The 57,671-nt window shown below is 74.3% G+C and carries 28 protein-coding genes (2 of these 28 only partly in view); 14 read left to right on the top strand and 14 right to left on the bottom strand.

Going from position 1 to position 57,671, the window contains the following annotated elements:
* The 7 genes from AC0OO9_RS02890 to AC0OO9_RS02860 form a co-directional block, all read right to left on the bottom strand.
* A protein-coding gene (locus AC0OO9_RS02890) for a non-ribosomal peptide synthetase (protein ID WP_484515334.1) crosses the window boundary here: on the bottom strand, positions 1-3,195 show its 5' portion. Its footprint begins 864 nt before the window's first position; only the first 3,195 of its 4,059 coding nucleotides appear in the window; its start codon is at positions 3,193-3,195; the stop codon falls past the left edge of the window.
* Positions 3,192-16,784: an amino acid adenylation domain-containing protein gene (locus AC0OO9_RS02885; RefSeq protein ID WP_484515332.1), complete on the bottom strand. Its 13,593-nt coding sequence runs from the start codon at positions 16,782-16,784 to the stop codon at positions 3,192-3,194. The genes AC0OO9_RS02890 and AC0OO9_RS02885 overlap by 4 nt, the downstream gene beginning before the upstream one ends.
* Before the next feature lie 129 nt (positions 16,785-16,913).
* Positions 16,914-17,585, bottom strand: a complete 672-nt coding sequence (locus AC0OO9_RS02880; RefSeq protein WP_484515330.1) for a hypothetical protein — start codon at positions 17,583-17,585, stop codon at positions 16,914-16,916.
* Entirely contained in the window at positions 17,582-20,875 is a 3,294-nt protein-coding gene (locus tag AC0OO9_RS02875; RefSeq protein WP_484515328.1) for a non-ribosomal peptide synthetase, read from the bottom strand. Before AC0OO9_RS02875 ends, AC0OO9_RS02880 begins: the two co-directional genes overlap by 4 nt.
* A 1-nt stretch (position 20,876) precedes the next feature.
* Positions 20,877-26,339 carry a non-ribosomal peptide synthetase gene (locus AC0OO9_RS02870; RefSeq protein WP_484515326.1) on the bottom strand — a complete coding sequence of 1,821 codons (5,463 nt, stop codon included), beginning with the start codon at positions 26,337-26,339 and terminating at the stop codon, positions 20,877-20,879.
* 21 nt (positions 26,340-26,360) lie between these two features.
* Positions 26,361-26,582, bottom strand: coding sequence for an MbtH family protein (locus tag AC0OO9_RS02865; protein WP_132240715.1), 222 nt, complete (start codon positions 26,580-26,582; stop codon positions 26,361-26,363).
* A 70-nt stretch (positions 26,583-26,652) separates the two neighbouring features.
* Entirely contained in the window at positions 26,653-27,951 is a 1,299-nt protein-coding gene (locus AC0OO9_RS02860) for an MFS transporter (RefSeq protein ID WP_484515325.1), read from the bottom strand.
* 223 nt (positions 27,952-28,174) lie between these two features.
* Here AC0OO9_RS02860 and AC0OO9_RS02855 point away from each other — a divergent pair, with 223 nt between their 5' ends.
* Positions 28,175-29,023, top strand: a complete 849-nt coding sequence (locus AC0OO9_RS02855; protein WP_484515323.1) for an SdrD B-like domain-containing protein — start codon at positions 28,175-28,177, stop codon at positions 29,021-29,023.
* Positions 29,024-29,277: 254 nt separating this feature from the next.
* On the opposite strand, the gene menC is transcribed toward AC0OO9_RS02855, so the two are convergent.
* The 3 genes from menC to AC0OO9_RS02840 all read right to left on the bottom strand — a co-directional run bounded on the left by menC (position 29,278) and on the right by AC0OO9_RS02840 (position 31,819).
* Positions 29,278-30,408 carry an o-succinylbenzoate synthase gene (gene menC / locus AC0OO9_RS02850; protein WP_484515321.1) on the bottom strand — a complete coding sequence of 377 codons (1,131 nt, stop codon included), beginning with the start codon at positions 30,406-30,408 and terminating at the stop codon, positions 29,278-29,280.
* 70 nt (positions 30,409-30,478) lie between these two features.
* Positions 30,479-31,114: a MurR/RpiR family transcriptional regulator gene (locus AC0OO9_RS02845; protein ID WP_484515319.1), complete on the bottom strand. Its 636-nt coding sequence runs from the start codon at positions 31,112-31,114 to the stop codon at positions 30,479-30,481.
* Between the two features lie 3 nt (positions 31,115-31,117).
* Entirely contained in the window at positions 31,118-31,819 is a 702-nt protein-coding gene (locus tag AC0OO9_RS02840; protein ID WP_484515317.1) for a GNAT family N-acetyltransferase, read from the bottom strand.
* Between the two features lie 97 nt (positions 31,820-31,916).
* Here AC0OO9_RS02840 and AC0OO9_RS02835 point away from each other — a divergent pair, with 97 nt between their 5' ends.
* A complete protein-coding gene (locus tag AC0OO9_RS02835; RefSeq protein ID WP_484515315.1) occupies positions 31,917-33,059 on the top strand; it encodes a M20/M25/M40 family metallo-hydrolase in 1,143 nt (380 codons plus the stop codon).
* A gap of 136 nt (positions 33,060-33,195) precedes the next feature.
* Here AC0OO9_RS02835 and AC0OO9_RS02830 read toward each other — a convergent pair whose 3' ends face one another.
* The gene (locus tag AC0OO9_RS02830; RefSeq protein ID WP_484515313.1) at positions 33,196-34,278 is read right to left on the bottom strand and encodes a hypothetical protein; all 1,083 of its coding nucleotides are present in this window, start codon (positions 34,276-34,278) and stop codon (positions 33,196-33,198) included.
* A gap of 329 nt (positions 34,279-34,607) precedes the next feature.
* Here AC0OO9_RS02830 and AC0OO9_RS02825 point away from each other — a divergent pair, with 329 nt between their 5' ends.
* From AC0OO9_RS02825 to AC0OO9_RS02810, 4 genes are all read left to right on the top strand, one after another.
* Positions 34,608-35,138 carry a P-loop NTPase family protein gene (locus AC0OO9_RS02825; protein ID WP_484515311.1) on the top strand — a complete coding sequence of 177 codons (531 nt, stop codon included), beginning with the start codon at positions 34,608-34,610 and terminating at the stop codon, positions 35,136-35,138.
* Between the two features lie 314 nt (positions 35,139-35,452).
* Positions 35,453-39,739 (top strand): S8 family serine peptidase, encoded by a 4,287-nt coding sequence (locus AC0OO9_RS02820; protein WP_484515309.1) that lies wholly within the window; start codon positions 35,453-35,455, stop codon positions 39,737-39,739.
* Between the two features lie 237 nt (positions 39,740-39,976).
* A complete protein-coding gene (locus tag AC0OO9_RS02815; RefSeq protein ID WP_484515307.1) occupies positions 39,977-40,399 on the top strand; it encodes a hypothetical protein in 423 nt (140 codons plus the stop codon).
* Between the two features lie 124 nt (positions 40,400-40,523).
* On the top strand, positions 40,524-41,396 hold the full coding sequence (locus tag AC0OO9_RS02810) for a peptidoglycan DD-metalloendopeptidase family protein (protein WP_484515305.1): 873 nt from the start codon (positions 40,524-40,526) through the stop codon (positions 41,394-41,396).
* A 115-nt stretch (positions 41,397-41,511) separates the two neighbouring features.
* Here the strand turns inward: AC0OO9_RS02810 and AC0OO9_RS02805 are convergent, their stop codons facing one another.
* Positions 41,512-43,773 (bottom strand): catalase, encoded by a 2,262-nt coding sequence (locus AC0OO9_RS02805; protein ID WP_484515303.1) that lies wholly within the window; start codon positions 43,771-43,773, stop codon positions 41,512-41,514.
* A gap of 114 nt (positions 43,774-43,887) precedes the next feature.
* Between AC0OO9_RS02805 and AC0OO9_RS02800 the strand changes: the two genes are divergently transcribed.
* Entirely contained in the window at positions 43,888-44,787 is a 900-nt protein-coding gene (locus tag AC0OO9_RS02800) for a serine hydrolase domain-containing protein (protein ID WP_484515301.1), read from the top strand.
* A 48-nt stretch (positions 44,788-44,835) separates the two neighbouring features.
* Here AC0OO9_RS02800 and AC0OO9_RS02795 read toward each other — a convergent pair whose 3' ends face one another.
* Both AC0OO9_RS02795 and AC0OO9_RS02790 read right to left on the bottom strand, forming a co-directional pair.
* Positions 44,836-46,230: an N-acetylmuramoyl-L-alanine amidase gene (locus AC0OO9_RS02795; protein ID WP_484515300.1), complete on the bottom strand. Its 1,395-nt coding sequence runs from the start codon at positions 46,228-46,230 to the stop codon at positions 44,836-44,838.
* Between the two features lie 189 nt (positions 46,231-46,419).
* Entirely contained in the window at positions 46,420-47,418 is a 999-nt protein-coding gene (locus AC0OO9_RS02790) for a LacI family DNA-binding transcriptional regulator (protein WP_484515298.1), read from the bottom strand.
* Between the two features lie 236 nt (positions 47,419-47,654).
* Here AC0OO9_RS02790 and AC0OO9_RS02785 point away from each other — a divergent pair, with 236 nt between their 5' ends.
* The 7 genes from AC0OO9_RS02785 to AC0OO9_RS02755 all read left to right on the top strand — a co-directional run.
* Positions 47,655-49,562 carry a beta-L-arabinofuranosidase domain-containing protein gene (locus AC0OO9_RS02785; protein WP_132240729.1) on the top strand — a complete coding sequence of 636 codons (1,908 nt, stop codon included), beginning with the start codon at positions 47,655-47,657 and terminating at the stop codon, positions 49,560-49,562.
* A gap of 60 nt (positions 49,563-49,622) precedes the next feature.
* Positions 49,623-50,897: an ABC transporter substrate-binding protein gene (locus tag AC0OO9_RS02780; protein WP_484517835.1), complete on the top strand. Its 1,275-nt coding sequence runs from the start codon at positions 49,623-49,625 to the stop codon at positions 50,895-50,897.
* A gap of 61 nt (positions 50,898-50,958) precedes the next feature.
* On the top strand, positions 50,959-51,921 hold the full coding sequence (locus AC0OO9_RS02775) for a carbohydrate ABC transporter permease (RefSeq protein WP_132240730.1): 963 nt from the start codon (positions 50,959-50,961) through the stop codon (positions 51,919-51,921).
* 10 nt (positions 51,922-51,931) lie between these two features.
* Positions 51,932-52,741, top strand: a complete 810-nt coding sequence (locus AC0OO9_RS02770; RefSeq protein WP_484515295.1) for a carbohydrate ABC transporter permease — start codon at positions 51,932-51,934, stop codon at positions 52,739-52,741.
* An 88-nt stretch (positions 52,742-52,829) separates the two neighbouring features.
* Positions 52,830-54,113 (top strand): cellulose-binding protein, encoded by a 1,284-nt coding sequence (locus tag AC0OO9_RS02765; RefSeq protein WP_484515293.1) that lies wholly within the window; start codon positions 52,830-52,832, stop codon positions 54,111-54,113.
* Between the two features lie 77 nt (positions 54,114-54,190).
* Complete coding sequence (locus AC0OO9_RS02760) at positions 54,191-55,633, top strand: glycoside hydrolase family 43 protein (protein WP_484515291.1); 1,443 nt, start codon at positions 54,191-54,193, stop codon at positions 55,631-55,633.
* Positions 55,630-57,671, top strand: the 5' portion of a protein-coding gene (locus tag AC0OO9_RS02755) for a discoidin domain-containing protein (RefSeq protein ID WP_484515289.1). It continues 1,240 nt past the right edge of the window; only the first 2,042 of its 3,282 coding nucleotides appear in the window; its start codon is at positions 55,630-55,632; its stop codon lies off the right edge, out of view. Before AC0OO9_RS02760 ends, AC0OO9_RS02755 begins: the two co-directional genes overlap by 4 nt.

Here is a 57,671-nt window from a genome sequence, read left to right as displayed (position 1 = left end):
CGCGTGGGCCAGCTTGATCGCCGAGATCGAGGTGCCACCCACGTCGAAGAACCGGTCGCCGATGCCGATCTGCGGGTGCAGCAGCAGGCGCTTCCAGATCTGGTAGAGGGTCAGCTCGATCTGGTCGCGCGGGCTGGCCAGGTTGACCTGCCAGGGCGCGCCGGTACGGGCCAGCCGCAGCACCTCGTCGCGGTCGAGCTTGCCGTTGGCGGTCAGCGGCAGTTGCGGCAGCTCCACGAAGAGCGACGGGATCATGTAGCCGGGCAACCGTCGCGACAGCGCTTCGCGCCACTCGCTGACCAGCAACGGCGCCGCCCCGTCCCGGGCGACCCCGGCGACCAGCCTCGGCTCCCCGGCCGGGTCCGAGTCGACCAGCACCGCCGCCTCGCGTACGTCCGGCCGGTCCCGCAGCGCGGCCTCGATCTCGCCCAGCTCGATGCGGAAGCCCCGGATCTTGACCTGGTTGTCGCGGCGGCCGAGGTACTCGATGTTCCCGTCGGGCAGCAGCCGGGCCAGGTCGCCGGTGCGGTAGAGCCGTTCCCCGGGCACGAACGGGTCGGGAACGAACCGCTCGGCGGTCGCCCCCGGCCGGCCCAGGTAGCCGCGGGCCACCCCGGCGCCACCGATGTGGATCTCGCCGGTGACCCCGACGGGCACCGGCTCCCGCCGCTCGTCGAGCAGGTAGATGCGGGTGTTGGCGATCGGCCGGCCGATCGGGCACCGCCGGGCGGACGGCTGCGGGTCGAGGTAGGCGGTGCTGTAGACGGTGGTCTCCGTCGGCCCGTACCCGTTGAGGACCCGCAGCCCGGGCAGGGCCTCCTGCATCCGGTGCAGGGCCTGCTCCGGCAGCGGTTCGACCCCGACCAGCAGCTGGCGCAGCGCCGATCCGGCCAGGCAGGTCGCCGGATCCTCGTCGATCCACCGGACGAAGGCCGGCGGCAGGTAGGCCTGCACGACGCGGTGCTCGCGCAGCCAGCCCATCAGCGCCGCCGGGTCGCCGCGCAGCTTTTCCGGTACGAGGTGCAGGGCCCCGCCCGTGGTCAGCGGCAGGAAGATCTCCTGCACCGAGACGTCGAAGCCGACGCTCGACCAGAGCGCCGCCGCCTCCCCCTCGGCGGCGCCGAGCCGCGACACCCAGTGGTCGAGCAGGTTCACGACGCCGCCGTGGGCGACCGCGACGCCCTTGGGGCGGCCCGTCGAGCCCGACGTGTAGATCACGTACGCCAGGTTGGCGGGGTGCACGACGACGCCGGGCGGACCGTCGTGGCGCCCCTCGGCCTCGACGGCGGCCAGGTCGTCCTCGCCGAGCACCAGGGCCGGCGCCGCGTCGGCGACCATGCCGGCGAGCCGCTCCGGCGGCAGGGCCGGGTCCAGCGGCAGGTAGGCGGCCCCGGCCTTGAGCACGCCCAGGATGGCGACGATCAGCCCGGCCGAGCGACGTGCGTGCAGGCCCACCACCTGGTCGCGGCGCACGCCCCGGGCGATCAGCGCGTGCGCCAGGCGGTTGGCCCGCCGCTCCAGCGTGGCGTAGTCCAGCCGCTCGTCGTCGTCGGCCACGGCGAGTGAGTCGGGGTGCCGCCGCGCCTGCGCCGCGATCCGCCGCACCACGTCCGCCGGGCCGGTGGGCGGTCGCGCGGTGCGGTTCCACTCGACCAGCAGGCGGTGCCGCTCGTCCGCACCGAGCAGCCGCAGCGCGCCGACCGGGGCCGACGGATCGGCCGCCACCTGGGCGAGCAGGCGGGCGAAGTGTCCGGCCAGCCGGGCGATCGTCGCGGCGTCGAAGAGGTCCGTGTTGTACTCGAAGATGACGTGCAGCTCGTCGGCGTGCTCCATCACCTCGACCGACAGGTCGAACTTGGCCGCGCCGGTGCTGCTCGACAGGGGCCGCAGCTCCAGGCCGGGCAGCTCCAGCCGGCCGCGCGGGATGTTCTGGAGCACCAGCATCACCTGGAACAGCGGCGAGTAGCTGGTGTGCCGCTCCGGGTTGAGCGCGTCCACGAGCTGCTCGAACGGCAGGTCGGGATGGGCGTACGCGTCGAGCAGGTGCCGGCGCACGTCGGCCAGCAGCGCCGCGAAGGACTGCCCCGGGTCCAGCCGGTTGCGGATCACCACCGTGTTCACGAAGTGGCCGATCAGGCCCTCCACGTCACGGTGGTTGCGGTTGGCGAACGGGGTGCCGACGCAGACGTCGTCCTGCCCGCTGTAGCGCCACAGCAGCACCGACAACGTGGCCATGAGCGTCATGAAGAGCGTCGCGTCGCCGGCCCGGCCCACCTCCCGCAGGCCCCGCAGCACCGCGGCGTCCACAGTCGTGCCGTGGGTCTCGCCCCGGTAGCGCTGCACCGCCGGGCGGGGCCGGTCGGTCGGCAGGGCGAGCAGCGCGGGCGCACCGGCCAGGGTCCGCGTCCAGTAGCCGAGCTGGCGCTCCAGCTCGCCGCCGCCGAGGTGCCGGCGCTGCCACAGCGTGTAGTCCGGGTACTGCACGGGCAGCTCGGCCAGCGCGGGAGCCTCGCCCCGCGCGTACGCGGCGTAGAGCGCGGTGACCTCGCCGATCAGGATGCCGACGGACCAGCCGTCGGCCACCATGTGGTGCACGGTGAGCAGCCAGCGGTGCTCGTCGGGGGCCAGCCGCAGCAGGGCGGTGCGGAGCAGCGGGCCGGCGGCCAGGTCGAACGGCGACCGCGCCTCGGCCTCGGCGGCCTCGTCGGCCCGGCGGAAGCGCTCCGGGCGGGGGAGCGCGGTGAGGTCCACGACCGGCAGGGCGACCGGCCCGGCCGGCCGCACCACCTGGCAGGGCTCCTCGTCGACGAGCGCGAAGACGGTACGCAGCGCCTCGTGCCGGCGCACCACCTCGGTCAGGGCGCGGGCCAGCGCCGGCACGTTCAGGGCGCCCACGACGTCGAACGCGACCGGGTTGTTGTAGAACGGGTTGCCGGGAGAGAGCTGGTCGAGGAACCAGAGCTGCCGTTGGGCGAACGCGACCGGCACCGGCGCGTCCGGTCGCGGCCGGCGGGGGATCGTGTCCGCGTCGGCGCCGGTCAGGATCGCGACCAGCTCCTCCTTGTGCGCCTTGAGGTCGGCCAGCAGGTCGGGCGTGAGGACCTCGCGGGAGCCCGTGAGGCGCAGCCGGTCGCCGTCGACCCGCAACCCGACCGCGTGCCGGTTGAGCGTGTCGAGCAGCTCGTAGGCGTTCACAGCTCGACCGTGATCGTGTCGGTGGCGGAGGCGTCGGGCGCGGCCGGTTCCGCCCCGGGACGGCCGCCGCCGAGCAGCGCGTACACCAGCCGGTGCGAGGGTTCCAGGTCGAACAGGGCGGGCAGCTCCGCTGTGTCCAGGGCTCCGACGCCGCACAGGCCGAGACCGTGCTCGGGGGCGGCCATCGTCAGCAGCTGGGCCATGGCGCCCGCCTCGATCGCGGTGAAGGTCGCACTCTGCTCCTGGTAGAGGGGCTCGATGGCCGCGCGCTGCGCCACGAGGAACAGCGCGAACGCGGCGGCCTCGAAGACCGGCCGGTTGACGAAGTAGTCGAAGGCGTCGGGGCTCAGCTCGCGGTCGCGACCGAGCGCCAGCAGCCGGTGCGCCGCAGGGTCGTGGTAGTACGCCCCGCCCGGCACCCCGTCGATGCGCCCCGCTCTGACCAGGACGTACGTCTGCACGGCGTAGGTGCCGCCGGCCGAGCCGTACTGGAACTTGGCCCGACCGTCGACCTCCCGCTGGGCGAGGGTGGCCAGCAACCCGCCGAGCGCCGCCGCCGGCAGCGGGTCCGCGGCGAAGCGGCGCACCGTGCGGTAGCCGGCGTAGCGCCGGTCGTACGCCGGGTCGGCCGGCGCGGTCAGCGTGACCGCCGGGGTGTCGGGCGCGAAGTCGCGACGGCCCCGCGCGTCCGAGGTGAACGCGGCGCGCGCGGCCGGGTCCTCGACCACCGTGACGGCCCGCTGCGCGGCCGCGACGACGGCCCGCTCGGCGGTGTGTTCGCGGAACATCCGCAGCAGGTCGGCGAGGGTCGGCTGGCGCATCAGCCGGGCCAGCTTCGGCCGGAAGCCCAACTCGCCGGAGAGGGCGTTCGCGATCCGGACGACGTCGATCGACGTGGCGCCGAGCATCAGCAGATTGGCGTCGGGCGCGACGACGGGCAGGTCGAGGATCTCGGTGACGATCTCGACCAGCCGGTTCTCGGCCGGGTCGGTGAGCACCGGCGCCTCGGCGACGGTCTCCGGCGACGGCTTCGGGTCGGGGAGCTGGCCTCGGTCGACCTTCCCGTTGGCCGACAGCGGCAGCGCGTCGAGGACGGTGAACGACGACGGCACCATGTACGCCGGCAGCCGCTGCTCCAGGTACGCGACGAGGGCGGCGGGCTCGGGCACGGGACCGTCCGGCACCACGTACGCGGCCAGCCGCTTCTCGCCCTGCGCCTGACCGAGCAGCCGCAGCGCGGCGGCGCGTACGCCCGGGTGGGCCTCCAACGCCGCCTCGATCTCGCCCAGCTCGATGCGGTAGCCGTGCACCTTGACCTGGCCGTCCTCGCGGCCGAGGAACTCGATCGTGCCGTCCGGGCGGAGCCGGCCCAGGTCGCCGGTGCGGTAGAGCCGCTCCCCGCTGACCGGGTGGACGACGAAGCTGGCCGCCGTCGCCGCCTCGTCGCGCCAGTAGCCCCGCGCCAGCCCGGCGCCGCTGATCCAGAGGTCGCCGGTGGCCCAGGTGGGCCGGGGACGCAGGGCGTCGTCCAGCACGTGGACCCCCTGGTGGGCCAGCGCCCGGCCGTAGGGGATGCTGCGCCAGGCCGGATCGACCTCGTCGACCGGGTGGTGGATGGACCAGATCGACGCCTCGGTGGCGCCGCCGAGGCTCTCGACCCGGATCCCCGGCAGCGCCTTGCGCAGCCGGTCGGGGAGGGTGAGCGGGATCCAGTCCCCGGAGAGCATGGCCAGCCGCAGCGACGCCGGCAGCGGATGGCCGGCGTCGGCGTCGTCGAGCAGCATGCCGGCCAGCGCCGGCACCGAGTTCCAGACGCTGACCCGGTGGGCGTGGGCCACCTCCCGCCAGTGGGCCGGATCGCGGGCCAGTTCCGGGTCGAGCGTCACGACCGCCGCGCCGGCCGCGAGGGTGCCGAAGATGTCGAAGACGGAGAGGTCGAAGCTGAGCGCGCTGACGGCCAGGACCCGGTCGGCCGGCCCCACGCCGAAACGCGCGTTGACGTCGAGCAGCGTGTTCACCGCACCGCGATGGTCGATCGTCACCCCCTTCGGCGTGCCGGTGGAGCCGGACGTGTAGATCACGTATGCGACGTCGGTCTCCGCCAGCTCGACCGGCCGCAGCGCCGGCCCGCCCGCACCGACGGCGGCCGCGTCCACCACCAGGCGCGCGACGCCCTCGGGCAGGGCCACCCGGTCCGACCCGGTCAGGACCAGCTCCGCCCCGGCCCGCTGGAGCACCCGGGCCACCCGCTCGGCCGGCCAGTCGGGGTCGAGCGGCAGGTACGCGCCCCCGGCGTGCAGGACCGCGAGGGTGGCGACGACCTGCTTCCAGCCCCGGTCGAGCAGCACCGCGACGAGCTGGCCGGGCCCGACGCCGTGGTCCTGGAGCCGCCCGGCCAGCTGCCGTGCCTCGACGCGTACGGTGGCGTGGTCCAGGTGCCGGTCCGGGGCGAGCACGGCGGGCGCGGCGGGGGTCGCCAGCGCCTGCCGGTCGACAAGCTCGTGCAGGAGCCCGCGATTGGCCGGCGGGGCCGCCGGCACCGGCGGGGCGAGCGGCCCGTCCAGCGTGCCGTGCCAGGCGTCCGGCTCCGCCAGCCGCCCGAGCAGCTCCCGGTACGCCGCGAACATCTCGGCGACCAGGCCGGCGGGGAAGAGCTCGTCGATGCTGTCCCAGTTGACGTGCAGCCGCCCGCCGGCCTCCAGGACCGTGTGGTCGATCCACACCTGCGGGGTCTGGGTGATGCCGTGCAGCACCTCGCCGCCGAGCGCCGCCGCGAGGCCGCTGTCGCCGACGTCGGGGGCCGATTCGGTGAGCGTGCTGTTGAAGACGACGGGCAGGGCCGCGTGGCGGGTGCCCCGGGCACGGGCGAGTTCGCGGTTGACCCGTACGCCGCTGACCGCCGAGTGGTCGATGTCCTGCCAGAGTTGCTCCTGCACCGCACGGGCCCGGGTCACGAAGTCGACCCCGGCCGCCACGTCGACCTCCAGCAGCACCAGCGACGTGAAGTCGCCGATCACCGCGTTGATGCCGGGATGCAGCGGCAGCCGGTTGAACAGCGGCAGGCTCAGCGTGAACCGCGACTGGCGGCTCCACCGGGCCAGCACCTGCGCGAACGCGGTCACCAGCAGCACCGACGGGGTCACCTGGTGCCGGCCGGCGAGCGCCTTCAGCCGGCTCCAACGCTCCGCCGGCACCACCTCGTCGTAGCGGGTGAAGCGCGGCCGTTCGACGCTCTCCGGCTGCCGTTCCAGCGGGAGCTGTGGCGCGGGGGCCAGCGTGCCGACCCGCTCCCGCCAGTAGTCGAGGGCCCGCTCGTAGCGTGGCGTGCGCCGCAGGGCCCGTTCGGCCAGGACGTAGTCGCGGAAGGTCACCGCGAGCGGCGGCAGGTCGACGTCCGGGTCGGCGTAGAGCAGCGCCAGCTCGTGTTCCAGGATCTGCCCGCTGGCCGCGTCGAGGATCAGCGCGTCGAGGCTGACGTGCAGCCGCGCCTCGCCGTCGAGCAGCGTCACCGCGAACTCGAACAGCGGCCAGCGGCCGGCGTCGAACACCTGGTGGGACATCCGCTCGCGGGTCTCGGCCAGGCGGGTGGCGGCGGTCCGTGGGTCGAGCCCGCGCAGGTCCTGCCGGGCCATCGCGTAGCGCGGCACGTTCGGCAGGACCCGCTGGACGCCGTCGTGGAAGACCGCGCGGAGCATGTCGTGGCGGTCGACCAGCCGGTGCAGCGCCCGGGTGAAGCGCTCCTCGTCGAAGTCGCGCAGCCGCAGCTCGCTGTAGCCGTGCGCGCCGACGCCGCCGAGCTCGATGGTGGACCCGCGGCCCACCCAGTAGGCCTCCTGGATGTCGGTGAGCGGGAACGGCTCGTACCGGCCGGCGGGATCTGCGACGAGCGACGGGAGGGCGTCGACGGCGGGGGAGCCGGGCCCCGCCAGCTCGGCTGCCAGGTCGGCCAGGACCGGCTTCCGGAAGAGGGTACGCAGCGACAGCCGCGCCGACATCCGCTCGTTGATCGCGTGCACGAGCCGGGTCGCCAGCAGCGAGTGGCCGCCCAGCGCGAAGAAGTCGTCGTGCGCGCCGACCCGGTCGCGGCGCAGCACCTCGGCCCAGATGGCGGCCATCCGGGCCTCCCGGTCGTCGCGCGGCGCGACGTAGGCGGTGGCGACGTCGGCCTGCTCCGGCGCGCGCAGGGCCCGCCGGTCCAGCTTGCCGTTGGCCGTCAGCGGCAGCCGCTCCAGCACCACCCAGCGGGTCGGCACCAGGTGCTCGGGCAGCCGGCGCCGCAACTGCTCGCGGGCCGCCTCGGCGGTGACGTCGCCGACCAGGTAGCCGACCAGGTGCGGGTCGCCGGGGGTGTCCTCGCGCAGCAGCACGGCCGCCTCGCGTACGTCCGGAACGTGCCGCAGGGCGCTCTCCACCTCGCCCGGCTCGACCCGGAATCCGCGCACCTTGACCTGGTCGTCGGCGCGCCCGACGAACTCGATGGTCCCGTCGGCCCGGCGGCGGACCAGGTCCCCGCTGCGGTACATCCGCTCGCCCGGCCCGGCGAACGGGTCCGGCAGGAACCGCGCCGCGGTCGCCGCCGGCCGGTTGAGGTAGCCGCGCGCCAGGCCGGATCCGCCGATGTAGAGCTCGCCGAGCACGCCCGCCGGCACCGGCTCGCACCGCTCGTCGAGCACGTAGAGCCGGGCGTTGGCGATCGGCCGGCCGATCGGCGGCAGGGCCGGCCAGTCGGCCGCCGCCTCGGTGGCCAGCGCGAACTGGCTGACCACGTGGGTCTCGGTCGGGCCGTACTGGTTGTAGAGGTACCGGCCGCCCAGCCCCACCACCAGGGCCCGGAGGTCGTCGTTGACCCGCAGCGCCTCGCCGGCGGTGACGATCTCGCAGCCGGGCGCGAGCGGGGCGACGGCCCCGGTGAGACCGGCCAACTGGTGCAGCACGGCCGCCGGCAGGAACGCCCGCCGTACGCCCTGCTCCGCCAGGACGTGGCGCAGCCGGCCCAGGTCCCGGCCGCTTTCCTCGCCGATCAGCACCAGCGTGCCGCCCTGGCAGAGGGTGCTCCAGATCTCCTGCGCGGAGACGTCGAAGCCGATCGAGGCGAACTGGAGCACCCGTTGCGGCGCGGGGCTGCCCGGCGCGGCGTAGCGGAGCTGCCAGTCGATCAGGTTGTCCAGGCACCGCCAGGTCTGCGCCACGCCCTTGGGCCGGCCGGTGGAGCCGGAGGTGTGGATGACGTAGGCGAGGTGGTCGGGCCGGGTGCCGGGGTCGGGGCTGGTGGTGGGCCGGTCCGCCCAGCGGTGTGCGTCGGTGTCGAGGTCGACGAGGGGCGCGTCGGTGAGGCCGTCGAGGGTGGCGCGGGTCGCGGCGTGGGCGAGGACGGCGACCGGGGCGCCGTCGGCCAGCAGGTGCCGCAGGCGTTCGGCGGGGTGGGCCGGGTCAAGGGGCAGGTACGCGCCGCCGGCCCGGGCGACGGCCAGGAGCACGACGATCAGCTCCGGCGACCTGCGCAGGCAGACCGCGACGAGGGTGTCGGGGCCGACGCCGTGCGCGCGCAGGTGGTGGGCGAGCCGGTTGGCGCGCGCGTCGAGGTCGCGGTAGGTGAGCGACGTGCCCTCGAAGGTGACCGCCACCGCCTCGGGGGCCGCGGCGACCCGCTCCGCGAGGCGGGCGACGACGCCCTTGTCCACCGGCGACGGCTCGGCCTGGCGCAGCGCCTGCTCCCGTTCCCGTTCGTCGAGCAGGGTCAGCCGGTCGATGGGCTGGTCTGGGTGGGCGACGAGTTGGGTGAGGACGTGGCGCAGGTAGCGGATGTGTCGCTGGGCGGTGGCGGTGTCGAAGAGTGCGGTGGCGTACTCGAGGCTGCCGGTGATGCGGCCGTCGTGCTCGGCGAGGGCGAGGGTGAGGTCGAACTTGGCCGTGCTGTGGGGCGGCGGCAGGGCGGTGACCCGCAGGCCCGGGAGGCTCAGCTCGCCGTCGTCGGTGTTCTGCCAGGCGAACATGACCTGGAAGAGGGGGGTGTGGGCGAGGTTGCGGGTGGGGTTGACGGCTTCGACGACGTGTTCGAAGGGGAGGTCCTGGTGGTCGAGGGTGGTGAGGGTGAGGTCGCGGACGCGGTGTAGGAGTTGGGTGGTGGTGGGGTGGTCGGTGAGGTCGATGCGCAGGGCGAGGGTGTTGACGAAGAAGCCGATGAGGTTTTCGAGTTCGGCGCGGCGGCGGTTGGCGGTGGGGGTGCCGATGATGAGGTCGTGTTGGCCGGTGAGGCGGGACAGGACGATGGCCCAGGCGGTGAGCAGGGTCATGTAGAGGGTGGTGCCGTGGTTGGTGGTGAGGGTTTTGAGGGCGGTGGTGAGGTGGGTGTCGAGGGTGATGGGGAGGTGGGCGCCGTGGTGGTCCTGTTCGGTGGGTCGGGGTCGGTCGGTGGGTAGGTGCAGGAGGGTGGGTGCGTCGGCGAGGATCTGGCGCCAGTGGGTTTCCTGGCGTTGGAGGGTGTCGTCGGTGAGCCATTGGCGTTGCCAGGCGGCGTAGTCGGCGTATTGCACGGGCAGGGGTGGCAGGGGGTCGGGTTGGCCGTGGTGGTGCGCGGCGTAGAGCACCCCCAGCTCACGGGTCAGGACGCCGATGGACCAGCCGTCGGACACGACGTGGTGCATGGTGACGAGCAGGACGTGCCGGTCCGGGGCGAGGGTGACCAGGCGGCCCCGGATCAGGGGACCGGTGGTCAGGTCGAACGGGGCCGTGAACTCCTCGTCCTGGAGCCGGGCCAGCCGGGCGGCGGCGTCGGGCGCCCCGGTGAGGTCGTGCGTGTGCAGGGTGAAGCCGGTGCCGGGCGGGTCGACGTGCTGGTGGACGTCGGAGCCGGCGGGCACGAGCCGGGTGCGCAGGGCCTCGTGCCGGGCGACCAGGGCGTCCAGGGCCGCCCGCAGCGCCTCGTGGTCGAGCCAGCCGGCCAACTCCAGGGCGAGGGGCATGTGGTAGGCGTGGCCGAGACCGCCGAGGTGTTCCAGGAACCACAGCCGCCGCTGCGCGAAGGAGGGCTCCAGCGCGCCGGCCCGGTCGACCGGGCGGATCGGGGGCAGCACGTCGCGGCCGTCCGGCGTGAGCCGGGCGACGAAGGCGGCGAGGACCGGCGCCGCGAAGAGCGCCGCCGGGGAGACCTCCCGCCCCAGCACCTGACGGATCCTGGAGACCAGCCGCATGGCAAGCAGCGAGTGGCCGCCCAGGGCGAAGAAGTCGTCGTGCCGGCCGACCCGCTCGATCCCCAGCACCTCGGCCCAGACGCCGGCGACCATGGTCTCCAGCAGGCCGACCGGCTCGACATGCCCGCGCTGACCGAAGGCCTCCCCGTCCGGTGCCGGCAGCGCCGCCCGGTCGAGCTTGCCGTTGGGCGTCAGCGGCCACGCGGCCAGCCGGACGTACGCCGACGGCACCATGTGCTCCGGCAGCTGGGCGGCGAGCCGGTCCCGCAGCCGCGCGGCGTCCGGCGCCTCTGCGCCCAGCACGTACGCGACGAGCCGCTGCTGGCCGCCGGCGTCGGGGCGCGCCACGACGACGGCCTCGCGGACGCCCTCGGTCGCCGCCAGCCGCGACTCGATCTCGCCCAGCTCGACGCGGAAGCCCCGGATCTTCACCTGGAAGTCGTCGCGGCCCAGGAACTCCAGTCCCCCGTCCGGCAGGCGTCTGCCCAGGTCACCGGTGCGGTAGAGCCGCTCGCCCGGCACGAACGGGTTGGCGCGGAAGCGCCGCGCGGTCAGCTCGGGCCGGTTCAGGTAGCCGCGCGCCACGCCCGCGCCGCCGACGTGGATCTCGCCGACCACCCCGTCCGGCACCGGCTCGCCCTCGGCGTCCAGCAGGTAGACGCGCACGTTCGGCAGCGGCCGGCCGATCGGCAGGCAGGTCGCCCCGGCGAGGCCGTCCGTCGGCAGCACGTGGCAGGTGCTGTCGACGGCCGCCTCGGTCACGCCGTACGCGTTGACGATCCGCACCCCCGGCCCGCACAGGGCGCGCAGCCGGGCGGCGTCGGCGGCGGTCCAGGCGTCCGAGCCGCAGACCACCGTCTCCAACCCGGCGAGGCTCCCGCCGGTCGACTCCAGGTGCTCCAGCAGCGGGTTGAGCACGGCCGGCACGAAGTCGGCGAAGTCCGCGTCGTGGCGGCGCAGCAGGGCGTAGAGGCCCGCGCTGTCCAGCAGCAGCGGGCGCGGGCAGAGCACCAACCGCCCGCCGAAGCCGAGCGCCCGCACCACGTCGGCGGTGAAGACGTCGAAGGAGAAGCTTGCCATCTGCAGGTGCACCAGGCCGGGCCGCAGGTCGAACAGGCGTTCCCAGGCGGCGGCGACGGCCACCAGCTGCCGGTGCTCCACCAGCACCCCGTTGGCCGTGCCGGAGGTGCCGGACGTGTAGATGACGTACGCCAGGTGGTGCGCGCCCAGCCCGTCGACCAGCGGGTCGGTCACCGGCAGCTCCGCCCAGGCCGCCGCGTCGAGATCCAGGTCGACCACCGGGGTGTCGAGCCCGGCCAGCGCGGCGCGCAACCGCTCGCGGGCCGGGCCGTGGGTCAGCGCCGCCACCGGGGCGCTGTCGCGCAGCATGGCGGCGAGCCGTTCGGCCGGGTACGCCGGGTCGAGCGGGAGGTAGGCGCCGCCGGCCTTGAGGACGGCCAGCAGGCACACCACCGTCTCCGGTGACCGCTCGACGCAGATCGCCACGATCCGGTCCGGCCCGACGCCCCGGGCGCGCAGGTGGTGGGCGAGCCGGTTGGCCCGCGCGTTCAACTCGCCGTAGGTGAGCCGCTCGTCGCCGTCGACGAGGGCCACCGCCTGCGGGTCGCGGGCCGCCCGGGCCTCGACGAGGTGGTGCACCAGGCGCCCCGACGGGTACGCCACGGTGGCGTCGTTGCCCTCCTCGACGAGCCGGCACCGCTCGGCGGGGGGCAGCACGTCGAGCCCGCCCACCGGCGCGTCCGGCGCCCGCTCCAGCGCGTCGGCCAGCGTCTCCAGGGCCCGTTCGACCATCGCGCAGACCCGGTCGGGCGCCACCCCGGCCGCGGCGGCGACGGTCAGCGCCACGTCGTCGCGCAGGTCGTCGACGTCCAGCGCGAGCGGGTAGTTGCCGTGCTCCTGCGCGGCCAGGTAGGTCAGGTCGTCCGCGTCGGGTTCCGGCGCGGGGGCGTCCGACTCGGCCAGCACCTCGGCGTGCCGGTAGTTCAGCAGGGCGGTGAAGAGCGGCGCCGGCGGCGCGACCCCGCTGCACGACTGGGCCAGCGCCAGTGACGCGTGCTCGTGCCGGATCAGCCCGGTCAGCGCCTCGTGGGTGCGCAGCACGCACTCCGTGGCGCCGGTGGCGTCGAGGGTGACCCGCAGCGGGAGCGTGTTGAGGAAGGGCCCGAGGACGCGGTCGCTGCCCGCGCCGGCGTCCATCCGGCCGGAGAGCACGGTGCCGAAGACCACGTCCCGGCGCCCGGCGGCCCGGGCCAGCACCTGCCCCCAGGCGACGTGGAAGAGGCTGGTCACCCCGACCTGGAGGGCCTGGGCCCGCTGCCGCAGCCGCCGCGTCAGCTCCGGCCCGAGCCAGACCCGCGCGTCGCGCATGCCGTGCCCGTCGCCGTGGATGTCCCGCAGGCCGAAGGGCACGGTCGGGCTGTCCACGCCGGAGAGCATCCGGCGGAAGAAGGTTTCCTGCTCGGCCCGGTCGACGCCGCGCCGGATCCGGGCCACGAAGTCGCGGAACGGCAGCGGCGGCGGCAGCCGGTCGCCCTCGCCGGCCAGGTACGCGCGGACCTCGGCCCGCAACTGCTTGAGCGAGGTGTTGTCGTCGACGATGTGGTGGATCAGCTCCACGGCCAGCCACCCGCCGTCGCGCGGGTCCCGCGCGACCAGCAGCCGCAGCAGGGGGGCCTGGTCGAGGGGGAGGCGGGCGTACCGCCGGTCGACGTGCTCGCGGAGCTGCCGCAGCGGGTCGTCGCCCGCCGCGTCGAGCGGAACCTCCTCCACGGGCAGGGGCGCCCGGCGCCACACCACCTGTACCGGCTCGTTGATCCCGTGCCACACCACCCCGGTGCGCAGCACGTCGTGCCGGGCGACCACCGCCTCCAGCGCGGCGGCGTAGCGGTCCAGCCGGTCCCGGTCGGCGAAGCGCAGGACCGTGGTCACCAGGTAGGGGTCGCGGTCGCTGGCCATCAGGTGGTGGAAGAGCATCCCCTCCTGCACCGGGGCCAGCGGGTAGACGTCCTGCACGTTCGGCGCCCCGCCGGACACGGTGGCGACGACCGCGTCGATCTCCGGCTGGCTCAGCTCCACCAGCGCCAGCAGGTCCGGGGTGATCCGGTCGCAGCCGGCCGGGATCGGCTCCGGCGTCGCGTCGGCCCGGTCCGCGCCGGCACCCAGGGCGGCGGCCAGGTCGGCCAGGACCGGCGAGGCGAAGAGCGCGCGTACGTCGGCGGAGAGGCCCTGGCGGCGCATCCGTTCGAGCACCCGCAGGGCCAGCAGCGAGTGCCCGCCCAGCGCGAAGAAGTTGTCGTGCCGCCCGACCCGCTCGACGCCGAGCACCTCGGCCCAGATGGCGGCGAGGGCGGTCTCCGTCGGACCGACCGGCTCGGCGTAGTGGCGGGCGGCGAAGGCGGACCCGTCGGGTGCGGGCAGCGCCCGGTGGTCGAGCTTGCCGTTGGGCGTGAGCGGCCACTCGGCGACCCGCACGTACGCGGCCGGGACCATGTGCTCCGGCAGGACGCCGGCCAGCCGGGTACGCAGCGCCTCGGCCGTCAGCCGGCGCACGGACGCGGTGTAGTAGCCGACCAGGCGGGGCTCGCCCGTGGCGTCGGTCGTGACCGTCACCACCGCGTCGCGTACGCCGGGACAGGCGGCCAGCCGGGCCTCGATCTCGCCCAGCTCGACGCGGTAGCCACGGATCTGCACCTGGGAGTCGTTGCGGCCCAGGTACTCGAGACCGCCGTCGGGGCGGTGGCGCACGAGGTCACCGGTGGCGTAGAGCCGGTCCCCCGCGACGAACGGGCTGGGCCGGAAGCGTTCGGCGGTCAGCGCGGGACGGTTGAGGTAGCCGCGCGCGACCCCCGCGCCACCGACGTGGAGCTCGCCGACGACCCCGGGCGGCACCGGTTCCCCCCGCCCGTCGAGCACGTAGAGCCGCAGGTCCCCGATGGGTCGCCCGATCGGGCTGACGCCGGGTCGTTCGGTGTCGGCCGGGGTCAACGGCCGGTGGGTCACGTGCACGGTGGTCTCGGTGATGCCGTACATGTTGACCAGTTCGGTGCGCCCGTTGCGCGCGTCCGCGTACCACGGCCGCAGCATCGTCGGGTCCAGCGCCTCGCCCCCGAAGACCACCGTACGCAGCCGGTGCGCCCGCGCGCTGTCGGCCTGCGCGGCGATCAGGCTGCGGAACGCGCTGGGGGTCTGGTTGAGGACGGTGACGCCCTCGTCGCAGAGGAGCTGGTGGAAGTCGGCGGGGGAGCGGGCGACCAGCCGGGGGACGATCACCAGCCGGCCGCCGTGCAGCAGCGCCCCCCAGATCTCCCAGACGGAGAAGTCGAACGCGAAGGAGTGGAAGAGGCTCCACACGTCCGTCGGGCCGAAGCCGAACCACCCGGCCGTGGCGGAGAAGAGCCGCACCACGTTGGCGTGCTCGACCATGACGCCCTTGGGTCGGCCGGTGGAGCCGGAGGTGTAGATGACGTAGGCGAGGTGGTCGGGCCGGGTGCCGGGGTCGGGACTGGTGGTGGGCCGGTCCACCCAGCGGTGTGCGTCGGTGTCGAGGTCGACGAGGGGCGCGTCGGTCAGGCCGTCGAGGGTGGCGCGGGTCGCGGCGTGGGCGAGGACGGCGACCGGGGCGCTGTCGCCGAGCAGTTCGCCGAGGCGCTCCGCCGGATGGGCGGGGTCGAGCGGCACGTACGCGCCGCCGGCCTTGAGCACGGCCAGCAGGGCGACGACCAGCTCGGGTGAGCGTTCCAGGCAGACCGCGACGAGGGTGTCGGGGCCGACGCCGTGCGCGCGCAGGTGGTGGGCGAGCCGGTTGGCGCGCGCGTCGAGGTCGCGGTAGGTGAACGACGTGCCCTCGAACGTCAGGGCCACCGCGTCGGAGGCCGCGGCGACCCGCTCCGCGAACAGCCCGGGGATCGTCCGCCCGGCCGGGTACGCGGTCGCGTCGCCCCAGGCGGCGAGGAGTTCGCGGCGCTCCGCCGGGTCGAGCAGCGCCAGCCGGTCGATCGGCCGGTCGGGGTGGGCGACGAGTTGGGTGAGGACGTGGCGCAGGTAGCGGATGTGCCGCTGGGCGGTGGCGGTGTCGAAGAGCGCGGTGGCGTACTCGAGGCTGCCGGTGATGCGGCCGTCGTGCTCGGCCAGGGCGAGGGTGAGGTCGAACTTGGCGCTGGTCCACGGGCTGCGCAGCGCGGTCACCTCGACACCCGGCAGGTCCAGGTCCACGTCCTCGTTGTTCTGCCAGGCGAACATGACCTGGAAGAGGGGGGTGTGGGCGAGGTTGCGGGTGGGGTTGACGGCTTCGACGACGTGTTCGAAGGGGAGGTCTTGGTGGTCGAGGGTGGTGAGGGTGAGGTCGCGGACGCGGTGTAGGAGTTGGGTGGTGGTGGGGTGGTCGGTGAGGTCGATGCGTAGCGCGAGGGTGTTGACGAAGAAGCCGATGAGGTTTTCGAGTTCGGCGCGGCGGCGGTTGGCGGTGGGGGTGCCGATGATGAGGTCGTGTTGGCCGGTGAGGCGGGACAGGACGATGGCCCAGGCGGTGAGCAGGGTCATGTAGAGGGTGGTGCCGTGTTGGGTGGTGAGGGTTTTGAGGGCGGTGGTGAGGTGGGTGTCGAGGGTGATGGGGAGGTGGGCGCCGTGGTGGTCCTGTTCGGTGGGTCGGGGTCGGTCGGTGGGTAGGTGCAGGAGGGTGGGTGCGTCGGCGAGAGTCTGGCGCCAGTGGGTTTCCTGGCGTTGGAGGGTGTCGTCGGTGAGCCATTGGCGTTGCCAGGCGGCGTAGTCGGCGTACTGCACGGGCAGCGGTGGCAACGGATCCGGCCGACCGTCGTGGAAGGCGGCGTAGAGCACCCCCAGCTCACGGGTCAGGACCCCCAGCGACCAGCCGTCGGAGACGATGTGGTGCATCGTGAGCAGGAGCACGTGCCGGTCTGGGGCGAGAGCGACGAGGCGGCCCCGGAACAGCGGGCCGGCCGCCAGGTCGAACGGGGCGGTGCTCTCCTCCTGCTGGAGCCGGGCCAGGGCGGCGGCAGCGTCGGCGTGCCCGGCCAGGTCGTCGAGCCGGAGCGGGAACGCGGCCCCGGGCGGGTCGACGCGTTGGGCCGCCTCGGCGCCGTCGGGCACGATGCGGGTACGCAGGACCTCGTGCCGGGCGACCAGGGCGTCCAGGGCCGCCCGCAGCGCCTCGTGGTCGAGCCGGCCGTCGAGCTGGAGGGCGAGGGGCATGTGGTAGGCGTGACCGACCCTGCCGAGGCGTTCCAGGAACCACAACCGCCGCTGCGCGAAGGAGAGCGGCAGGAGGCCGGAGCGGTCCGGCAGGCGCTCGACCTCGGCGGGTGTCCGTGCCGCCGGGACGCGACCGGAGGCCGGAACACGGGTCGATTTGTCGTCCGGCAAGTGCGCCCCCTCGATCGCCCGACGGCCCGTCGCGCCACCTGACTGCGCCACCTGACATCGGCCGAAGTGGATCCACAGTAGACGACTCGACAGGTTGGGACCAGGGACCGACGGGCCGGTCCGGGGACCTCAATCCGACACGCGGCTCAGACTTTCGGCCAGCGCGTCGGCGAGCCGGCCGTACGCCGCCCGCAGCACGTGCGGGGCACCCGCCGCGCCGGCCCGGTTGGCCGCCGCCAGGGCGTACGCGCGCACCAGGGCGGCCGGGTAAGTCTCGGCGTACGCCGCCGCGTCGGCCAGCGCCAGGGCGTCCGCCAGCGCGTCGGCGTTCGCGATGGCGTTGGCGTCGGCGAACGCCTCGGCGTTGGCCCCGGTGCTGAGGTCGGCGTAGTGCGCGGCGAACTCGACGACCTCGTCGGGGCCGTAGCCGTTGGCGGTCGCGTAGACCTCGGCGTTGGCGTACGCGACCGCCCGGGCCTCGGCGTACGGGTAGGCGGCCCGGTACAGCTCGCGCAGGGCGGGCCGGAGCGCGCCGCGCCACTCGTCGACCCTGACCCGGTCGCCGGCCAGCGCCCGCCGGTGCAGGTCACCCACCAGCCGGCCGGCGTCGCCGCCGTGTGTCGAGGCGAGCACGCGCGCCTGCCAGTCGTGCACCACCGGGAACGGCACCCGGCCGGCGAGCCGGTCGAGTTCCACGTCGATCCGCCGCCGCCAGTCCGGCGGGGTGGCCGGGTCGTGGCCCTCGGCGAGCGCGGCGAGCACCGTCGCCAGCCAGGCCGGTGGCCCCGGCGGACCGCTCATCCGTCCCACCTCGACGGCCCGTCCATGCCGGCGAGGAGGTCGTCGACGTCGTCGTCGGTCAGCGTGTCGAGGTAGCCCGCGCCGTCGGGCCCGGCCGGCGCGCCGGACCCCGCCGGTGCGGCGTCGGCGGGTGTCGCGCGGGTTCCCGCCCCGGCGGCGGTGACCGCGGCGGCCAGCCCGGCCACGGTGGGATCGTCGAAGAGCGTCCGGACCGGCAGGTCGATCCCGTACGTCGTCCAGACCCGGGCCATCAGCTGGGTGGCCTTCACGGAGTGCCCGCCCAGGACGAAGAAGTTGTCGGCCACCCCGACCGGGCCGGGCAGGCCCAGCAGGTCGGCCACCAGTCCCGCCAGCTCCCGCTCCAGCGGGCTGCGCGGGGCGACGGGCGGCTCGCCGGAGCCGGCACCCCGGCCCGGCGGTGGCAGGGCGCGCAGGTCCAGCTTGCCGCGGGAGGTGCGGGGCACCTCGGGCAGCGCCACGAGGACCGCCGGCACCATGTGCGCGGGCAGGAACCGGCGCGCGTACCCGGGCAGGTCCGCCGGCGGGTCGGCCGAGGGCGGGTCGGTGACCACGTACCCGACCAGCCGTACGCCGTCGTGCGCCACGTCGGACACGGCCGTCACGACCGCGTCGCGGACCTGCGGGTGGCCGCGCAGCACCGCCTCGACCTCCGCCGTCTCGACCCGGAAGCCCCGCACCTTCACCTGCCGGTCGGCCCGGCCCAGCGGCTCGATCCGCCCGCTCGGCAGCCAGCGGCCCAGGTCACCGCTGCGGTAGAGCCGGCCGCCGGGGGTGAACGGGTCGGGCACGAACCGCTCGGCGGTCCAGCCGGCCGCGTCGGCGTAGCCCCGGCCGACCCCCGCGCCGCCGATGCAGACCTCGCCGACCACGCCCGGCGGCACCGGCCGCAGCCACCGGTCCAGCACGTAGACCCGGCTGCCGGTGACGGCCGGGCCCAGGTCCGGCGGCGTCGACCCCGGCTCGACCTCGGCCCCGGTCGAGTAGACGGTCGTCTCGGTCGGACCGTAGAGGTTCCACAGGCGCGTGCCCGGCTCCGCGAGGGCGTCGGCGAGGGCCCGGGGCAGCGCCTCCCCGCCGCTGAGGCGCAGCCGCACCCCCGCCGGCACCCCGCCGGCCGCCACCAGCATCCGCCACGTCGTCGGGGTCGCCTGGAGCATCGTGGCCCCGGTCGTGGCGAGCAGCCGCCGCAGCCGGTTGCCGTCGATCACGTCGTCGTCGCCGGCGACCACCACCGGCGCACCGCACAGCAGCGGCAGGAGCAGGTCGAGCAGGGCGATGTCGAACGCGAACGGGCTCACCGAGAGGACCCGGTCGGCCGGCCCCAACGGGACCATCTCGCGGAACGCGTGCAGCAGGTGCGCCACCGCGCCCTGGGTGACGGTGACCGCCTTCGGCCGGCCGGTCGAGCCCGAGGTGAACAGCACGTACGCCGCCGCCGTCGCCGGCACCGCACACGGCGGCGCCACCGGCCGCGTCCCCGCGCCGGTTGGCTCCGGCCCGGCCAGGTCCAGCAGGGTCGTCGACGCGGCCAGCTCGGCCAGCAGCGGTGCCGGGACGCCGCCGCTGTCCGTGACGACCACCCGCACCCCGGCGTCGGCGAGCATCCCGCGCAACCGCCCCGGCGGGTGGGTCGGATCGAGCGGCAGGTACGCCGCCCCGACCCACCAGACGCCCAGCAGCGCCGGGAGCGGACGCGCTCCCCGGGGCAGGACGATGCCCACGGTCTCCTGGATTCGTACGCCGAGCCCGCGCAGCCCGGTGGCGATCCGGCCCGCGAGCCCGCGCACCTCGGCGCCGGTGAGGGTCGCGTCGTCGCCAGCGATCACCACCCGGTCGCCGGCGTCGACGTCGGCCACGAGCGCCGCCGCGGTGCACTCCGGCGGCGGGAGGGACCCGGAGCGGGCCGCCGGCCACACCCGGGTGACGAGGTCCGCCGTCGCGGGGGAGAGCAGGCCCACGTCGCAGACGCGGGTCTGCGGGGCGGTCGCCAGCGCGGCCAGGATCGCGCCCAGGGCGTCGGCCAACCGGCCCGCGCCGTCCGGGGTGAAGAGGTCGGTGAGGTAGCGCAGGCGCACCGTCAGCTCGTCCGGGCCGGCGACGGCGGCCAGCTCTAGCTCGAACTTGCCGGTGCCGGTGGGCACCAGCTCCGGCCGCCAGCGCAGCGCCCCCCGCTCCAGCGTCGGCAGGGCCTCCTCGACGGTGCACATCACCTGCACCAGCGGCGCCCGCGTCGGCTGCCGCTGCGGCCGGCACAGCTCGACCACCCGCGTGAACGGCAGGTCCTGGTGGGCCTGGGCGCGCGCGGTGGCGGCGTGCAGCCGGTCGAGCAGCTCGGCGAGCGTCGGGTCGCCGTGCAGCGTCGCCCGGATCGCGACGGTGTTGGCGAAGAGGCCCAGCATCGGCTCGGTCTCGATCCGGGTGCGCCCGGCCACGGGCACGCCGACGAGCACGTCGTCCGCGCCGCCGAGCCGGGACAGCAGGGCCGCGTACGCGGTCAGCAGGACGGTGAAGAGGGTGCTGCCCCGCGCCCCGGCCAGGCGGCGCAGCGCCACGGCCAGCTCCCCGTCGACCGGCACCGCGACCTCGGCGGCGGCCGGCGACAGCCGGTCGGGGTACGGGTGGTCGACCGGGAGCGGCACCTCCGGCGGCGCACCGGCCAGCTCGGCCGGCCAGAAGCGTTCCGCCTCGGCGTGGCCGCCCGCGTCGTCGTGCTCCCGCTCCCAGAGGGCGAAGTCCGCGTACTGCAGGGGCGGCTCGACGGAGCCGGGCGGCCGGCCGGCGCGCAGCGCCTCGTAGTCGGCGGAGAGCTCGTCGAGGAGCAGCCGCAACGACCAGCCGTCGACGATCGCGTGGTGCGCCACCAGCCCCAGGACGTGCCGCTGCGGGGCGAGCCGCAGCAGCCTGACCCGGGTCAGCGGGCCACGCTCCAGCGGCAGCGGGGCGCGGGCGTGTTCCCGCAGCGCGGCCCGGGCCGCGGCCTCCCGGTCCGCCTCGGGCAGCTCGTCCAGGGCCACGACCTCGATGGCGGTCGCGGGGGCGTCGTCGTCGATCACCTGGATCGGCCGCCCGCCGTTGGCCCGGAAGCGGGTCCGCAGGATCTCGTGCCGGGCGACCGCCGCCGCCCAGGCCCCGTCGAGCGCGGCGGTGTCCAACGGGCCGTCCAGCCACACCGCCCAGCCGACGTGGTAGGTCGGCTGGCCCGGGTCGAGCTGGTCGAGCAGCCACATCCGGCGTTGCGCGGCCGACGCCGGGAACTCGAACACGGCCATCTCAGCGCACCTGCCCGTCGACCGCGACGACCCGCAGTTCGGCGGTGTACCGGCCGTCGGGCCCGGTCAGCCAGAGCTGGTCCGGCGCGGGCAGCATCTCCACCACGCCGACCGTGGCGTCGTCGCCGCCGTGCCGGCGGGCCCGGCGGACCGACCGGGACACCAGGTCGACCGAGGCGAGGCTGGTCAGGTCGGCGTGCACCGGTTTCCGCTCGCCCGCGCAGCGCAGGAACACGTGCCGCGGCAGGCCGTGCTCGCCCGCCCAGGTGCGCGCCTGCCGGAACCGCAGCGCCTCGTCGCGGGTGTCGGCGAAGGCGAGGTCGGCGGCGGCGAACGTCCACGACTCGCGGCTGACCACGAGGGAGTCGATGGTGATCCGGGGCTGGTGCGCCGCCGGGGGCAGGACGCGGAAGAGCTGGGACAGCCCGGCGCCGACCACGTCGCCGAGGACGTGCATCAGGTCCACGTCGAAGCGCTCGTCGCGCGACCGTACCCGCAGCCCGCCGGCCACCTCGACCAGGTCGCACTCCCCGACGCGCAGGCTGCGGCGCGGGTCGTGCCCGAACGAGTCGTGCGCGAACACCAACCGGACGTCGTCGGGCCCGGCCAGCGCGTTGCTCTGCCTGGTCGGCACGCCGCCCTCCTGGCCGGTCTCGGCGGGATAGACCGCACCGGCGCCCACGTCGCGGGCCAGCGCGGCGCGCAGCGCGTCCGCCTCCGGGTGGTAGGCCACCCAGGTGGCGTAGCGCAGTGTGTTGACGCCCGGGTGCAGCTCGCCCAGTACCCACTCGTCGCCGGCCCGCATCAGGTCCGGGCTGTGCTGCCGCGCGGTCGGCCAGCCGGGCCGCCCCGGCGGGAAGGCGGCGGCCACCGCCGGTGCCAGCTCCGCCGCCGTGAGTCGGACCCGCCGCCGGTCCGGCGGTAGCACCAGCACGTCGGCCCAGCGCCGGTGCAGCGCGGCGGTCAGCAGGTCGGTCAGCCGTCGCGGCGGATGGAACAGCGCCTCGCCGGCCAACAGCCAGAAGTCGGCCAGCGGCACCACGTCGGTGCCCATCTCGGCGGCCCGGCGGCGGTAGATCTCCGCGCAGAGGCGGCGGTAGAGCGTCGCGCCGGCGGCGGTGAACCAGCGTGCGCTCTCCAGCACCAGGCCGAGCGCGTCGCGGATCCCGTCGAGGCTCGCCTCGCCGACGCCGACCGAGCCGGCCCGCAGGCACTCCTCGTAGACGGGGGTGCGCCCGGCGTACATCGTGCCGGCGCGCCGGGTGGCCGGGACGCCGGCCAGCCGGGTGAAGGTGGCTTCCAGGCCGGCCATCGCGCCGGTCAACCGCTCCGGGTCGCCGGCCGCCGAGGTGAGCGCGTCCCGGGCGGCGACCAACTCGTCCAGGGCGGCGAGCGCGGGTGCGCGCACGGCCTCGTCGGTGACCCGGGCCAGCCGGGCCCGCATGGTCCGCTCCGGCCGGGTGTCGTGCGGCGCCACCTCCGGCTGCCAGGCGATCCGGTGGGCCCCGGCCAACGTCTCCAGCACCTCGTGCACCTCCCGCGTCGAGCGCAGTCCCGAACCCGGCTCGGCCAGCACGGCCCGGGCGACCTCGTGCGCGTCGCGGACCCCGTCGCAGGCGCGCAGCACCGCCGCCTCGGCGTCGGTCAGCGCCACCGGCGGGGCGAGCGGCACCCGCAGTGTCGTCCCGGCCAGCTCCAGGAAGGGCATGAGCCGGGGTACGAGCCACGGGCGCAGCCGTCGCGCGTACGGGGCCAGCACGGCGGCGACCGCCCACCCCTCCAGGTAGACGGTCCGCTCGGCGAGCAGCGCCGGTGGGTCCGCGGGGTCGACCCGTACGCCGCCGCCCGGCTCGATCCGCGCCCAGCCGACCGGCCCGAAGAACCCGATCGTGTCGTTCTTGGCGCAGTAGCGCTGGAGGTAGCTGGTGACCAGCGCCTCGTGCTGGCGGTGCTTGGTGTTGCGGGTCGGGCTGCCCGGGCCCCGGCGCAGCAGCGCGTCGACGCCGGTGCGCAGGGCGTGCGGGTTCTGCCAGGCCACCGCCTCGCGGAAGCGGGGGTGGGCCGCCACCGCGTGCAGCGCGACCGCGAGCCGGCCGACCGCCTCCGGGTACGCCGCCGCGTACGCCGCCTCGGCGGCGGCGACGCCGGCCGGGTCCCCGTCGGCCCGGGCCGCCACCACCCGGTCGGCGGCGGCGGCGAGTTCCGCGTCGCCGAGCGGGGCCAGCAGGTCGACCGGGAGGCCCGCGCCCCGCAGGCAGACGGTCCGCCACAGCGCCCACCCGTCGGTCAGCCGGGCCAGGTGCGCCGGCAGGTCCCGCCCGCTGCGGTGCGGCACCCGGTCCCGGCGGCGCAGCGCCGGCCCGGCCTGTCCCCGGTGGCCGGTCGCCGCGTCGATCGCCGCCGCCGTCGCGGCCAGGGTCGGCGCCCGGTAGAACGGGCCCACGCCCAGTTCCACGCCGAACGCCTCGCGGATGCGGAACATCAGCCGGGTGGCGGTCAGCGAGTTGCCGCCGAGGGCGAAGAAGCTGCTCTCCCGCCCGATGCGCGCGGGCGGGCGCCCACCGGGCAGCAGCCGGGACCAGAGTCCGGCGAGCCGGTGCTCGGTCGGCGAGGCGGGCCCGGCGACGTCGGGATCCTCCTGGGCGGGGTCGGGTGCCGGCAGCGCCGCCCGGTCGACCTTCCCGTACGCGGTCAGCGGCAGCCGGTCGAGGACGACGAACCCGGCCGGCACCAGGTGGGCCGGCAGCCGGGCGGCGACGTGCTCGCGCAGGCTCGCCGGGGTCGGCGTCGCCGGGCCGGCCGGCGTGACGTAGCCGACCAGATGCCGCTCCGGCCCGTCGCCCCGTACGCCCACCGCCGCCGAGGCGACCTGCGGGTGCGCCCGGAGCGCCGCCTCCACCTCGCCCGGCTCGACCCGAAATCCCCGGATCTTCACCTGGTCGTCGCGGCGGCCGAGGAACTCCAGCACCCCGTCCGCGCGCCAGCGCACGACGTCACCCGTGCGGTAGAGGCGCTCGCCGGGCGCCTGCGGGTCCGGCACGAACGCCCGGGCGGTGGCCGCCGGGTCGCCGAGGTAGCCGCGGGCCAGCCCGTCGCCGCCGGTGTACAGCTCGCCGGCGACACCGACCGGCACCGGCCGCCCGCTGCCGTCGAGCACGTGGACGGTGGTCTGCGGCACGGGACGGCCGACCGGCACCGGGTCGCCCACCGGCCCGGCGCCGCTCATCAGGTGGCAACTGGTCAGCGTCGTGTTCTCCGTCGGCCCGTACGCGTTGACCAGCGGTAGCCCGTCGCGCGCGGCGAGCACGGCGCGGACCGCGCCCGGGTCGGCCACGTCGCCGCCGGTGAGCAGCTGCCGGACCCCCGCGAGGGACGTGACGTACTCCTCGGCGAGCTGCCGGAAGAGCCCGGACGTGAGGAGGGCGACGGTGACCCCGCCGTCGCGGATCAGCGCGGTCAGCCGGGTGAGGTCCACCGGGTCCGGGGGCGCGACCACCGCCGTGGCGCCGGTGAGCAGCGCGCCCCAGATCTCCCAGGTGGACGCGTCGAACGCGGTCGGGGCGAACTGGAGCAGCCGCTCGCCGGGCCCGAGGGTGGCGAAGTCGGGGCCGGTCACCAGCCGCACCACGCCCCGGTGGGTGATCCCGACCCGCTTGGGCGTGCCGGTCGAGCCGGAGGTGTGCAGGACGGCGGCGAGCTGCGACGGGTGGATCCGCCCCGGCGGCGGGCCGGCCGGCGCCGGCTCCACGGCGGGCGCGTCGACGTCCAGCACCCGGACCGGGCCCAGGTCCGGCAGGTCGGCGGCGGTCGCGGCGGCGGTGAGCAGCAGGCGGGTGCCGCTGGCCGCGAGGAGATTCGCGATCCGGGCGGGTGGGGCGGACGCGTCCACGGGAAGGTAGGCGCCGCCGGCCTTGAGCACGCCCAGCAGGGCCCGGATCAGCGGTTCGCCCCGGGGGAGCAGCACGGCGACGGGGGTTTCCCCGGCGACCCCGTGCCGGCGCAGCGTCCAGGCCAGCCGGTCGGCCGCCCGGTCCAGCTCCGCGTAGGTGACCGCGCGGTCACCGACCACCAGCGCGGTGGCGGCCGGGTCGTCGGCCACGCGGGCCGCGAAGACCTCGGGGACGGAGGCGTCGCGGGGGTAGGGCCGCCGGGTGGCGTTCCAGGCGGCGCGCAGCGGCGCCTCCCCGGCGGCGCCGAGGTCCAGGTCGGCCAGGCGGGCGTCCGGCCGCTGCGCCAACTCCAGCACGGTGCGGTGCAACTGCGCGAGGATCCGCCGCGCCGAGGCGTCCAGCAGCCTGGTGCCGTCCCACGTCACGCCCAGGCGCAGCTCCGACTCGTCGAACGCGTGCACCGTCAGCGGATAGCCGGGCATCCGGTGTACGCGGGCCGAGCGCCGGGCCCCCTCCGGCCCGCCCTCGGCCAGGGCGGTGGACAGCCGCTGCCGCTCGAACACCACCAGGCTGTCCAGCAGCGGCGTGTCGGGTGCCAGGCCCGCCTGGTCGAGGATGGTGTGCAGCGGCGTGAGCTGGTGCTCGCGGATCCGCCGGATCCGGCCCGCCACGTCGGCGAGGAGCCGCCGCACCGTCCACCCCGGATTGAGCCGGATCCGCAGCGGCACCGTGTTGAGCAGCAGTCCGAGGATCCGGTCGGCGTCCGGGACGCTGTCGTACCGGCAGGATCTCGTGACCGCGAAGGTGACGTCGTCGACCCCGCCGTAGCCGCCGCGCAGCAGCGCCCAGGCCGCGTGGACCACGGCGCTGACGCCGACGCCCGCTCCGGCGGCGGCGCGGAGCCGGTCGGAGTCCGGCCGGGTGACGACGACCTCGTGCGAGGCAGGCACGCCCCGTGTGCCGGGATCGGTGTCGAGGCGGCCCGGGAGCGCCCGCGGCATCGGGGCGCCCGCGAGGTACCCCTTCCAGAACGCGTCGCCGGTGCTCGGGTCGCGCGTGCCCCACCAGTGCACGAAGTCCGCGAACGGCGGCCGGCGCGGCGGATCCGGCACCCGGTCGGCCCGGCGCGCGGCGTAGTCGGCGAGGACCTCGTCGAGCAGCATCCGGGTGGAGCGGCCGTCGAGGATCGCGTGGTGGAAGGTGACGACGACGTGCTGGTCGCTCAGCGCGGTGACCCGGAGCAGGGGCGCCCGGCTCACGTCGAAGGGCTCGTACCTGTCGGTGGGGAGGAAGTCGTCGAGGGTCGTCTCCTGCCACCGCAGGTCCGGTGCCACGGTGGACCGGACAACCTGCGCCACGCCGTGGTCACCGTCGACCTCGAAGGCCGTACGCAGCACCGCGTGGCGCCGGGTCGCGGCCTGCCAGGCGGCGCTGAACGCGTCCCGGTCCGGTGGGCCGTCCCACCTGATCGTGACCTGCTGGACGTCCACCCCACCGGCGGGCTGCCGGAGCGTCTGCAGCACCAGCCCGCGTTGCACGGCGAGGGCCGGATACCGCTGGCAACTGTCGCTCATGCGCCCTCGTCCGGTGCGGCGTCAGCCGGTCGCGGCGTGCTCGTCCATCCAACGCCGCAACGATGCGGGCCGCATGTCCGTCCACACCTCGTCGATGTGGGCGAGGCACTCGGCGCGTGTCCCGGTGGTGCCCTCGCGCCGCCAGCCGGCGGGCACCTCCCGGTCGTCCCACCAGATCGAGAACTGTTCCTCGTCGTTGACGACCACGGCGTACGTCCGGGTGTCGTCGTCCTCAGCGCTCATCGGACCCCCTTCGCCGGGAAGGATTTCAGCCGCGTCGATTCCGTGTCAAGGATCGGTCGATCTTCCGACGTCACGCGGAGGTGGGCCGTACGACCGGCTCCGATTCCGCTGTGGACGGTGGTGGCGGCGGGTCGGCGCCGGCGCCGGTCCGCGGCGTCCGGGCGACCCAGCCGACGGCCGGGCCGGCGGCCAGCGCGCAGCCCACGAAGATCGCCGCGACGACCCACCAGCCCCAGCCGCCGGTCTGGATCGCGAGGAGGGTCAGGCCGACCGGCGCGAAGACGTCCGCCGCCGAGCTGATCGTCTGCGCCGTGCCGAGGTACACCCCGCGCGACGCGGCCGGCGGCACGTCGGTCTGGAAGAACCAGAGCGCCGCCGAGAACCACAGCTCGGTGGTGGTCACCAGCACCACGACGCCGAGGAGCGCGACGACGGTCCACCCGCCGCCGGTCCGACCCGCGAACGCGGCCAGCGGGCAGGCGAGCGCGGTGACCAGGGCGCCCCGGCGGATCAGGCGGGCCGCGCCGGGAAGCGAGTCGGCGCCGCGCGCCGCCGGCACCTGCAACGTGATCACCAGCACCGTGTTGAGGGCTAGCATCGCGCCGAGCAGCGGCTTGGGGGCGTCGGTGTGGGTGATCGCCCAGAGCGGCAGGATCTCGACGAGGATCACCGAGTGGAACATCATGACGGCGAGGAGCACGGCGCTCGTCGCGTAGGGCAGGTCCTTCAGCACCGCCCACCGCGAGGCGGTGGCCGCCCGCTCGTGCCGCACGACCGGCGCGGCCGGAAGCCGGGTCACGAGGGCGGCGTTGAGCAGTGACAACGCGGAGTTGAGCAGCACCATGGCGACGAGCGCGGCGGCGGAGTCGAACGCCAGCGCCACCGCGCCGAGACCGGTGCCGACGGTGAACCCGGCGTTGAGGTACGAGCGGGCGTACGCCATCGTCCGCACCCGGTCCCCGGCCGGCATGGCGGCGGCGGTGTAGATGGTGCGCCCGGCGTTGGCGAACGAGTCGGTGACGGCGGCCACCACCATCAGCACCACGAAGCCCGCGAACGACGTCACGAGCGGGTAGGCGGCGAACGTCAGCGCCGAGCCGAGCGCGCCGAGGGCCCAGGACCGCTGCCCGCCGATCCGGTCGGCGAGCGCGCCCAGCGGCAGCGAGGTGGCCACCCCGGCGAGCCCCGCGATCGAGAAGCCGATCCCGATCTGCACCGGGCTGAGCCCGAGGACCTCGGTGAAGAACACGATGCTGCCGGTGAGGAACGTGCCGCTGCCGACGGCGACCATGGCGGACTGGTACGCGATGGCCCGGGGCAGCCCGGGCGGCGGCAGGAGCCGGGACACGGCGAATCGGTGACCGTCCATGGTGCCGGTCAGGCTACCCGGGCGGTCGCCGCCGGAGCACCCATCGGACCGCGGACCCGGTCCGGTGCCGCAGGGAAGGCTCGCTGCCCTGCATCTGCCCACCGGCGGCGGGCAACCGGCGGCGGTCGATCGCCCGGCGCGCGCCCATGGCCGCCTGCCCCGTCGCTGAGCGAGATGCCAGTGTCACCTATGGTGGATGCTCATCGATACGGGGAGATCAATGATGTCTGTGAAGATTGCCGCCGCCGTGGCGGCCGGCCTCGGTTCGGTCGTGTTCTCGGTGGTCCCGGCGGTCGCCGCACCCAAGGTGCCGGACGTGACCGTGGACGTGACCAGCGAGCGCTTCATCCTGCCCAGCGACGGCTGGACCTCGGTGGATGCGGTGGCGCGCAACGCCGGCACCAGGGCCGCGGCGGGGGTCCGGCTGGTCTTCACCCTGCCCGAGCCTTTCCAGATCGGGCAGATCGCCACGACCAACGCATGGACCTGCGGCTTCGCCACGCCCACCGTCACTTGTGACCTGGTGGAGGACTTGGCCCCCGGGGCGTCGGCGCCCGCCGTCAACCTCACCGGATACCTCTACGGCGCGCCGGTCGGCGCGCCGGTCGAGGCCGTCGCCACGGTCTCCACCACGACGCCCGAGCAGGCCGTCGGCAACAACACGGACACCAAGCAGTTCCAGATTGTCGGCAAGGGCACGCTCCGCGGTGTGATCTGGAACGATCTGGACGCCGACGGCGTCCGCGAGGCGGGCGAGCCACTGGTCACCAACGTGGGGTTGAGCTTCTGGAGCGTCGACGACGACGACCATTACGGCTTCTCCAACTCCTACGACGGCACCTACCGCTTGGACGTCCCGGCGAAGCGCTACGTCGGCCGAGTCCAGCTGTACAAGAGCAGTTGGCGGTTCACCACGCCGAACGTCGGCGTCGACGACACCGTCGACTCGGACGTGGTGCAGGTCTCCGAAACCACCTACACCAGCAACGGTGAGACGGCGGTCCTGTCCGTGGTGGCGGGAGAGACCACGACGGTCGACATCGGAGTAGTGGCCAACAGCCCCACCTCGTGACCTGACTGGTGGGACGTCGCCCGCAGGACACCGACAGCCGTACGCGTCCCGTGAGCCGGACCGGCGACGACGGTGATCCGTCACGGGACGGCGTCCCACCATCTCGGCACGGTCGGTCAGCTCACCGGCCGGTGGCGCACTACCGGGAGCACCTTGCGGGCCCGACCCGCCGGTGACGCTGGTCGTCGCCATGGCCGTCCACCGGGGCCGGGCATCGCGCGCGCTGCAGCCGACCGGTCAGCCGCGACGGACCGTCACATTGCGCCGTCCGCCCGCAGCACGAGCCGGTCGGTGGTCCTCTCCCCGATGTACGTCAGGTCGGCGTCCCACCCGAGGCCGGGCACGGCGGGCACCTCGACGAGCCCGTCGGCGCTCACGATCGGGCGGGTGGTGACGTCACGGGCGTAGTACTTGTCGGAGCCGGAGACGTCCGAGGGGAGCGTGAAGCCGGCGAGCGCGCTCAGTGCGACGTTGGCGGCCCGGCCGATCCCGAACTCGTGCATGCCGCCGCACCACACTCCGACGCCGTGCTCGCGCGCGAGGTCGTGCGCCCGTACGGCGTGGGTCAGCCCACCCATCCGCGAGACCTTGACGTTGAGCACGCGTACGGCGCCCAGGCGCAGGGCGGTGACGAGGTCGTCCAGCTCCTCGACGGACTCGTCGAGACAGACGGGCGTGCCGATGCGTTCCTGCAGGGCGGCGTGCGCGACGAGTGCGCGCGGCGCGAACGGCTGCTCGATCATCAGCAGGCCCAGGCCGTCGAGTTCGGCCAGGACGGCCCGGTGTTCCTGGGTGTCGTCGTAGGCGCCGTTGGCATCGACGTGCAGCGGCACGTGCGGATGCGCCGCGCGTACGGCCCGCACCGGGTCGACGTCCCAGCCGGGCGCGATCTTGAGCTTGATCCTGCGGTAGCCCTCGTCGACGCGCAGCCGCACCTGCGCGAGGAGGTCGTCGACGGTGGGCTCGATCCCCAACGACACCCCCGCCTCGACGCTGCCGCGCGTGCCGCCCAGCGCGTGCGCGAGGGAGCTGCCCTCGGCGGCCGACCACAGGGCCCAGGCGGCGATGTCGAAGCCGGCGCGGGCGAAGTGGTTGCCCCGGACCCGGCCGAGCGTCGCGGCCAGGTCCGCCGGGTGCTCCCAGTCGGTACGCAGGACCAGCGGCGCGAGGTGGTCGCGGGCGACCGCCCAGCAGCTCTCGACGGTCTCGGCGCAGTAGAACGGGCCGCTCGGCGACGCGATCTCGCCCCACCCGACGGCGCCGTCGGTGTCGGTGAGCGCGACCAGGATGTGCTCCAGCTCCCGTTTGGCGTGGGAGCTGGTCTGGAACCGGTGCACGAGCGGCAGCCGTACCCGGCGCAGCTCCACCGCCTCGATCCGCCTCACGCCGTCACCTCGCCGTGCCGGCGATCCCCGGCCGGCTCGTGGGCGGCCCCTCCGCCTCGCCTGCGGTCGGTCACGTTTCCTCCTGGTAGAGATCGAGTTCGGCGGCGAGGGCGTCGCGCTCGCGCAGGCGGCGGCCGGCCCCCTTCGAACTGGCGATGGTCAGGGTGGCGAGCAGGTGCAGGGCGAGCACCACGGAGGTGGGGGAGTTCGCGTAGGAGGCGCTGTCGGTGCCGATGACGATGCGGACGGCGGCGGTCTCGGCCAGCGGCGCGTCCTCGGCGTCGGTGACGAGGACCAGTTGGCCGCCGTGGCGGACGTAGGCGGAGGCGACGTCGATGGTCTCTCGCCGGTAGCGCGCCATGCAGACGGCCACGAGCAGGTCGCCCTGGCGGATGTCGCTGAGCACGTCGAGGGGCCGCAGCGCCGCGCCGTCGACGAGGTGTACGCCGGAGAGCCCGGCGCTGAGGTCGGCGGCGAGCAGGGACGCGAAGCCGAGCGACTTGCCGTGGCCGAGCAGGTACCGCCGGCGGGCCGACACGATGAGCGCCGCGGCCCGCTCGATGGCGTCCTGCTCGGCGGCCCACGCCAGCGCCTTGGCGAACTCGCTGCGTTGCTGCTCCAGGACCCGCTGCTTGAGCACCTGCGCGGACCTGCGCTGCACGTTGCGGTCGAAGCGCTCCGCGGGGGTCGATCTCTTCGTGGTCATGCCTCAATCCTGTGCGAACAGGTAGCTGACGCGACCGGGGGTGTCCGCCCGCCGCGCGACGCCGACGAGCCGCCCGCCCGCGGCGAACCGGCCGGCCAGCTCCAGGCGCAGCCGCGCCCGGTCGTCGGGCCCCCGGGCGGCGGTACGGTCGTCGGCGGGCGAGTCGACGGCCGCGTGCCCGTGCCCCGGCGCCCAGGTGCTGCCGTCCCCGGGACGGTCGAGGTCCCACCGGACCAGGACCCGGTCGCTGTCGCCGTCGTCGTAGAAGTCGGGCAGGAAGCGGATCCCGACGGCGCCCAGCACGTTCAGGTTGAAGTGGACGTTGCGCAGCGCGTACGGGTCGAAGGTCCACCGCATCGTGTGCACGCCCGCGCGTCGTGCGGCCTCGGCCTGGGCGTGCTTGAGCAGGCGGCCGACGCCGCGCCCCTGCGCCCGCGCGTCGACGACGGCCGCCTGCGAGTAGTGGTAGAGCTCGCCGTGCTCGACGCCGGTGAAGCCGTAGCAGAAGCCGACGAGGGAGCCGTCCCCGTCGAACGCGCCGACCGCGGTCCCGGCGTTCTCGCCCAGCGCGGCCAGGAGGCGGGGGCTGACGGCGTGCTCGGGGCCCTCGTAACCGAAGACGCTCCGGTAGAGCGCCGAGGCCGCCGTCCACTCGGCGAGCCCGGCGAGGTCACGCGCCACGATCCCTTGCGTGTCAGCGGTCATCAGCCACTCCCTAGCAATGATATCGATCGTATGTTGCCCATGCTGCCGTTGATAGCGCCCGTTGACAAGGTGTTCGAGTGAAACATATGGTCCGCATATGTCGTCCTCGGGATCCAGTGCCGCGCTCGACGCGCTGCACCGCTACACGCTGCACGAGTCGCCGACCGGTGACCGGCGGGCGCTGGCCGCGCTGGCCGACGTGCTCGACGCCGACGCCGCCCGCGCCGGCTTCGACACCGCCCGGGTGCCGCACCCGAGCGGCGACCATCTGGTCTGGACCCTCCCGGCGCGAGAGGTCCCGGGCGACCCGGTGCTGCTGCTGACCCACTACGACACCGTCTGGCCGGTCGGCACGCTGTCCGGCATGCCGTGGTCCGTCGAGGGGGACGTCGTCCGCGGCCCGGGCGTCTACGACACCAAGGCCGGGATCGTCGCACTGCTCGCGGCGGCGGCACGCGTCGAGCGGCGGGGCACGCCGCACCCCGAGATCCGGGTCCTCGTCGTCGCCGACGAGGAGATCGGCTCGCCCACCGCCACCGGGCTGGTCCGGGCCGAGGCGGCCCGGGCCCGCGCGGTGCTCGGCCTGGAACCGCCGCACCCCGGCGGCGACCTCAAGACCGGCCGGCGCGGCAGCACCCGGGTCCGCATCGAGGTCACCGGGGTCGAGGCGCACGCCGCGCTCGACCCGGACGCCGGCGTCAACGCCATCGACGAGCTCGTCGACCAGCTCGTGCGGCTCCGCGCACTCGTGCGGGGCCGGCCGGTCCTGCTCAACACCGGCACCATCGCCGGCGGGGGGCGGACCAACGTGGTGGCCGGCGCGGCCCACGCCGAGCTGGGACTGCGCTTCACCGACCCGGACGACGAGGACGCCGTCCTCGCCGGCCTGCGGTCGCTGCGCCCGGTACAAGACCGCGCCCGGCTCGACGCCCGGCTGCTCTCGCACCGGCCCACCTGGCGGCCGGACGAGGCGGGGGCGCACCTGCTCGACCGGATCGTCGACATCGCCGCCGGCGTCGGTCAACGCCTCGCCGGTCGACCGGCGGACGGCGCCGCCGACACCAACACGACGGGTGCCCTCGGCCGCCCCACCGTCGACGGGCTCGCCCCGCCCGGGGGCGGCGCCCACGCCCGGCACGAGTGGGTCTCGGCGGCCGGCATCGACGCGCGCATCGACCTGCTGGCAGCGCTGTTCACCGGCCTCCACACCGAGGCCGCGTCCCAGGGGGACGGCGCCTGACCCGGGCACGCGCCCCCGACAGCCGGGACGGCCGGCCCGCCCGGCGCGCGCAGGTCAGTGCGGTCCGGCGTACCGCGTGGCGCGACCTGGCCCGCCGCGCGCCGGATCGGCGCGACCCGGTGTACCGCGTCGTGGGTCAGCGCGATCCGGCGCGCCGCGTGCGGATCAGCGCGACCAGCCCCACGGCGATCAGCACCAGTCCGAGCGCTCCGGCCGCCACGAGGTAGGTCCCCACGGCGCCGGCGCGGCCGGTCCCGTCGCTGGCGGCGCGGGCCGTCGGCCCGGACGTGGTGGGCGGCGCGGAGGAAGGAACGGCCGCCGGCAGCGGGTAGCGCCGGACCACGGGCAGCGTCCCCGGCGGCTGGTCGGCGGTCTCGGACACGGTGAGCAGGGAGCGCCCGTCGCGGCTGTAGGTGACCGACTCGCCCTGCGGTTCGTCCGGCAGCGCGACGATCCGTGGCGTCCCGCCGGTCAACGCGGCGACCACGTCGCCGTCGGTCACGTCGAACTCGTACGCGTCCGCGTAGGTGCGCAGGACGATCCGGCGCCCGTCCGGTGCGGTGGCGCCGCCGGTGACCGCCGTGCGACCGAGCACCCCGAACGGGTTGCTCGTCGTGGAGGCCGGCAGCCGGACCTGTCCCACCTTCACCAGCGGTGTCGTCGCACCCGGACGCGGGGCGGCGCTCGGGGCGTACAGGTTGGCCGAGTACTTGGAGATGACCACCGGCCGGTCGTCGCCGGTCACGAGCAGGGCCTCCGCGTCGTGCGGGCCGTCGGGATAGGTCATGCGGTACAGGACCGGCCGGTCGGCCCCCGGCGGCAGCTTCCACACCGCGATCGTCTGCCGGGACCGGTCGTTGTCCCCGATGTCGGCCACCCAGACCGTGCCGTCGGCCCCGACGGCGAGGTCCTCGGTGTCGCGCGGCCGGGACGGATAGGACACGGTCCGCACCACGGAGCACCGGTCGTCCAGGAAGAAGATGCGGCGGCGGGCCTCGTCGTCCGCGCCGTCGTTGATCATGACGAGGCCGCCGTCCGTCGCGGCCATGCCGGAGATCTCGCTCAGCCGGCCACCACGCACCTCGCACACCGGCGTCCCGGGGACCGCAGCTGGTGTCGGGTCGGCCACGGCCGCACCGGGGGCCGTCGCGACGGCGAGGACGACGACCGTCCCCGCCGCGACCCGCAGCCTCCGGGTCCGGTTGCCTCGTCGCCTCACCAGCAGTCCCTTCAGTGCCGGTCCGCCCCGCCCGGCCGACCGGCGCGGTTCGCGGACCGGCGGTCCACCCCTGCCGGCCGGGCGCCGGGTGCCGTGACCGGCTGTCGTCCGCCCGGCTCCGGTGCGTCGCCGGCCCCACGTCAGCGGCGTCCGGGCGCGTGACCAGGGAATGAGTGTATGACCCGGGGACGCGGCCCCGGTCACGGCCCGCCGTGGCGGCGACCTGGCCCGCCGCCGTCGCCGCGACCGGAGCCGGTGGCGCCGCCGTCCGCCCGCACCCGCCCGGACGGGGCGGCGCCGGGCCGACACCGGCGGCGTACGCTGCCGCGATGACCGCACCGGCCCGCATCCTCGTCTACGGGGTGTACGGCGCCGGCAAGTCCACGCTGGCGGCGCGGCTGGCCGAGCGGCTCGGGTCGCCGTGGCACCCGGTCGACGACCTGCTGTGGCAGCCGGGCTGGGTGGAGGTGCCGGTCACGGAGCAGCGCAGCCGGATCGAGGCGGTCTGCCGCCGCGACCGCTGGATCCTCGACGGGGCGTACCACGGGTGGCGCGACGTGGTGCTGGCACGCGCCGACCTGGTCGTCGGCCTGGACTATCCACGCTGGCTCTCCTTCTGGCGGCTGCTGCGGCGTACCGTCCGCCGGCTGGTCAGCGGCGAGGAGATCTGCAACGGCAACCGCGAGTCGCTGCGCAGCGTGCTGTCCCGGGAGTCGATCCTGGTGTGGCACGTCACCGCGTTCGGCCGGGCCCGGCGGCGGATGCGCGCCTGGCAGGCCGATCCGGCCGGGCCGCCGGTGCTGCTGTTCCGCTCCCCGGCGGCCCTGGAGCGCTGGCTGTCCGATCTCACCCGACGATGAGGACCGGCCCCGGCAAGCCCGGCACGACCGTCGGAACCGGCCCACACCGGTGGCGGACTCCGGCCGACCGTGGCGTCGGCGCCGCTGGCCCGGTGCCGCGCACGGATGGACGGACACCATTGCCTCGGTCTCGATGATCACCTAGGTTTCACACGATCGCACCCAGCCGCACCGAGCACTCCCCGGCTCTGGCCAGGCAGCGAGACAGCACCGATCGCGCCGCTGAAGTGACTTAGGAGCTCACCGTGGCACAGCACCCCTCCCGAAGAACGTTCCCCTCCCGTCGGCGAACACCGGCCCGTCTGGTCGCGGCGGTGGCGGCGAGCACCATGCTGCTCGCCGCGGCCCCCGTGTCCGCTGCCGCGGCGCCCTCCAGCGCGCCGCTGTCGGCCACCCGGCAGGCACCCGAGGGGCCGCCCCGCCCGGCCTCCGGCCTGCCGCAGCCCAAGAGCGGGCTCTGGCTGGTGCAGTTGGACAAGCCGTCGTTGGTGGCCGCCACCCGGGGCACCGGGGCGCGCGCAGGCAGGATCGACGCCCGGTCCGCGGCCAGCACCCCCTACGCCAGGGAACTGGCGCAGCGGCAGGACACCGTGGTGGACGAGATGGAGGCCGTCCTGGGGCGCTCCGTGCGGGTCGCCCACACCTACCGGAACGTGGTCAACGGACTGGCGGTGGCGCTCAGCGCGGACGAGGCGGCGCGGTTGTCCGGCCTGCCGGGGGTCAGGGCGGTCGTGCCCGACGAGATCCTGGAGCTGACGACCGACACCAGCAACGCGCTGATCCAGTCGCCCGCGGTGTGGGAGGGGCGGACGGCGGAGAACGTCGGGACCCGTGGCGAGGGCGCCATCGTCGGGATCCTGGACTCCGGCATCAACCCCGACCACCCGTCGTTCGCGGCCGTGGACGGTGACGGCTACCGGCACACCAACCCGTACGGCGCGGGCAGGTACGTCGGCGTCTGCGTCCCGAGCCACCCCCAGCACAAGGCGATCTGCAACGACAAGCTGATCGGCGCCTGGTCGATGGTCGGCACCGACGCCCGGGACGACAACGGCCACGGCAGCCACACCGCCTCGACCGCCGCCGGCAACCGGCACGAGGCGACCATGACCGTGGGCACGAGCACGCACAAGCTCACCGTCTCCGGCGTCGCGCCGCGGGCCAACGTCATCTCCTACAAGGTCTGCATGGCGCTCGGCTGCCTCTCCTCGGCGACGATCGCGGCGGTGGACCAGGCGATCGCCGACGGCGTGGACGTCCTCAACTACTCGATCTCCGGTCGCGACGACCCCTGGAAGGACCTCGTCGACCAGGCGTTCCTGGAGGCGTACTCGGCCGGCATCTTCGTCGCCGCCTCCGCCGGCAACAGCGGCCCGGGCCCCAGCACCGTCGCGAAGACCGCGCCGTGGAACATGTCCGTCGCCGCGGTCAGCCACGAGCGGGTCATCGCCCACCGGCTCGACGTGACCGGCCCGACGCCCGTCCCGGCCGCGCTCACCGGCATCGCCGCCGTGATCGGGGAAGGCTCGCCGAACCCGCCCATCGAGGGTGCGATCCGGTACTCCGGCGCCGTCGACGCGGACAACGTGCAGGCCTGCCTTCCGTTCCCGGCCGCGGCGTTCAGCGGCAGGGTCGCCCTGCTGCCCCGGGGCGGCTGCGACTTCTCCGTGAAGGTCAAGAACGCCACCGCCGCCGGCGCGACCGGCGTGGTCGTGCACAACCAGTACAGCGGCCCGCCGATCACGATGGGCGCGCTCGCCGGGACCACCATCCCCGCCGTGATGGTCTCCCTCGCCGACGGGCAGCGGCTGCGCGAGCACGCGGCGGCCACCGACGGTGCCGTCACCGTGCGCGTCGACCCCGGCAGCGAGGTGCTGCGCGACGGCGACTGGACCGACGTCGTGGCCGACTTCAGCTCGCGCGGTCCCAGCAAGTTCGACATGCTCGCGCCCACCGTGGCCGCCCCGGGCCGCAACATCCTCGCCGCCACCATGGCGACGAAGGACAACCCGGCCCCGTACGCCTTCATGCAGGGCACGTCCATGTCGTCGCCGCACGTCGCCGGTGCCGGCGCGCTGCTGGCGGCGCTGCACCCCGACTGGTCGCCGACGCGGATCCGCTCCGCGCTGGCGGTCACCGCGGACCGCGACGGGGTCGTCAAGGAGGACGGCCGCACGCCGGCCGACGCGTTCGACATGGGCTCCGGCCGGATCAACCTCGCCCAGGCCGCCCGGACCGGCATCGTGCTCGACGAGACCGCCGCGAACTTCGTCGCGGCCAACCCCGACGCCGGTGGCGACCCGCAGACGCTGAACCTGCCGGCCGTGGTCGAGCACCACTGCCTCAAGGTCTGCACCTTCACCCGGACGGTGTCCAGCGTGGCCAAGGTGGCCGCGACCTACCAGGTCACGCCGCAGGCCCCGGCCGGCGCGCGGATCACGGTCGCGCCGACGCAGTTCACCCTGGCGCCCGGCGCCAGCCAGGAGCTGACCATCACCCTGGACGTCACCGGGACCGCCCGCAAGAACTGGCTCTTCGGCGCGATCGACCTGACCACCGACGCCCGGCACGCGCCGGACGGGCAGCCGATCGCCCAGGCGCACTTCCCGGTCGCCGTCCTTCCCGCGGCCCCGGACCTGACCGTGGACAAGACCGCGCTCAGCTCCAGCATGGACGTGGCGCAGAACGAGACCCACACGGTCAAGGTGGGCAACGCCGGCGGCGCCGAACTCACGTGGCGGGCGACCGGCGACGGTGACGACTGCGACTGGCCGACCTGGGTGAAGGTGACGCCGGGGCAGGGCACGCTGGGCGCGTTCAAGAGCCAGGACATCCAGATCACCCTCGACTCGACCGGCCTGGACGACGGCGGCGTGTTCACGGCGAACCTGTGCCTGGCCAGCAACGACCAGGACCAGCCGACGACGACGATCGCGCTGGAACTGACGGTGGTGCCGGTACCGAAGATCGAGGTGGCGCCCAAGTCGATCTCCGCGCGGCAGCCGGCCGGGCTGGTCACCAGCCAGAAGTTCGCGGTACGCAACGCCGGGCACGGCGTGCTGGACTGGCGACTGGACGACCCGGACGCCGGGCCGGACGACGAGCGGATCCGGCTCCTACGTGACGGTGTCCTGCTGATCCCGAACTCGGGCAGCGCCACCCGTGGGGTGATGGCGTTCGATCCGCAGACCGGCAAGCAGATCGACCCGCAGTTCATCCCGCACTTCAAGTTCGACCCGACCAGCAACCTCTACACGCCGTTCCAGGTCATCGCCAAGCCGGACGGCAGCGGCTTCCTCATGTCCGACCAGGTCAACTCGGTGATCACCGAGCACGCCCTGGACGGCAGCTTCCGGCGCATCTTCGCGCCCGCCGGCGGCGTGGACGATCCGAAGATCATGACCAACACCCGGGGTATCGCGCTCTCGCCGCGCGGCACCGTGCTGGTGACGGTCGCGTCCCAGAGCAACGCCAACTCGGTGGTCGAGTTCGACGCCGACGGCAAGTACCTGGGCACGTTCGTCGCGCCGGGGACCGACGGGCTGAAGGGGCCGTGGGGCATCCTGTTCCGCGGCGACGACATGCTCGTCTCGGGCAGCGACAGCGACGCCATCCACAGCTTCAAGAAGGACGGCTCCGCGGCCAACGCCCGCTTCTTCGAGGGGCTGAGCTGGCCCGGTCAGCTCGCGGAGATGCCGAACGGCAACGTGCTCGCGGCGAGCTGGGGCAGCGGCTCCGCCCCCGGGGTCTGGGAGATGGACCGCGACGGCAAGCTGATCGGCGTCTACACGCCTCCCGGTGGCAGCGGCTACCAGGGCGTCCACCCGCTCGGCAACGGCAACATCCTGACCACCAGCTCCAAGGGGGTCCACGAGATCGACCGCTCCGGCCGCCTGGTCGAGGTCGAGAACGACAAGGGCGCGGCCCGGTTCATCACCCACGTCCGGCTGCCCGACCTGCAGCCGTGCGTGACGCCCGACGAGGTGCCGTGGCTGACGGCGTCGCGGACGTCGGCCGGCACCGGCGCCGGCAGGTCCACCGAGGTGACGCTCTCGATGGACAGCACCGGCCTGGCCGCCGGTACGTACCGGGCCCAGCTCTGCGTCACCAGCGACGATCCGTCGAACCGGCTGTCGACGCTGCCCGTGACGCTCGAGGTCACCGACCAGACCTGCGCCCAGGTCGTCAGCGGTGAGCGTCGGGGTCCGCTGCCGGTCAACGGTGGGGTGACCTGCCTCGCGCCGGGCGCCACGGTGTTCGGGCCGGTCAACGTCGCGAAGGGCGCGGGCCTGATCGCGCTCGGCGCCAGCGTCAGCGGCCCGGTGACCGCCACCGGAGCCACGGTGGTGGAGCTGACGGGCAGCACGGTCGACGGCCCGCTGTCGGTCACCGGCGTCACCGGTTCGGTGCTGATCGCCGGGACGCGGGTGACCGGCCCGGTCAGCGTGGTCGACAGCCGCACCGGCGACACGCCGGTCGTGGTGTCGGGCAACCGGATCGACGGGCCGCTGCGGTGCGTCGGCAACCAGCCGCCGCCGGTGGACAACGGGGTGGCCAACACGGTCAGCGGCCCGACGTCCGGCCAGTGCCGGGGGTGGTGAGCGGACCGTCCCACCCGGCCCGTCGGTGACGTGGCCAGGCCCGCCGGTGCGGTCGCCGTCGCGACCACACCGGCGGGCCGCCGTCCTCGACGGCGGCCCCTCCCGCCGGAGGCGCCGCCGCCTGACGCGTGGCAACCGCCGACCCGGCCCCCGCCCGTACGCCCGGATGCGGGAGATCCCGCGCGGTGAGTACCCGGGCTCACGTCCCACGGCCCCCGCTCCGCGAGGCTGTACGGCATGACCTCGTCGACACCCGCCGCCCGGTCCCGGTACGCCCTCGTGCTCCTGACGGTGGCCTGGGTGGTGGCGTGCCTGGCGTTGCTGTGGTGGTTGTTCACCATCGGCATGCAGGGCTGGGCCGACCACCACTCGAACGGTGGCGGGCGGTCGGCGGAATTCGGGCGCCGCTCCGCCCAGGCGCTGCTGGTGCTGGCGGCGACGGCAGCGGGCGGGCCGGCCGTCATCGCGCTTGTGGCGTTCGGCTGCCGGTACCGCCGCACCGGGCTGGTCTACCTGCTCCTCGCCGTCGTGGCCGCAGTGGCGCTGGCGCCGGCGGTCGTGGATGCCGCGCGCACCCTCCGGCCGCCGGCCGCGCCGCTCCCGGCGCCGACGACCTGCCAGGAGCACAGCGGCGGTGACAGCCGCTGCCCGGGCGGCTGAGCGACCCGGTGGTGCGGTACGGCGCGGGACGGTCGCCCGTGGCGCAGCGGGCGGTCGACAGATTTATCCGCGGCTATGTAGTGTCGCAGGCTCGACCGGCGTACCGACCCGCAGGGAGCACGCGATGGACCATCTCGACCCACCCGCGTGCTGTGGCGACGGGCCGGCGGTCGCCGGTGTCGACCGCCGCGCGGTGCTGCTCGGCGCCGCCCTCGGCGCGGGCGCCCTGGCCGGGCTGGCCGTGCCGGGCCGCGCGTACGCCGCCCCCGCCATCCACCACCCCTTCGCCGGGTATCCCGTCACCGGCACCTGGCAGGAGCACCTGAACCGGGGTTCGCTCGGCGGCGTCGACTTCGGAATGCCGGTCGGCACCCGCCTGCCCGCCTGCGGCGCCGGCACCGTCCAGAACATCCCGTACAACGGCACGGGCGGACACACCGTCACCATCTACCACGCGGACGGGTACCGCAGCCAGTACATGCACCTGTCGCAGTTCCTGCTCGGCAACGGCGCGGCCGTCGCCAGCGGCACCGTCGTCGGCCTCTCCGGTGGCGCCGCCGGAGCGCCGGGCTCGGGCTCGTCCACCGGGCCGCACGTCCACTGGCACATGATCAACCCGGCGGGCGTACGCATCGACCCGCTGGCCTACATCGGGCAGAACCCCGTACCCGGGCGACTGCCCAAGACCTCCACCGAGCAGGACGGCGTCCCCGGCGTCATCTTCCACCAGCGCATGCAGAACTGGCTGCGGCTCACCGCCGGATACACGGGACCGATCGACGGCGTGCCCGGGCCGAACACCTACGCCGCCCTCCAGCGGGCCATGCGGGCCTACGGCTACACCGGGCCGATCGACGGCCAGCCCGGCCCGAACACCTGGCGTGCCGTGCAGCGCCTCGCCTCCGGCCACGGCTACACCGGCCCGATCGACGGGGTCATGGGGCCCAATTCGTGGCGCGGCTTCGCCCGCTTCCTCAACCAGGACAGGTGGGACTGACCGCGACAGCACCGCCGCGCCCGCCGAACGGGCGGCGGCGCGGCGCGGACCGGACGCGACGAGGGCCGTCCTCCCGGTGCTGCGGGGGGACGGCCCTCGTCGGCGGACGAGCGCGTCAGGCGACGGGGGCGGGGAACCTCTCCCACACCCGGTGGGCGGCCATCAGCTGCTGCACGGCGGTGAGCACCTCGGCGCCGGAGCCGCCCGTGACGACGCCGGGCGTGCCGGCGACCCCCGCCTGCCGCAGCACGTCGACCCCGGCGCCCCACGCGCCGATCGCCTTGGCGTGCCGCCAGCACTCGTCGACCAGCAGCAGCACCCGCGGATCCACGGCGGCGGAGTCCGCCGCGCCCGCCTTGGCGTCGCGCGACGGCGACGCGTCCGGTGCGGGTGCGGGCGCCCCGGCCAGCAGGAGCACGTCGAACTCGACCGAGCGGCCGGTGGCGAAGGTCCGCTGCACGGGCAGGTCGCCCACCAGGCCGCCGTGCGGGGCGACGAGGAGCGGCACCATGCCGGCGGCGAGGACCGCCCGGCGCACCTCGTCGACGTCGTCGAGCCCGGCGGCGGGGTCGACGACGATGCCCACGGTGCGGCCATCGGCCGGCCACTGCCTGCCCACCTGCGACAGCGCGGGGCTGGGCGCGGGGTCGACGAGCGGCACGGTCGGCTCCGGCGCGGGCAGACCCAGCCCGGTGGCGACCTCCGCGCACAGCACCGGGTCGATGTTGGCGAGGCACCGGAGCTGGCGCTCCCGGATCGCCTGGTGGTAGCACTTGCCCAGCTCGAAGGTGTAGGCGCGGACGATGTGCTCCTTCTCGACCGGCGACATGCTCAGCCAGAACAGGCGGACCTGGCTGTAGTGGTCGTCGAACGAGACCGGGTTGGCGCGTACCTTGGGCGCCTGCGTCACCTGCACCGGCACGTCGACGAACGCGCCGTCGGCGTCCCCGGCCGGGAAGGGGTTGCCGCCGTCGAGCGAGTTCGGCCGGTACGGCGCGACCCCGGCGTGCACGGCCTGCTGGTGGAAGCCGTCGCGCAGCATGTCGTTGACCGGGGCGTGCGGGCGGTTGATCGGGATCTGCGAGAAGTTCGGCCCGCCCAGCCGCGTGAGCTGCGTGTCGACGTACGAGAACAGCCGGCCCTGCAACAGCGGGTCGTTCGTGACGTCGATGCCCGGCGGCAGGTGGCCGACGTGGAAGGCGACCTGCTCGGTCTCGGCGAAGAAGTTCGTCGGCGTCCGGTTGAGCGTCAGCTTCCCGACCGGCTGCACCGGCGCCAGCTCCTCCGGCACGATCTTCGTCGGATCGAGCAGGTCGATCCCGGCGAAGGTCTCCTCGGGAGTGTCGGGGAAGACCTGGAGGCCCAGCTCCCACTCGGGGAAGGCGCCGGCCTCGATGGCGTCGTAGAGGTCCCGGCGGTGGAAGTCCGGGTCCACGCCGCCGAGCAGCTGCGCCTCCTCCCAGGTCAGGGAGTGCACGCCCAGCTTGGGCTTCCAGTGGAACTTGACCAGCGCCGTCTCGCCGGCGGCGTTGAGGAGCCGGAACGTGTGGACGCCGAAGCCCTCCATCATCCGGTACGAGCGCGGGATGCCCCGGTCGGACATGTTCCACATGGTGTGGTGCTGCGCCTCGGTGTGCAGGGAGACGAAGTCCCAGAAGGTGTCGTGCGCGCTCTGCGCCTGCGGGATCTCCCGGTCGGGGTGCGGCTTGCCGGCGTGGATGATGTCGGGGAACTTGATGGCGTCCTGGATGAAGAAGACCGGCATGTTGTTGGCGACCAGGTCGAAGGTGCCCTCGTCGGTGTAGAACTTCGTCGCGAAGCCGCGGGTGTCGCGGACCGTGTCGGCCGAGCCGCGCGAACCGAGGACGGTGGAGAACCGCACGAAGACGTTGGTCGACCTGCCCTTCGCCAGGAAACCGGCCTTCGTCACACCCTCGGCCGTGCCATAGGCCTCGAAGACGCCGTGCGCGCCGGCCCCACGCGCGTGCACGACGCGCTCGGGAATGCGCTCGTGGTCGAAGTGGGTGATCTTCTCGCGCAGGTGGTGGTCCTGGAGCAGCACCGGACCGCGCGGCCCGGCCTTCAGTGAGTGGTCCGTGTCACGCAGCCGCGCCCCCTGCGACGTCGTGAGGAAGGCGCCCTGCTGACCGTTCGCCGTCGTCGGCGCGCCGGTCGCCGCGCCGGTCGGCGTACGGGTCTCCGGTGCGCCCTGTTCCTTCTTGGGCGGCAGCGGATCGTGTGGCGTCGTCGGCTCCTCGACGGTCGGCGGGGCGCTACCCGGCGCGCCGGGCACGTCCGGGGTCAGCGCGTCGGCCACCTTTCCGGCTGCGGCCTCCACCACGTCCTTGACCGCCTTGGCGGGCTTGCTGGCATCCATCTGGCGAGTTCCTCCAAGAGAACGGTGTTGAGCAGGCGTCCTGGCCCGTACCCTGAGCCGGGCGGCGGAAACGGGGACACGCCGGCGGCCCGCCGTCTCGCGTATCGTCCGCCCGTGAGCGCCGCACTCCTCGACGACTTCGTGCGGGCCGACCGCGACCGCGCCCTGGGCACGTACGGCATCCACGTCCACCGCGAGGGCCACCCGCCCGTGGCACACCGCTTCCGCTCCGACGACCGGGTGAACCTGTACTCCGTCGCGAAGACGTTCACGTCCGTGGCCGTGGGGCTGGCCGAGGCGGAGGGGCGGCTGAGCCTCGACGACCGCCTCCTGGACCACCTGCCCGAGCTGCGGCCGATCGCCGCCGACGGGCTCGGTGCCGTCACGCTCCGGCAGTTGCTGACGATGACCAGCGGCACCAGCCACCGCTGGTTCGCCGACGAGCGGATCACCGCCGCCGACCTGCTCCACGAGATCGTCGCCGCGCCGCTCGCCGCCGCGCCCGGGACCCGCTTCGCGTACACGGGTTCGGGTCCGTACGCCCTCGGCCGGGTGATCGCGCGGGTCACCGGGGCCGACCTGCGCTCGTTCCTGCTGCCGCGCCTGTTCGCGCCGCTGGACCTGCACGACCCGGCCTGGCGCGCGTGTCCGCTGGGTCACCCGCTCGCGGAGAGCGACCTCTTCCTGCGTACGGAGGAACTCGCGCGGTTCGCCCGGCTGCTGTTGCAGGAGGGCCGGTGGGACGGCCGGCAGGTGCTGCCCGCGCGGTACGTGCGGCGGATGACGGGGGAGCGGGTCGACACGAGCGCCGTGACGTACGGCGAGCCGTACACCCACGGATACGGACTCGGCGTGTGGCTCGACCGGGACGACACGTACCGGTTGGACGGCCGCTACGGCCAGTACGTGGTGGTCTGCCCCGCGCGCCGGGCCGCCGTCACGGTGACCGCGCACGCGGAGCGCGACGAGGAGCTGCTCACCGCGATCCACGAGCTCGTCGTCGCGCGGTGCTGACGCGCCGGTGCCGTCCACCCGGCGGGCGGACGGCACCGGCCGTGGTGGTCAGCAGCGTGGCACGCCGGGAATGAAGCCGTCGTGGCCGGTCAGGACGTACGCGTCGGAGACGTAGCGGTTGGTGCCGATCCGGTCCCAGACGTTGCTCGTGCCGTAGGGGCCGGTCACCGTGGTGCCGACGGCCTGGCAGTAGATGCTGACGGTCGCGCCGTCGGCGACGGAACCCACGACGGCGTAGCCGGTGCCGGGACCGGAGCGCACGTTGAGGCTCACCCCCTCGGTGTTCACCGTGCCGGAGCCGACGCCGGTCTGCTGGTTCACCAGCTGCATGTAGTAGGACCAGTTCCAGTTCGGGCCCGGGTCGGTGTGGGTGGCCCCGGGGACCTCGTGGTGACCGATGATGTGCGTCCGGGTCTTGGGGATGCCGTACTTGTTGGCGAGGCTGCGGGTGAGCGTCGCGGACGCCCGGTACATCGCGTCGGTGAACCAGGCCGCGTTGTCGACGTACCCCTCGTGCTCGATGCCGATGGACTGGGTGTTGTAGGTCCAGTTGCCGGCGTGCCAGGCGATGTCCTTCTCCCGCACCGACTGGGTGACCGCCCCGTCGGAGGAGCGGAACGTGTAGTGCGCGCTGGCCTGGGCGGCCGGGTTCTGGAACCAGCTGATCGAGCCGGCGTAGCTGCCCTGCGTCACGTGGATGACGATGTACCTGACGGAGTGGCTGGTGGGTCGGCTGGCCACCGTGTAGTTGCTGGTGCTCGCCGGCGCCCACGCGGCAGGCCCGTAGTCGGTGCTGAGGATGCCGGGCCCGGCCGACACGTCACCGGGCAGGTCCCGCTCCGGGGCCACCTGGCGGCCGGGGACCTTCGCCACCCCGGGGTGGCCGGTCTCGAAGCCGGTGCCGAGCAGGTCGTAGACGGCGTCCGCGTAGACGCGGGCGAGCGCCGGTTGGGACGCGCCGCCGTAGCGGGCGACAGCGGCGTACCACTCGTCGACGTCGTCGCGCTCAACCGCGTTCAGGCCGGCCTGATCGGCGTAGGAGCGCAGGACGGCAGCCGCTCCGGCGATGTTCGCGGCGGCGTCGGCGCGCAGCGCGGCACGGCTGAGCCCGGTCAGCGTGGCCGCCTCGTCCAGGGTGCGCAGCTTGGGGTTGCTGACCAGGTGCATCATGCCGTAGCCGCCCGCCGCGCTGGGTGCGCCGCCGTGGCCGTCCAGGCGGGTCTCGGCGTAGCCGAGGGCGACGAGCAGGTCGCGGGGGACGTCGTACCGGCCGGCGGCGGTGTCGAAGGCGGTGGCCAGCCGGGCGGCCGCCGGTGGGGCCCCCTCCGGGGCGGCCGACACGGGCGCGGCGGCCAGGGCTGATTCGGCAGTCAGGACCAGGGTCGCGGCCAGCATGGTGCTGAGCAGCCCACGCCTGCGGCGCGCGGCGGGTCGAGCAGTCATCTGCACCCCTCACAATATTTGCCAATGTCGATGAGGATCGGCGGGTGGCGGTAACGTACACCGCGACGGACGGCGATGTAAATGCCTTCCGTCGTGATGCAAGGGGGTGGCGAAATCCTTCATCGGCCTGCTCGGGCCGGTGCGCGCCGCCCGGTCGACGAACGTCCCGTTTCAGCCGAGGCGCGGGTCTCAGCGGTGCGGCGTCGGTCCGGTGGACTCGCGGACCACGAGGCGGCCGGGCTGGCGGACCACGCCGGCGGCGCGATCGCCGTCGAGGGCGGCGAAGAGGTGGTTGACGGCGGTGGCGCCGAGCTGTTCGAGGTTGAGGTCCACGGTGGTCAGCGGCGGGCGGCAGTCGGCGGCGAAGAACTCCCAGTTGTCGTAGCCGACGACGGCCACGTCGTCCGGGATCCGCCGGCCCAGGTCGCGCAGGGTGTCGGCGACCCCGGCGGCGACCTGGTCGTTGCCGCAGAAGACCGCGTCGACCTCGGGCCGGGCGGCGAGCAGCAGTCGCGCCGCGTGCCGGCCCCACCGTTGCGACCACTCGCCGTACAGCGGGTCGCCGGTCAGGGGCAGCCCCGCCTCGGCCAGCACCGCGCGCAGCCCGGTGGCCCGGTCGCGGGCCGCGCGGTAGGTCTCCGGCCCGGTGATGTGGCCGATCCGACGCCGCCCGTGCAGCACCAGGTGCTCGGCGGCCAGTCGGGCTCCGCCCTCGTCGTCGGCGAGGACGGACAGGTCGCCCGGATCCGTCGACTCGCCGTACGCGTAGACCACCGGCACCGGGATGTCCCGGGTCAGCGACGGGCGCAGGTCGTTGCTGTCGCCCACGATGATGAACCCGTCGACCTGCCGGGCGAGCAGGGTGCGGATGTAGTGCTGGCGGCGGATCGCGTCGCCGCGGGCGTCGCACAGCAGCACGGACATCTGCTCGTTGCCGAGCGCGTTCTCGGCGCCCAGCAGGATGGGGATCGCGAACCGGCCGGCCAGCTCGTCGGTGAGCAGGCCGACGGTGCGGGTGCGCCCGGAGATCAGGCCCCGGGCCAGCACGTTGGGTTGGAACGCCAGCTCGGCGGCGGCCCGCAGCACCCGCTCCCGGGTGGCCGGGGCCACCTCGGCCCGCGAGTTCAGCGCCTTCGACGCGGTGGACACCGAGACGCCGGCGCGGCCCGCCACGTCCCGCAGGGTCACGGAGTCAGAACGCGGACGGCCCACCCGAAAACCTTCCTAATCGTTTTCGGGGCGAGGGGGAGTGCGGCGCCGCCCCGAGCGCGAGCCTCAGAGTAGCCCTCCCGCCGGGCAGAGGGAAGGCGGCAACCATCTATCGATGATGGTCGAGATTCGTCGCTCGAATGGCTTGTCGAAAACGTTTTCGTGGGGCAGGGTGGCGGCAGGGTCGTGATCTGAGTCACCTTAAGGGAGGGTCCATGCCGCCCACACCTCTCGTGGCCGACCGCACCGGTGGCCGCCCCGTGGTGCCCTCCCGGGGGCGTCGCCGACCGCTCGGGCTGGCGGAGGTCCGGATCGACGGCGGGTTCTGGGGCAGCCGGCAGGCCACCAACGGTGGGTCCACCCTGGAGCACGCACGGTCCTGGATGGACAAGCTGGGCTGGACCGGGAACTTCGTCACCGCGAAGACCGGCCACGGGTCCCCGGACCGGCGCGGCCGGGAGTTCTCCGACTCCGAGGTCTACAAGCTCATGGAGGCCATCGCCTGGGAGCTGGGCCGACGCCCGGACGCCGGCCTGGAGTCCGAGCTGTGCGAGCTGACCGGGGGGCTGCGGGCGGCACAGGCGCCCGACGGCTACCTGCACACCGCGTTCGGCCGGCCGGGCCAGCGGCCCCGCTACAGCGACCTGGCCTTCGGCCACGAGCTGTACTGCGCGGGGCACCTGGTGCAGGCGGCCGTCGCCCGGGCCCGCACCGCCGGTGACGGCGAGCTGTTGACCGTCGCCCGGCGGGCCGCCGACCACGTCTGCGACACGTTCGGCCCGGACGGCGTGTGGGGCGTCTGCGGCCATCCCGAGATCGAGCCGGCGCTCGTCGAGCTGGCCCGGGTGACGGGGGAGCAGCGTTACCTGGAGCAGGCGTCGCTGTTCGTCGAGCGGCGTGGACACCGCAGCATCCCCCGGCACCACCTCGGCTGGGCGTACTTCAGCGACGAGCAGCCGGTGCGCGCCGCGCGGGTGCTGCGCGGGCACGCGGTCCGGGCGCTCTACCTGGCCAGCGGCGTCGTGGACGTGGCGGTCGAGACCGGCGACGACGAGTTGCTGGAGGTGGTCGCCGCGCAGTTCGACCGCACCCTCGCCCGGCGTACCTACCTGACCGGCGGGATGGGTGCCCGGCACGCCGACGAGGCGTTCGGCGACGACTTCGTGCTGCCGGCCGACCGGGCGTACGCGGAGACCTGCGCCGGCGTCGCGGCGGTCATGCTCGCCTGGCGACTGCTGCTGGCCACCGGGGAGCCGCGCTACGGCGACGTCGTCGAACGGATCCTCTACAACGTCGTCGCGACGTCGATCTCCGACGACGGGCGGTCCTTCTTCTACGCGAACACCCTGCACCAGCGCACCCCGACCGGCACGGTGCCGGCCGACCGCGAGCAGCTCGGCTTCGGCGGCGGGCCCCGGGCGCCGTGGTTCGAGGTGTCCTGCTGCCTGCCCAACGTGGCCCGGCTGCTGGCCAGCCTCGCCGGCTACCTGGTGACCGCCGACGCCGACGGCCTCCAGGTGCACCAGTTCGCCGACGCGGAGGTCGACACCCGACTCGCCGACGGCCGCGCGGTCGGCCTGCGGATGCGTACCGACTATCCGGCCGGGGGCGACGTGGCGGTACGGGTCACCGCCGCCGGCGGCCCGTGGACGCTGGCCCTGCGGGTGCCGCAGTGGGCGGTCGGGGCCACCGTCACCGACCGGGCCGGCCGGCGGCCGGTGCCGGCCGGAGAGCCGGCGGTGTTCCCGGGCCTGACCGCCGGGGACGAGATCCGCCTGACGCTGCCGATGCGGCCGCGCTGGGCCGTGCCGGATCCCCGGATCGACGCGGTGCGCGGTTGCGTGGCGGTCGAACGCGGTCCCGTCGTGCTCTGCGCCGAGTCCGTCGACCAGGCCGGCGGCGACCTCGACGCCCTGCGGGTCGACACCCGCACGCCTCCGGAACCGGACGGCGACGGCGCGACCGTCTCCGGCGGCCTCGACACCCCACCCGACGGGCGCTGGCCGTACGCCACCGAGCAGCCCGTGCCGGCGCCGCGCCCGGAGACGGTCCGGCTCGTGCCGTACCACCGCTGGGCCCGGCGGGGCCCGTCCACCATGCGGGTCTGGCTCCCGGCCGACTGACCCGGACCACAGCGAGATCCCCACCACCCGCTGTCGCGGAGGGAGAGACCAGTGAGACGCATGATCGGCCGCCGGCCGGCGGCGGTCCTCGCGGCCGTGCTGCTCGTCGCGGGCCTGGCGGCCTGCGGCACCGACGACGACCCGGCCACGGGGGTGGCGCAGGTCGACGACGGCGCGACGCTGACCCTGTGGACCCGTGCCGGCACCGAGTCGGTGTCCAAGGCGTACGCCGAGGCGTACAACCGGACGCACCGCAACCAGGTGCGGGTGACCGCCTATCCCAACGAGGAGTACCCGGCGAAGCTCGCCTCGGCGGCCGGCGCGAAGGCGCTGCCGGACCTGTTCGCCGCGGACGTGGTCTTCGCGCCGCAGTACGCCTCGCAGGGACTGTGGCGTGACGTCACCGACCGGTTCGCCGCGCTGACCGTCCGGGACCGGGTGGCACCGGCGCACGTGCGGGCCGGCAGCCATGACGGCCGCAACTTCGCCCTGCCGCACGCCATCGACATGTCGGTGCTGCTCTACAACAAGGCGCTGTACAAGCGGGCCGGCCTGGACCCGGAGCGGCCGCCGCGCACGCTGCGCGAGTTCGCCGAGCACGCGCGGGCCGTCGACCGGCTCGGCGGCGGCGTCGACGGCACCTACTTCGGCGGCAACTGCGGCGGCTGCGTCGAGTTCACCTTCTGGCCCTCGGTATGGGCGGCCGGCGGCGACGTCCTCGACGACAAGGGCACCGCCGCCTCGGTCGACTCGCCGCAGATGGCGGAGGTCTTCGCCCTGTACCGCGCGCTCTACGAGGAGGGCGTGGCGGCTCCGGCGTCCCGGGACGAGGCCGGTCCGACCTGGCTCGGCGCGCTCAAGGGCGGCAAGGTCGGCATCGCGCCGGGGCCCTCGGTCTGGCTGGGGCTGATCGAGGAGGCCGGGGTCGAGATGGGGGTCGCACCGATCCCGGGGATGACCGGCGGCGAGTCCACCTTCGTCGGCGGCGACGTCATCGGCGTCGGCGCGACCAGCGACAGGGCGGCCCAGGCGTGGGACTTTCTGGCCTGGACGATGTCGGACGAGGCGCAGGTCGAGGTCGTCGCGAAGAACAAGGGCGTGCCCACCCGCACCGACCTGGCCGAGAACAGGTACTCCGCGGCCGACCCGCGCGTGGTGGCCGTCAACCGGCTGATGGCCAAGGGCCGCACGCCGTACGCCCGCAACTTCAACGCCTCGTTCAACGACCCGCAGAGCCCGTGGCTGGCGACCGTGCGGGGCGCGCTGTTCGGCGACGCCGCCGCGGCGCTGACCTCCGGCAACGCCGCAATCACCAGATCGTTGCGGCAGAGCTGACACCGACCGGTGGCCCGCCTGCGTCCCGGCGGCGGGCCACCCTCTTTCCCGGAGGGGCCCGATGCCCACGACCACCCTGACGCCTCCCCGGGTGCCCCGCGCCGACCGGTCCGGCACGGGCAGGCCGCCGCGCCGCCGCCGGGGCAGCCCGTCGCGCCGCCGACGCGCCCTGCTGGGTCTGGCGTACGCCACCCCGACGGCCCTGGTGGTGGGCGTGTTCTTCCTGGTGCCGCTCGCGCTGGTGGGCTGGATGTCGTTGCACCGGTGGCCGCTGCTGGGCGCCCCCGAGCTGAACGCGCCGGACAACTACGCGGGCATCGCCGACAACGAGCTGGTGCGGGGCGCGGCGGTCTTCACCGTGAAGTACACCGTGGTCATGACGGTGCTGCTCTTTGCCGTCGCGTTCGGGCTGGCGCTGCTCGTGCAACGCCGGCGCCCGGGGGTGGGCTTCTTCCGCACGGCGTTCGTGCTGCCGATGGCGGTCGGTTTCGCCAGCGCCTCGCTGCTCTTCCTCGGGCTGCTCAGCGACGAGATCGGGCCGGTCACCCCGGCCCTGTCCGCCCTGGGGCTGCTCGACGGCTACACCTCGTGGACCAGCGGTAGCGCGAACTCCGCGCTGGCCTCGGCCGTCACGCTGGTGCTCTGGCGCTTCGCCGGCTTCAACATGCTCATCCTGCTGACCGGCCTCCAGGCGATCCCGACCGAGGTGTACGAGGCCGCCCGGATGGACGGGGCCAACCGCTGGCAGACCTTCCGACTGATCACCCTGCCGCTGATGCGCCCGACGATCGCCCTGGTCCTCACGATGATGGTCACCGGTTCGCTGCTGGCGTTCGACCAGTTCTGGATCCTCACCCGCGGCGGCCCGGACAACAGCACCACCTCTCTGGTGATGGTGATCTACCGGGAGGCGTTCGTCCGGCTCGACCTCGGCTCCGCCGCCGGCGTCTCGGTGGTGCTGCTGGCCGTGCTCGTCGTCTTCAGCGTCATCCAGCTCGGCGTCCTGCGACGCCGCGGGCAGTGAGGGGACCGCGATGACCCGCTCCGGCACCGCCTCCCGGTGGGGCTTCTACGTCACCGGCACGGCGCTCGCCATCCTCTTCCTCTTCCCGCTGCTGTGGAGCGGCTGGGCGTCGGTGCGCACCGACACCGGTTTCGGCCTGGTCAACTACGAGCGGCTGTTCACCTCCGACAACGGCGTCCGGCCACGGCACGTGCTCAACAGTGTCACGGTCAGCGCGCTGACCGTCGCCGGCACGCTGCTGGTCGCCACGCTGGGCGGCTACGCCTTCGGCCGGTTCCGGTTCCCCGGTCGCGACGTGCTGTTCCTGCTCACCCTGTCGATCCTGATGGTTCCGTACGCCACCATCCTGATCGCGCTGTACGTGCTGCTCGGTTGGCTGGGGCTGGAGGACTCGCTGCTCGGGCTGAGCCTCGTACTGATCATGTTCCAGCTGCCGTTCTCGGTGTTCATGATGCGCAACTCGTTCGAGGCGGTGCCCCGGGAGCTGAACGAGTCGGGCCAGGTGGACGGCTGCACCAGCGTCGGGGTGCTGTGGCGCATCCTGCTGCCGGCGGTCCGCCCGGGCCTGGTCACCGTCGCCCTGTTCGCGTTCCTCACCTCGTGGAGCGAGTTCTTCGCCCCGCTGATCCTGCTCAACTCGACCGAGAAGTTCACCACCACGCTCGCCGTGGTCAACATGCGCACGGCCAGCCACGGGTCGGTCGACTACGCGGCGCTGGAGGCCGGCGTGGTGTTCATGGCCGTGCCGTGCCTGCTGTTGTTCGCGTTCCTGCAACGCAGCTACGTGCGCGGCTTCACCTCGGGGGCGCTGAAGGGCTGACCGGGCCGGTCGGCCCGGCGGGAACGGACCGCACCCGCACCCGCACCAAAATATCCATAAGTTTCCATTTATCGATTGGAGTGCCGAGATGAAGTGGATCCGAACGGTGGGGACGGCCGTCGCGGCCCTGTCCCTACTGGCGTCCAATCTGCTCGTCGCCGGCCCCGCGCAGGCGGCGCCCGGCGACAACCTGGCCTGGACGGCCACCGCGTCGGCGTCGTACACCTCGCCGTGGGAGAGCGTGGCGGCGGTCAACGACGGCATCGACCCGCCGCGCTCGAACGACACCACCAACCGCCGGTGGGGCACCTGGCCGCAGACCGGCACCCAGTGGGTCGACCTGACCTGGCCCTCGACCCAGACGGTCCGCGCGGTGGACGTCTACTTCTTCGACGACAACGGCGGCGTACGGGTGCCGGCCGCCTGGCGGGTGCAGTCCTGGAACGGCAGCGGCTACGTCGACGTGGCGGGCGCCAGCGGCTACCCGGTGGCCGTCGACAGGTACAACCGGGCGACCTTCACCGCCGTCACCACCACCCGGCTGCGGGTGCTGCTCACCAGCGGCGCCGCCTCCGTGGGGGTGCTGGAGGTCAAGGCGCACGCCAACCCGCCCGGCGACCCGCCGCCGACGGGCGGCTGGAACCCGCCGGCCAACCTCGTCACCCCGCTCAACGAGGTCTGGCAGCACTACGAGCAGACGTACCCGCACCTGCACACCTTCCGCAACTACGGCTGGGACCAGGTGATGGCCAACCGTGGCTACCTCAACTACTGCGTGCGGTGGGACTCGCCGGCCCCGGTCTCGGCGGCCCTGCGCGACCAGATCCACGCCGCGCTGGCCCGGCAGGTCAAGAAGTGGACGGACGTCATGGTCGGGCACAACGCCTGGCCGTACGCGGACGTGCCGGTGCGGGTGGTCGGCTGGGCCGTGCGCGACCGCGCCCAGTTGCAGTGGAGCGACAACTCCGTCGACATCTACGTCAACGACATCCGGGAGAACGCCCCGCAGTGCGCCGAGCCGTGTGGCCGGTTCTTCAACCAGAGCGGCACCTACCCGAACTGCCCGGGCGGCGTCGCCCGGCACTACGACATGTCGTTGTGGCTCACCGCCGGGATGGGCGGCGGCGCGGGCGGCGACTGGGGCCAACGGGTCGGCAGCGAGTACTTCGTCAACAACATCAACGCCGCCGACATGCACATCGTGCTGCACGAGATCGGGCACAGCTTCGGCCTCGACGACTTCTACGACTGGACGCCCACCGGTGTGGGCGGGTTCCTGATGAAGGCCGGCAGCGCGGCGCAGATCACCGAGTTCGACAGGTGGATGTTCCGCGACTGGTGGCGCCACCTGAAGGGCCGCTACGGCTACTGACCGTCCGGCCAGCGCACCACCGCCGGTTCCGGGGCACCGGCGGCCGTCCCGTTCCGTCCGTACCGACAGGAGACCCCGTGCGACGACGACCCCTGCTCCGGAGCCTGGCGGCCGGCTGCGCCGCGACGCTCGCCGCGAGCCTGGCCGCGGCGCTGCCCGCCTCGGCCGCCAACCCCATCATCACCACGATCTACACCGCGGACCCCGCGCCCCTGGTGGTCGGCAACACGATGTACGTCTACGCCGGCCGCGACGAGGCGCCCACCGGCACCAGCAACTTCCTCATGCGCGAGTGGCACGTGCTGTCCAGCACCGACGCCGCGAACTGGACCCACCACGGCGCCCGCGCGAACATCGGCACCTTCGGCTGGGCCGGCGCGGACGCCTGGGCCAGCGAGGTCGAGCAGCGCAACGGCAGGTACTACTGGTACACCTCCGTCAACGGCAACGGGCCGGGCTGGATGAACATCGGCGTGGCGGTCGCCGACAGCCCGCTCGGCCCGTTCACCGACGCCAAGGGCGGCCCGCTGATCAGCGACAGCACGCCGAACTCGTCGCCGCTGAACATCGACCCCACCGTCTTCGTCGACGACGACGGCCAGGCGTACCTCTACTGGGGCGGCTACTGGGGGGCGCGGGCCGTGCGGCTGGCCAGCAACATGGTCGACACCGTGGGGGAGGTGGTCACCCCGCAGGGGCTGACCCACTTCTGGGAGGCGCCGTTCATGTTCAAGCGCAACGGCCTCTATTACATGATGTACGCGGCCAACGACACCCAGGGCTGCGTCACCTCGTCGAGCTACGCCTGCCAGCGCTACGCCACCGCCACCAGCCCGCTCGGCCCGTGGACGCACCGGGGCGTGGTGCTCGGCCAGGTGTCGTCGACCACCAACCACGCGGGCGTGGCCCAGCTCAACGGCCAGTGGTACATGATCTACCACAACGCCAACGCGCCCGGCGGCGGCAACTTCCGCCGCTCCGTGGCGGTGGACCGGATGTACTTCAACGCCGACGGCACCATCCAGCCGGTCACCCAGACCAGCACGGGCCCGCCGCCCAACCCCGGCGGTGGGGGCCAGCCGCCGGCCGGCACCAACCTGGCGCCCGCCGCCACCGCGTCCACCTCCCACGTGTCCGCCTGGGAGAGCCTGGCCGCGCTCAACAACGGCGGCGTGCCGGCCAGCTCCGCCGACCGGGGCAACCTGGCGTACGGCAACTGGCCCCAGCAGGGCACCCAGTGGGTCGAGTACACCTGGCCGAGCGCCCGCACCGTCGGCCGGACGGCCGTCTACTGGTTCGACGACGACCAGGGCATCGACCTGCCCGCGTCCTGCCGGGTGCAGTACTGGAACGGCACCGCCTACGTCGACGTGCCCAACCAGACGGCCTGCGGCACGGCCGGTCACACCTACAACGTGACCACCTTCAGCCCGGTCAGCACGACCCGGCTGCGACTCTCCGTCACCTCCCGTACCGGCTACTCCACCGGCGCCCTGGAATGGATGGCGTTCCCGTCATGAGCAGACTCCGCCCCGCACGCGCGGGCCTGGCCGCGCTCGTCACGGCGACCCTGGTCGCCGGCGTCCTCCAGGTCGCCACCGGGCCGGCGCGGGCCGCCCAGACCATCGGCTATCCCACCTTCACCGGCCCGGCCGTGCCGGCGCCGCCGGTCGGCTACCAGACCGGCGACACCATGCGGGCCATCTACGACGCCGAACGCGCCGGCACCGACTTCTGGCTGGACCGGCTGCTGGCCCGTCCCGGCAACGACCCGGCCGGCCCCTGGCTGATGAGCCGGGGCCGAGGCCTGTTCATGTACACCCACAATCCGGCGGTCGTCGGCTTCGGCGGCAGCACGGCGTACTGGGACAACATCAGCGGCCAGAACGCCTACGCGATCACCGCCAGCACCGGCGCCCTGACCGAGCAGGTGGCGCAGCGCTGGCAGGCCCCCAGCCACTGGCGCAGTGTGCACACCGGCGGATCGCTGCGCGTCGACGTCACGAAGTTCATCACCCACCAGAACGTCGCGGTGACCAACCTGACCGTGACCAACACCGGATCGGCCAGCAGCACCGTGCAGTTGCGGGTCACCTCGCCGTACGCCACCACCGGCAGCGGCACCGAGCTGACCGGCAGCCGTACGGTCAAGAACAACCTGACCACCATCCGCCCCCGGCTCTCCGGCGACGGCTTCACGGTCGCCAGCGGCGGCCTGACCCGCTCCGTCACCCTCGGCGCGGGGCAGAGCGTCAGCACCAAGGTCCAGATGGGCTTCCTGACCGACGAGATCCCCGAGTCGGCGACCGAGTACGCCAGCTACCGCGCCACCACCCCGGCCAACGCCTTCGCCACCCACGTCCGCGACTACCACCGCTGGTGGGCCGAGAACGTGCCCTACATCGACGTGCCGGACCCGGCCATCAAGAAGAACATCTACTACCGCTGGTGGCTGATGCGCTTCAACCACCTCGACGTCGACATCCCCGGCCAGGACTTCCAGTTCCCCACCTCGATCGAGGGGGTGACCGGCTACAACAACGCCATCGTGCTGACCCAGCCCATGCACATCGACGACCTGAAGTACCTCCGCGACCCGGTCCACTCGTACGGGCCGTGGCTGTCGGTCGGGCAGTCGTCGGCCAACGGCCGGTTCATGGACAACCCCGGGGACCCGGAGAACTGGTCCAACAGCTACACCCAGTACGTCTCCGAGGCCGCCTGGCGGGCGTACCAGCTGCACGGCGGGCAGCCCGCCATGCTGCGCAACCTCGCCCGCTACGCCGAGATGGACGTCAAGGGTCAGCTCGCCACCTACGACACCGACAACAACGGGGTCATCGAGTACGACTGGAGCGCGATGACCGGCAACGACGCCGACGCCGTCTCGTTCCACTGGCGCTCCGGCAACCTGGACCGCGCCGAGGGCGCCTACGTCTACAGCAACGCCCTGGCCGCCGCCGGGGCGTACGCGGTGCTCGGCGACACCGCCAAGGCGAACGAGATGCGGGCCCTCGCCAACCGGGTCCGCGACGGGATCGTCAACGTGCTGTGGAACCCCACCCGGCAACTCATCGAGCACCGGCACGTCGCGACGAACACCCACGTGCCGTGGAAGGAGGTCAACAACTACTACCCGTACGCGGTGGGCCTGATGCCGAACACCGCCACCTACCGGCAGGCGCTGCGGCTCTTCGACGATCCCGCCGAGTATCCGATCTTCCCGTTCTACACCGCCAACCAACGCGACAAGGCCGCGGCGGCCGCCGCCGGCCACCCCGGCAGCAACAACTTCTCCACCATCAACTCGACCGTGCAGTTCCGCCTCTACTCGTCGGTGCTGCGCAACTACCCCAACCAGTGGATGACCGCCGAGCACTACAAGAAGCTGCTCTACTGGAACACCTGGGCGCAGTACGTCAACGGCAACACCCAGTGGCCCGACGCCAACGAGTTCTGGTCCAACTGGAACGGCTCGGCCATCACCTACCGGTCCTGGATCCACCACAACATCCTCGGCAGCAGCAACTGGACGGTGATCGAGGACGTCGCCGGCCT

Source organism: Micromonospora sp. USAFONa4 (assembly GCF_057197825.1).
This window is presented reverse-complemented; position numbering and strand designations above follow the sequence as displayed.

Coding starts and splice junctions, on each gene's coding strand:
- AC0OO9_RS02880 (WP_484515330.1), bottom strand. CDS start 17,585: ATGAGCGGTCCGCCGGGGCCACCGGCCTGGCTGGCGACGGTGCTCGCC.
- AC0OO9_RS02875 (WP_484515328.1), bottom strand. CDS start 20,875: ATGGCCGTGTTCGAGTTCCCGGCGTCGGCCGCGCAACGCCGGATGTGG.
- AC0OO9_RS02870 (WP_484515326.1), bottom strand. CDS start 26,339: ATGAGCGACAGTTGCCAGCGGTATCCGGCCCTCGCCGTGCAACGCGGG.
- AC0OO9_RS02865 (WP_132240715.1), bottom strand. CDS start 26,582: ATGAGCGCTGAGGACGACGACACCCGGACGTACGCCGTGGTCGTCAAC.
- AC0OO9_RS02860 (WP_484515325.1), bottom strand. CDS start 27,951: ATGGACGGTCACCGATTCGCCGTGTCCCGGCTCCTGCCGCCGCCCGGG.
- AC0OO9_RS02855 (WP_484515323.1), top strand. CDS start 28,175: ATGTCTGTGAAGATTGCCGCCGCCGTGGCGGCCGGCCTCGGTTCGGTC.
- AC0OO9_RS02845 (WP_484515319.1), bottom strand. CDS start 31,114: ATGACCACGAAGAGATCGACCCCCGCGGAGCGCTTCGACCGCAACGTG.
- AC0OO9_RS02840 (WP_484515317.1), bottom strand. CDS start 31,819: ATGACCGCTGACACGCAAGGGATCGTGGCGCGTGACCTCGCCGGGCTC.
- AC0OO9_RS02835 (WP_484515315.1), top strand. CDS start 31,917: ATGTCGTCCTCGGGATCCAGTGCCGCGCTCGACGCGCTGCACCGCTAC.
- AC0OO9_RS02825 (WP_484515311.1), top strand. CDS start 34,608: ATGACCGCACCGGCCCGCATCCTCGTCTACGGGGTGTACGGCGCCGGC.
- AC0OO9_RS02815 (WP_484515307.1), top strand. CDS start 39,977: ATGACCTCGTCGACACCCGCCGCCCGGTCCCGGTACGCCCTCGTGCTC.
- AC0OO9_RS02810 (WP_484515305.1), top strand. CDS start 40,524: ATGGACCATCTCGACCCACCCGCGTGCTGTGGCGACGGGCCGGCGGTC.
- AC0OO9_RS02805 (WP_484515303.1), bottom strand. CDS start 43,773: ATGGATGCCAGCAAGCCCGCCAAGGCGGTCAAGGACGTGGTGGAGGCC.
- AC0OO9_RS02795 (WP_484515300.1), bottom strand. CDS start 46,230: ATGACTGCTCGACCCGCCGCGCGCCGCAGGCGTGGGCTGCTCAGCACC.
- AC0OO9_RS02785 (WP_132240729.1), top strand. CDS start 47,655: ATGCCGCCCACACCTCTCGTGGCCGACCGCACCGGTGGCCGCCCCGTG.
- AC0OO9_RS02780 (WP_484517835.1), top strand. CDS start 49,623: ATGATCGGCCGCCGGCCGGCGGCGGTCCTCGCGGCCGTGCTGCTCGTC.
- AC0OO9_RS02775 (WP_132240730.1), top strand. CDS start 50,959: ATGCCCACGACCACCCTGACGCCTCCCCGGGTGCCCCGCGCCGACCGG.
- AC0OO9_RS02770 (WP_484515295.1), top strand. CDS start 51,932: ATGACCCGCTCCGGCACCGCCTCCCGGTGGGGCTTCTACGTCACCGGC.
- AC0OO9_RS02765 (WP_484515293.1), top strand. CDS start 52,830: ATGAAGTGGATCCGAACGGTGGGGACGGCCGTCGCGGCCCTGTCCCTA.